The organism is Nitratireductor aquibiodomus, from assembly GCF_900105565.1.
GTDB lineage: Bacteria > Pseudomonadota > Alphaproteobacteria > Rhizobiales > Rhizobiaceae > Nitratireductor > Nitratireductor aquibiodomus.
In genome coordinates this window covers 3,262,308-3,319,978 of record NZ_FNSL01000001.1, presented here as the reverse complement: position 1 = coordinate 3,319,978, position 57,671 = coordinate 3,262,308, and the positions used below count along the sequence as shown (strand labels likewise).

The following is a 57,671-nucleotide window of genomic DNA, read 5'->3' as shown; positions in this document are numbered from 1 at the left end:
GCGGATGACAAAGCCTGCGCCGGATTTTCAAACCTTGTCAATGGCTGGAAACACGGCAGGAGTGGGGGCGGGAGCGAGCGGTGAGAGCAGCATGGTATGAACGCAACGGCACGGCACGCGACGTTCTGGAGGTGGGTGACATGCCTCTTCCCGCGCCCGGCCCCGGCGAAGTGCGTGTTCGGCTGGCCACCTCGGGCGTCAACCCGTCCGACGTGAAGGCGCGGCGTGGACGCCCGCTCAATGCCGGGCGCGTCATTCCACACAGCGACGGCGCCGGAGAGATAGACGCTGTCGGGCCCGGCGTGGATCATGGTCGTGTCGGCCAGCGCGTCTGGGTTTGGAATGGCCAGTGGCGACGTCCCTTCGGCACCGCCGCCGAGGCGATCGTATTGCCGGAAGCGCAGGCTATTTCCCTGCCGGCAAATGTCGATTACGCGACAGGAGCATGTCTCGGCATTCCCGCGCTGACAGCCATGCATGCCGTGAACCTCTTCGAGACCGTCAGCGGCAAGACACTTCTCGTCACGGGCGCTGGCTCCTCTGTCGGGCACTACGTCACCCAGATCGCCAAGGCCCGCGGGGCCCGTGTCATTGCCACGGCCTCGCCGGGCCGGGCCGCCCACGCCCGGGCTGCGGGCGCTGATTTCGTCATCGACTACAAGGCGAAAGACGTGGCCGCCACGGTGAAGGGGCTCACCTCCGGCAAGGGCGTGGACGGCCTCATCGACATGGACCTCTATTCCACCACCGCGATCATCTCCAATGGTGCGCTGGCGCCCCATGGCAAGATCGTCTGCTACGGTTCCAGCATGCAGGGCGACATACCCGTTTCGTTTCCCACACTGTTGTGGAACAGCCTGACCCTGCAGGTCTTTGTGGTCTACGAACTGCTCACGAAAGAACGAGAAACCGCGATCGGCCAGCTTACCGCCATGCTTGAAAAGAACAGTCTGAAACACGCCATCGGCGAGCGCTTCGCCCTGCGCGACATCGTCAAAGCGCACGAAGCCGTGGAACGCGGCGATGTTGTCGGCAATGTGGTGCTCGATATCGCCTGACAGGCATCACTGAAAGTCGAACGCGGATAGGCCCGTCACCATCTCATCGAGCCCGAGCGGCCTTGTCACCGGCGGCTCGGCACGGGCAAGACAGCCCGCCCGTTCGCACAGACGGCAGGCCGGCCCGACCGGCGTGAGCGCATGGGTCGGCGCGCCTCCCGCCTTGCCCGGCGCACCCGGCAGCGCATCACCATAGACCACGCTCTCTCGAAATCCGAGATCACACCCCAGCAGAAGCGCCGTCCGCCGCGGGCGTTCGGCAAAGGCGCCCTGCGGTCCCTCCAGCGTGCGTGCGACTGTCAGGAATTCGGCGCCATCGGGCATTTCCACCGCCTCCACCAGCACCTGCCCCGGCTGCGCGAAAGCTGCATGAACGGCCAGCTTCGGGCACCCGCCGCCGAAGCGCGCCTGCGGAAAGCCCAGCGCGCCCGCCTTGCGGAAACGGTTGCCCGCATTGTCCACTTCGAGCATGAAGAATGGCACGCCCGATGCACCCGGCCGCGCGAGCGTCGTCAGCCGGTTCGCCGCCTGCTCAAATGACACGCCGAAGCGCGATTTCAGCACATCCACATCGTAGTGCGCGCGTTCGGCCGCCGACAGGAATGCCTGATAGGGCATCATCAACGCGTGTGCCGCATAGCGCCCGAGTTCAAACCGCGCGAGCCTGCGGGCCTCGTTGCTCGACAGTTTCAGAATCTCGATCTCAGCGGCAATCGCCACTGACATGCGCAGCAGGCAGGCCTCCATGGCGATCTCGCGCAGTTGGTCGGCCGGCGACAGCCGTTCGGAAATGAAAAGGCGCTGCGAATGGCGATCGTATCGCCGCCGCCAGTTCGGCATGGTCGCCACGGGAAGCAGACGCACCACGATGCCGTGCTCCTGTTTCAGCCACCCCCTGATGGCTCCGGAAAGATCGTCGCCCGGCCCAATCAGCTTGTGGAAGCTTTCCGCCTCTTCTTCGAGAGATGCGAAATGGTTCGCGTGACGCTCGAATGTCTCGCGCACCTCGTCAATCGGCAGACGCGTTGCGGAAATGGCGGTGGTGCGCCCTTCCCGCGCCAGCATCTCTGAAAGATCCGACATGCGATCCGCCTGCTCGCGATAGGCGCGGTAGAGTTTTACGAGCGCCGCCGCCGCGTTGGGCGCAGCCTCGGCCACATCCACCAGTTCCTGCTCACCGGGCAGCTCACCCGCAAGAAGCGGATCGGAAAACACCTCTCGCAGCGCCGCGAGCGAAAGCCCCGCCTCACCCTGCAGCTCATCCGGATCGACCTTATAGACAGAGGCGAGCTTCAGAATGAGCGAAACGGTGAGCGGCCGCTGGTTGCGTTCGATCAGGTTCAGATAGGACGGCGAAATGCCCAGCCCTTCGGCCATCGCTGTCTGGGTCAGCCCCTTGGCTGTGCGAATGCGCCTGATGCGCGGCCCGGCGAATATCTTCTGGTTGGCCATGATGGAATCCCGTTGTTCTCGGCGTCCCCGGCGACACGCGGCCGTTCCGCTTTACACGACTTTACAAAACTGTCGCACAAACCCGCCCTTACATAATTTACAAATTTACACATCCACTCTGTCAAATTCCAGACATGCTGACACGAAAATTTCGGCGAAAATCCGGTTTTCTCTCCGCTTTCGCTGCGCCGCAATGTAAATCCTGTAACGAAACCGGGGCGCAATGACACCCAGTCAGGCAGCTCCGCCAGTGAAACAAATCCTGTACGGAGACAATTATGACGGATTTTTACAACCTTGTTCCCGGTGCTGCGGAAGGCCGCTTCGATGGCATTGAGCGTCCCTACACGCCACAGGATGTGCAGCGCCTGCGCGGCTCGGTCACCATCCGTCACACGCTCGCCGAGGAAGGCGCAAAGCGCCTCTGGAAGCTCATCCACGAAGAGGACTTCGTCAACGCGCTGGGCGCACTCTCCGGCAACCAGGCCATGCAGATGGTCCGTGCCGGCCTGAAGGCGATCTATCTCTCCGGCTGGCAGGTTGCCGCCGACGCCAACACCGCTTCGGCCATGTATCCGGATCAGTCTCTCTACCCGGCCAATGCCGGTCCCGAGCTCGCCAAGCGCATCAACCGCACGCTGCAGCGCGCCGACCAGATCGAGACGGCGGAAGGCAAAGGCCTGTCGGTCGACACCTGGTTCGCGCCCATCGTGGCCGACGCGGAAGCCGGCTTCGGCGGCCCGCTCAACGCCTTCGAGCTGATGAAAGCCTATATCGAGGCGGGTGCAGCAGGCGTCCACTTCGAAGACCAGCTTGCGTCTGAAAAGAAGTGCGGTCATCTGGGCGGCAAGGTTCTGATCCCGACGGCCCAGCACATCCGCAATCTGGACGCCGCGCGTCTTGCAGCCGACGTCATGGGCGTGCCGAGCCTGGTCATCGCACGCACCGACGCCGAGGCCGCCAAGCTGCTCACCTCCGACATCGATGAGCGCGACCAGCCATTCGTCGATTACGAGGCAGGCCGCACGGTCGAGGGCTTCTACCGCGTGAAGAACGGGCTCGACGCCTGCATCGCCCGCGCTGTCGCCTATGCACCGCACACGGACCTGATCTGGTGCGAAACATCGAAGCCGGATCTGGAGCAGGCGCGCAAATTCGCCGAGGGCGTTCACAGGGCGCATCCGGGCAAGCTGCTCGCCTACAATTGCTCGCCGTCCTTCAACTGGAAGAAGAACCTGGACGACGCGACCATCGCCAAGTTCCAGCGCGAGCTGGGTGCCATGGGCTACAAGTTCCAGTTCATCACGCTGGCCGGCTTCCATCAGCTCAACTTCGGCATGTTCGAGCTGGCACGCGGCTACAAGGACCGACAGATGGCGGCCTATTCGGAGCTGCAGGAAGCGGAGTTCGCGGCGGAAGCCAATGGCTACACCGCCACCAAGCACCAGCGCGAAGTCGGCACCGGCTATTTCGACGCCGTGTCCATGGCCATCACCGGCGGCCAGTCTTCGACCACCGCCATGAAGGAATCCACCGAAACCGACCAATTCCGCCCGGCAGCGGAATAACCCAACGGCCGAAACGGCCGGGAAAGGAGAACGGAAATGACACCGAACACCCGCGTCAAGGAACGAGCAGAGGAACAGTCGAGCGCCATGTCGGCCGACCAGCAGGCCCTGATCCGCATGGTGGCAAACGACCTGCACAGGCTCAACCAGTCGGTCATGAAGGCGGTCGATTCCGGTGTGTCCGTGGAACTGGTCCGCTCAGCACGCCATCATGGCGGGGAGGGAAACTGGGGCGACCTCTTGGTGCCGGTCATCGTCACCAATCGTCTGGCCGGCTCCTGACACCGGCCTGACGACCTCCAGTCGAGCGCCCGCGCAAGGTCTCCTGCGCGGGCGCTTTTTCTTGTTCACGGGCAGTCCGTGACCCAATGATCAAACAATACAAACGATTCAGGTTTGAAGAAAATCTTCGCCACCACACCGATGGCCAACAAATATTGATTGCGAAACAGGCACATGCCGATTCTGACATATTTGTAACTTGACTTCTCAACTATAGTGACATTGATTTTCCCCAACTCTCAACCGGGCATTGAAATTCACAATCCAGCCGATGGGCGAGCATATGATGGTAGACAGACATGCAACCGACTGGCCTTGCGATGGGAAAGGCGCGGGCGTAGCGGGGTCCTGTGTTGCCGACCCAGCGCAGGCCCTGGTCATCGCCGCCTCCCCCATCAACCGCATCGTGCTCACGCGTATTGCCCAGCGCGCCTACCTGAAGGTCCAGGCGATGGAGCCCGTGGAAGCGAGGCGTATTCTTTCTGCAGTGTCGCCGCTGTCCCGCCCGGGCCTGGTGATCGTCGACATCGACGCGCAGGTGCAGATGTCGGACGATCTGTTCCTGCATCTGGAGCAGCACAGAAATGCCTCGCCGCGCCGGCTCCCAATCGTCATCACCATCATCCCTTCCCGCCTTGATGCTTCTCCAACGGTCGAGCATGTGGATGCGCGCGTGGTTCGCCCCGTGACACCGGAGACACTGCAGCCCGTCATCCAGCGCCTGCTGACGGCTGTGCAGGCGTGAGACTGGGCTCTTCCCTTTCCTTCAGACCCAAGTCTATACTCCGGCATCCAAACAATAATCCCTGGTGATTGATGCCTGACAGGAAGAAGCTAGCCCGCCGCGCAGGTAGAGGTGAATCCGTACGCGCGCCCGCATTCTTGAAAAACCTACGCGGTGTGAAGGACTGGAAGCAGGCCACGGCCTGGCTGGAATGGCGCGGCATCGAGGACATTGAGTGCATCACCCCCGATCAGGCTGGTGTTGCCCGCGGCAAGATGATGCCGTCCAAGAAATTCACGTCGAACACGTCGCTGGCGCTGCCCTCGGCCGTCTTCATGACGACGATTTCCGGCGAGTATCCCGAAAACAGCGGCGATTTCGTCTATCCGGAAGACGATGGTGACCTGAAGCTCCTGCCGGATCTCTCCACGCTCTCTTCGGTCCCGTGGGAGACCGATCCGACCGCACAGGTGATCTGTGATCTTGTCCATCAGGATGGGCGCGACGTGGCGTTCAGCCCGCGCAATGTGTTGAAACGCGTGGTGGCCGAATATGCCAAGCATGGCCTGAAACCCATCGTCGCACCGGAGATCGAATTCTACCTCGTCCACAAGAACCCCGACCCGGACTATCCGCTCACCCCGCCTGTCGGGCGCTCCGGTCGTCCCATCGGTGGCGGTCAGGGTTATTCCATTGCCGGCGTCAACGAGTTCGACGAGTTGATCGACGACATCTACCACTTTTCCGAAGGCCAGGGTCTCGAGATCGACACACTGATCCACGAGGAGGGGGCGGGCCAGCTCGAGATCAATCTGCGTCATGGCGACCCGATCGAGCTTGCCGATCAGGTGTTCATGTTCAAGCGCACCATCCGCGAAGCCGCGCTTAAGCACGACACTTATGCCACCTTCATGGCCAAGCCGATCCAGAACCAGCCGGGCTCCGCAATGCACATCCACCAGTCGGTGGTGTCGCTCAAAACCGGCCAGAACGTCTTTTCCGACGAGAAGGGCGAGGAGACCGACATGTTCCGCCACTTCATCGGCGGGCTGCAAAGGCATATCCCCAACGCGCTCATCATGCTGGCGCCCTATGTGAATTCCTATCGCAGGCTCACCCAGGGCACGGCGGTTCCCGTCAACACACGCTGGGGCTATGACAACCGCACAACGGCCTTCCGTGTGCCACGTTCCGATCCCGCCGCGCGGCGCGTGGAGAACCGCATCCCCTCCTCCGACGCCAATCCCTATCTGGCGCTGGCGGCCTCGCTCGCCTGTGGCCTTGTCGGCATTCTGGAGAAGAACAAGCCCGATGCACCCGCCGGGACCGCCGTCAATCAGGACGAGATTGAACTGCCGCGCGGCCTTCTGGAAGCCGTTGCGCTGTTTGAGGATGACGAGAGCCTGAAAGAGATGCTCGGCGCGCCCTTCGTCTCCACCTTCGCGGCGATCAAGCGGGCAGAGTTCGAGACCTTCATGCAGGTCATCAGTCCGTGGGAGCGCGAATACCTGTTGCTGAACGTTTAGGCACGCGCCCATGATCTACCAGTCGCCCGTTTCGCCCGGCCTCTCCTGGTATGAAGCGACCGTTAGCGCGCGTCCTGAATATCCGGCCCTTGATGGCGACTATCGCGTCGATGTCGCCATTGTCGGCGGTGGCTTCACCGGCCTTTCCGCGGCCGCGCATCTCGCAAAGGCAGGCGTCAATGTTGCTCTGATCGAGGCGCACCGTTTCGGTGACGGTGCATCAGGCCGCAATGGCGGGCAGCTCGGCACCGGCCAGCGCGCCTGGGCCGAGGAACTGGAAGCAGAGCTCGGCTTTACCCGCGCAAAAGCCCTGTTCGACCTCGCCGAAGAGGCCAAGGCCCATCTGCTCGATTTCGCCGCCGGCAACGCCATCGAGATCGACTATCGGCCCGGCCAGCTTTCGGTGGTTCACAAGAGGCGCTATCTGGACGAATACCGTCGGCACGCAGACATCATGCGCGGGCGCTTCGGCTATCCCCACATCACCTATATGGACGAGGCCCAGACCGCTCAACGCCTCGGCTCGACGCGCTATTTCGGCGGAACCCGCGACACCGGCACCGGCCATATTCACCCGCTCAAGCTCGTGACGGGCACCGCGCGCGTCGCGGCAGAGGCCGGAGCACTTCTCTTCGAGAAGACACCGGCCACACGGATTTCCTCAGATGCAGGCGGTGTTCGTATTGAGACGCCCACCGGCACAATCACCGCCGAAAAATGCCTCATCGCCACCAATGCCTATGGCGGCGACCTTGAACCGAAGAGCGCGGCCCATGTCATGCCCATCGGCTCCTTCATCGGCGCCACGCCGCCGCTCGGCGACGACAGCCCGGTCCTGCCGGGGGGCGAAGCGGTGGATGATTCCCGCTTCGTCGTGCGGTATTTCCGGCGCTCTGCCGATGGACGCCTGCTCTTCGGCGGTCGTGAAATCTATGCGCCCGGCGAAGATAAGGCGATCCACCAGCACATCCGCCGCCAGATCGCAGAGCTTTATCCGGCCTTGAGCGATGTGGAGCTCACCCATGCATGGGGTGGTTATGTGGGCATTACCATGCCCAGAAAACCCTATGTGCGCGAGGTCATGCCGAATGTGATTTCCGCCGGCGGCTATTCGGGCCATGGCGTCATGCTGTCGAACTTTGTCGGCAAGCTCTATGCCGAAACCGTGTGCGGAAACCGCGACCGACTCCGCCTCTTCGAGGAGCTCAAGATACCGCCCTTTCCGGGCGGTCGGCGCCTGCGCCCGATCCTGATGTTTCTGGCCCTCAACTGGTACGCCCTGCGCGATCGGCTTTAGGCTCGAAACTCCCGTTGCATTGATGCTGTGCGTGGTTCGACAAGCTCACCATGAGGGTGGGTAGAGGCCTGCAGGAGCAATACCAGCATCGTGTAGCCAATCATTCTTGCAAGCGCCTACCTCCTTCATGGTGAGCTTGTCGAACCACGCACCACGCACGGCGCTGTTGCCCGCTCTACAACGGCCAGAAGAACAGGATCGCCGGCACCGACACCGCAATGATCAGCACTTCCAGCGGCAGGCCCATGCGCCAGTAATCGCCAAATCGATAACCACCCGGCCCCATGATGATCGTGTTGTTCTTGTGTCCTATGGGCGTGAGAAATGCGCAGGACGCGGCCACGGCGACACCCATCAGAAACGGGTCCGGCGAAACATCGAGCCCCTTGGCGATGGAAAGCCCCACCGGGGCAGCGATCAGCGCGGTTGCCACATTGTTCAAAAAGTCCGAAAGGGTCATCGTCACGATCATCAGGATCGCAAGGATTGCCCAGGCGGGCAGAGCGCCCGTGAGCGAGAGAATGGAATCGGCAATCAGCTTGGTGCCACCGGATTCTTCGAGCGCCAGCCCCAGCGGTATGAGCGAGGCAAGAAGCACGATCACCGGCCATTCGACGGATTCGTAAACTTCGCGCGCGCCAACCACATTGAACAGCGCATAGATGGCAACTGCCCCGGCAAGCGCCACTGCAAGCGGCATCAAGCCCATCACAGAAAGCGCCACCGCAGCCGCAAAAACGCCAACGGCAAACAGCGCCTTGCCGCGCTGGATCACCGTGTGGCTTTTTTCGGCCAGCGGCAACACGCCCAGCCAGTCGGCAGCATCGTTCACCCGGCTTTCAGGCCCCAGAAGAAGCACCACGTCGCCCGGCTTGATGACGAGCTTTCGTACTCGCTCGCGAAACCTGCGCCCCTGACGCGAGACGCCCAACAGCGTCACGCCGCGGCGATAAAGCAGCCGCAGATCGTTCGCGGTGCGCCCCACCATATGGGCATTGTCGGGAACGATGGCTTCCACCAGCACCAGAGACTTACCGCGAATGCCGCCATGCTCCTCGGAGCCCGGCGCATCGAGGTCAGCAGCGCCGATGAAGGCTTCAATGGATTTCGGATCGCCTTCGAGAATGACGTGATCGCTCTTGCGCAATTCCTCGCCGGCGGCAAATCCCGGCAGGCGCTTGCCACGACGCACGAGACCGAGAACGGTCACATCGTGCTCATCGGCAAGCGGGTAGAGTTCGCTGACCGCCTTGCCAATGAAACCGGACTTTTCTTTCACGCCCGCTTCCGCAACGAACAGGCCAGCCGCCCCGTCTTCTCCGACAGCCGCCGCCTGTCCAGTATCGGGGATCAGCCGCCACCCGACCGTTGTCACGAACGCGATGCCGACAATGGCGCACACCAGCCCCACTGGCGAAAAATCGAACATGGAGAAGGATTCGCCCAGCGCCCGCCCGCGAAACTCGGCAATGACGATGTTGGGCGGCGTGCCGATCAGCGTGATCATGCCGCCGAGGATCGTCGCAAATGAAAGTGGCATGAGCGATTGCGAGACGGGGCGCTTGGCCTTTTTGGCCGCCTCGATGTCGAGGGTCATCAGCATGACCAGCGCGGCCACATTGTTGATGACAGCGGAAAGCCCCGCGCCGATCACCGACATGAAGCCGATATGTGTTGAAAGGGAACGCCCCGACGAGAGCACGAAACGTGCGATCAGTTCCACCGCGCCTGCGTTCATCATGGCGCGCGAGACGATGAGCACCAGGGCGATAATGACCACAGCTTCGTGGCCAAAGCCCATGAATGCGTCATGCGCATCCACAACACCCGCCACCACCGCAATGATCAGCGCCGCGAAGGCAACCAGATCATAGCGAATGCGCCCCCAGACAAGGAAGGCGAACACGACGCCCAGCAGACTGAAAAGAAAGAGCTGCTCATAGGTCATGCATGTTCCCCCGCCTGCGGCCACTCATTCGTTGAATGGCCCTTCTGATTTATCCGACTATGGAAAATTCCGGACCGGGCATCTGGTTCCCGTGCCTGCGGAATTCTCCGTCAGCGGCGCAGCCTCAGATGCAGCGCCCGCCATCCACTTCGAGTGCAACACCGGTGATGAACTCCGCCTCATCGGAAGCAAGCCACAGGGCCGCATTGGCAATGTCGAGCGGTGTGGAAAGCCGGCCAAGCGGAATGGATGCGCGGAACTGTGCACGCTTTTCCGGCGTGTCCTCGCCCATGAACTGATCGAGCATGCCGGTCTCGCCCGCCACCGGGCAAAGGCAGTTCACGCGGATGTTCTGCGGCGCGAGTTCCACGGCCATCGACTTGGTCGCGGTGATCGCCCAGCCCTTCGAGGCATTATACCAGGTAAGACCCGGACGCGGGCGCAGGCCGGCTGTCGATGCGGTGGTGATGATCGAGCCGCCGCCCTGTTTGTCCATGATCGGCACCACGGCCTGCGCGGCGTGATAGATCGCCTTCATGTTGACGGCGGTGATGAGGTCGAAGGTCTCCTCATCGACCTCCAGCATCGGGCCGTTGCGGTGCGTGTAGCCAGCATTGTTGACCATCACGTCGAGCCGACCATGGGCCTGCATGGCGGCATCCACCATCGCGTCCACATCGGCCTTCATGGAAACATCGGCGGTGACGGGCAGCGCCGCCTCGCCAATCTCACCGGCGATCTTTTCCGCACCCTTTGCATTGAGGTCCGCAACGATGACCTTCGCGCCCTCCTCGGCGAAACGCTTTGCCATTCCGGCGCCAAAACCGGACGCCGCGCCGGTGATCACGGCGACCTTGCCTTCAAGTCGTGCCATTTCGAAAATTCCTGTCAGTGTTAGCCGTGGTTGAAAACGATTGTCTTTGTGGCGGACATGTCGAACAGGGCTTCAAAGCCTTTTTCGCGTCCATGGCCGGATTTCTTGAACCCGCCAAAGGGGAGTTCGATACCGCCGCCCGCGCCATAGCCATTGACGAAAACCTGACCGGCGCGCACGCGCTTGGCCACACGGTGCTGGCGCGCGCCGTCACGCGTCCATATGCCAGCCACGAGGCCAAACTCGGTATCGTTGGCAAGCCGGATCGCATCCGCCTCATCTTCGAACGGGAAAAGCGAAAGGACAGGCCCGAACACTTCTTCTTGTGCCAACGCTGCCTTCGGGTCGACGGCGCCGAAAAGCGCCGGCGCCTGATAATAGCCGCCCTCCGGCGCATCCGGATGCACCGTGCCCTCGGCCAGAAGCGGGATGCCGGCTTCCTTTGCTGCCGCGATAAATCCGGCGACCTTGTCACGCTGCGCCGGGTTGACCAGCGGGCCGATGTCGAGATCCGCATCATGCGGCCCTGCAACCAGCTTTGAGAAGCGCTCGGCCAGTGCCGAAGCGACTTTCTCATAGACCGGCTTTTCGATCAGCACGCGGCTGCCGGCAGAGCAGGTCTGCCCGCCATTCTGGATGATGGCGTTGACGAGCACCGGCAGCGCCGCCTCAATATCCGCATCCGCGAACACGATCTGCGGGGATTTGCCGCCCAGTTCCATGGTCACACCGCGATTGTTCACGGCGGCTGCCTGCTGGATTGCCGTGCCGGTCATCGGCGAACCGGTGAAGGTCACGTAGTCCACCAGCGGATGCGCGGAAAGGGCGGCACCGGCGCTGCGGCCATAGCCGGTGATGACGTTGAACACGCCTTCGGGAATGCCCGCCTCATGCGCCAGTTCGGCGATCCGGATTGTCGACAGCGATGCGTCCTCGGCCGGCTTCACCACCAGCGTGTTGCCCATGGCAAGGGCCGCGCCCACAACGCGGGCGAGAATCTGCATCGGGTAGTTCCATGGCGTGATGCCCACCACCACGCCATGCGGCTCGCGCAGCGTCAGCGCCGTGTAGCCGTCGAGAAACGGGATCGTGTCGCCGTGGATCTTGTCGGCCGCACCGCCGTAAAACTCATAATAGCGCATGGTGGCCGTCACATCGGCCTTGCCCTGGCGGATCGGCTTGCCGGTGTCGCGCGATTCGAGTGCTGCCAGTTCCTCGCCGTGCTTCTCCACCAGATGGAAAAGCCGCGTCAGGCAGCGCCCGCGCTCCACCGCCGGCATGCGGCTCCATGGCCCCTCGTCAAAGGCCTTGCGGGCGGACTTCACCGCCAGATCCACATCCGCCTCATTCGAAGCGGGGATGGAGGCGAAAACCTTGCCGTCGGACGGGCAGCGAACGTCGATGCGTTCGCCCGAGAGCGAATCGACGGACCGCCCGCCGATGAACTGCATGAAAGCGCGGCCCTCAGCCACGCTGCGCGAAAAATGGGTTCCCATCCCTGCCGCTCCGGTTTGTAATGTCAGTGCGCAAGCCTATGCTCGCGAAGGGAACCATGGGAAACCCGCCATGCGAAGACATGTCAAGGCACAAATGGTTATGCAGGCTTGGCTCAGCCTCGACATGCGCGTGCGACGGAATCCCATCTGGCTTTCTTAAATCGATTAGACTATAGCAACGGCAAGCTGTACCGACGCAGACGGAGAAACCATGACCAGCCAGACAATTCCGGTCGAACCTTTCGATCTCGTGGTGTTCGGCGCCACGGGCGACCTCTCCGAACGCAAGCTCCTGCCGGCGCTCTATCAGCGTCAGCGGGCGGGACAATTCACCGACCCTACCCGCATTATCGGTTCCTCGCGCACCAGACTCTCCGACGAAGAGTTTCGCACCTTTGCCGAGAAAGCGATCCGCGAGCATGTCGCCAAGGACGATATCGAGACAAAGGAGCTCAAGCATTTTCTGGCTCGTCTTTCCTATGTGCCGGCGGATGCGAAATCGGGCGAAGGCTTTGCCGACCTCAAAACCGAAGTCGGTGACAGCAAGAGCGTGCGCGCCTTCTATATGGCCGTCGCGCCAAGCCTTTTCGACGACATTGTCGGACAGGTGGACAAGCATGGCCTGTCGACGGACACGGCCCGTGTCATCGTTGAAAAGCCGATTGGCCGTTCGCTGGCCTCCGCGCACGAATTGAACGATGCCATCGCCCGCGTCTTCGACGAGCACAATGTCTTCCGCATCGACCATTATCTCGGCAAGGAGACGGTGCAGAACCTGATGGCGCTGCGCTTTGCCAATGCGCTCTACGAACCGCTCTGGAACTCCGCCCATATCGACCATGTGCAGATCACGGTGGCCGAATCCGTCGGGCTGGAAGGCCGTGCCGGCTATTATGACAAGGCCGGGGCGCTGCGAGACATGGTGCAGAACCACATCCTCCAGCTTCTCTGCCTCGTTGCCATGGAGGCGCCCGCCTCGATGGACGCCGATACGGTGCGCGATGAAAAGCTGAAAGTGCTGCGCGCGCTGAAGCCCATCACCACCGCAAGCGCGGAAAAGGCGACCGTACGCGGCCAGTACCGTGCCGGTGCTTCCAATGGAGGGGCGGTGAAGGGCTATACGGAAGAGCTTGAAAGCGGCGAGAGCAACACCGAAACCTTCGTTGCCATCAAGGCCGAGATCGAAAACTGGCGCTGGTCCGGCGTGCCATTCTATCTGCGCACCGGAAAGCGGCTCGCCACCCGCGTTTCGGAAATCGTCATCGAGTTCAAGCCGATCCCGCATTCCATCTTCGAGGATGGCGCCGGCAAGGTCTTTGCCAATCAGCTCGTCATTCGGTTGCAGCCCGACGAGGGCGTGAAACAGTGGATCATGATCAAGGACCCCGGCCCCGGCGGCATGCGCCTGCGCCATGTGCCACTCGACATGAGCTTTGCCGAATCCTTCAGCGTGCGCAATCCCGATGCATATGAGCGGCTCATCATGGATGTAATCCGTGGCAACCAGACCCTGTTCATGCGCCGCGACGAGGTGGAAGCGGCATGGCGCTGGATCGACCCGATCATTGCCGCCTGGGAAGACAACGAGCAGCCCGCACAGGGCTACACGGCAGGCACATGGGGCCCGTCCTCCTCAATCGCGCTGATCGAGCGCGACGGCCGTACCTGGCATGAGAGCACCTGACCATGGTGGACTGCAAATGGCATGAATTCGCCTCGCCCGAAGCCCTGGCTGAAAACCTTTCGGCCACTGTTGCCGAAAAGCTCGCCGCTGCCGTCAAGGAGCGGGGCCGCGCGGCCATTGCCGTCTCCGGTGGCCGCACACCCGCACTCTTTTTCGACCATCTGTCACGGCGCGACATCCCGTGGGACAAAGTTACCGTCACCCTTGTGGACGAGCGTTTCGTTCCGGCGGATTCGCCGCGTTCCAATGCCCGGCTGGTCGCCCAGCACCTTTTGCAGAACAAGGCCGCCCGAGCCGCCTTTGTCGGCCTCTACCATGAGGCAGAAAGCATTGCCGAGGCGGCAGAAAAAGCCGCAGGCGTGCTCGCGGAAATTCCGGCGCCCCTCGACGTGGTGGTGCTCGGCATGGGCAATGACAGGCACACCGCCTCGTTCTTTCCCGACGCCACAACCATCGAGACGCTGCTCAAACTGGCAGAAGGCCCGGATGTGCTGCCCGTCTCCTCTGAGAGTGCCGGCGAGCCGCGCCTGACGCTCTCCATGAACCGCATTGCCGGCGCGCGTTTCCTCGCCCTTCACATCGAGGGCGACGACAAGCGCAAGACGCTCGAGGAAGCGCTGGCCATGCAACCCGGCCCGGACGCGCCCATCAGCGCGGTGCTCGCCGGGGCGAAACATCCTGCCCGGATATTCTGGGCGCCCGCCAGCCAGACCTGAGGCGCGGGAGCAACTGCTACACAGGACGCCATGCCATGACCGCCAGACCCGAAATCGAAGCCGTCACAGCCCGCATCCGCGAGCGTTCGCGCGCCAGCCGCGAAGCCTATCTGGAGCGCCTCGACCATGCGAGCGAACAGGCCGTTCACCGCTCCGCTCTCTCCTGCGGAAACCTCGCCCATGGGTTCGCCGCCTGCGGCCCGACCGACAAGGCAGCACTTTCCGGCGATCGGGTCCCCAATCTCGGCATCGTGACCGCCTACAATGACATGCTCTCGGCGCATCAGCCCTTCGAGCCCTATCCCAACATGATCAAGGAGGCCGCACGCGCGGCCGGCGGTGTGGCGCAGGTGGCAGGCGGCGTCCCGGCCATGTGCGACGGCGTCACCCAGGGTCAGCCCGGCATGGAGCTTTCGCTCTTTTCGCGCGATGTCATCGCCATGGCTGCTGCAGTCGGCCTGTCGCACAATATGTTCGATGCCGCCGTTTATCTCGGCGTCTGCGACAAGATCGTGCCAGGCCTCGTAATCGCCGCGCTCACTTTCGGCCATCTGCCCGCCGTCTTCATCCCCGCCGGTCCCATGACGTCGGGCCTACCCAATGACGAAAAGGCGCGCATCCGCCAGCTTTATGCTGAGGGCAAGGTGGATCGCGCCGCCCTGCTCGAAGCGGAATCGAAATCCTATCATGGTCCCGGCACCTGCACCTTCTACGGCACCGCCAATTCCAACCAGATGCTGATGGAGATCATGGGCCTGCACACGCCGGGTTCCTCGTTCATCAACCCCAACACGCCGCTGCGCGACGCCCTGACGAAGGAAGCGGCCAAACGCGCGCTTGCCATCACCGCGCTCGGAAACGAGTTCACGCCCGTTGGCCGCATGATCGACGAGCGCTCCATCGTCAATGGCGTGGTGGGGCTCAACGCCACGGGCGGCTCCACCAACCACACCATGCATCTGGTCGCCATGGCGGCGGCTGCCGGCATCAAACTCACCTGGGACGACATCGCCGAAATCTCCGACCACGTGCCGCTTCTCGCGCGCGTCTATCCCAACGGGCTTGCGGACGTGAACCATTTCAACGCTGCGGGCGGCATGGGCTTTCTTATCCGCGAACTGCTCGATGATGGCTATCTGCATGAAGATGTCCGCACCATCTGGGGTGAAGGTCTGCGGCCTTACACGGTCGAGGCGAAGCTTGCCGATGATGGCACTGTCGCACGCCTGCCCGCACCCGCCACCAGCGGCAACGAAAAGGTGCTCACCACCGCCGCCAAGCCCTTCCAGAAGACCGGAGGCATCCGCGTCCTGTCGGGTAATCTGGGCAAATCCATCATCAAGATTTCCGCCGTCAAGCCCGAGCACCGGCTGATCGAGGCGCCGGCCATCATCTTTCACTCGCAGGACGAGATGCAGGAGGCTTTCAAGGCCGGAAAGCTCGACCGGGACTTCATCGCCGTCATCCGCTTCCAGGGGCCCAGGGCCAATGGTATGCCCGAGCTCCACAAGCTCACGCCTGCCCTTGGCGTTTTGCAGGATCGCGGCCGCCGCATCGCGCTCGTCACGGATGGCCGCATGTCTGGCGCATCCGGCAAGGTGCCGGCAGCCATCCACGTCACGCCTGAAGCGCTCGACGGCGGCATGATCGGCAAGTTGCGTGACGGCGACCCGATGCGCCTTGACGCCGAGAAAGGCACAATCGAAGTGCTGGTCGACGCGGACGAACTCGCCGCGCGCGAGAGCGCCGCCCCGGATCTTTCGGCTAACGGGTTGGGCATGGGGCGTGAGCTTTTCGCCGGTTTCCGACAGCTTGCCGGCCGCGCGGATCAGGGGGCTGCCGTTTTCTGATCTGGAACAATCAGTCGCCCCGGTGCATTCTCTCCATGATCGGAGGGGGGCGGTGAACGGCTACTGGTTTCTATTCAGACGATTTTCGCGGGCCCTGTGGTTCTTGCCGGCACTGTTCTGCGCGTCGGCGGTGCTCGTCGTCATACTCGCTTATCTCTCCGCCAGCCTCTTCCCCGAGGGGCTGGAGGAAAGCGCGATCCCCATCACCGTCTCCGCAGACGCCCTGCGCAACATTCTCGGCATCGTTGCATCGAGCATGCTGGCGGTGGCGGTGTTTGCGCTCTCCACGCTTGTAAACCTGCTGACCAGCGCCGCGCAGACCGGCTCGCCCCGCGCTGTCCCGCTCTTTTCAGGAAACCGCGCAGCACGCACCACGATTTCTGTCTTCATCGGCGCATTCCTCTTCTCGATCATCGGCATTATCGGCCTGTCGAGCGGCATCTACACACTTGGCGGGCGGTTGATCCTGTTCATCGCCACAGTGTTCGTCGTCTTCGCGGTCGTCTGGGCATTAATTCGCTGGGTCCGTGAAATCTCGGTCGTGGGCCGCGTGGTGGAAATGACGAGCCGTCTGGAAGATGCCACCCGCGAGGCGCTCAACCGGCTTGGCCGAGACGGGCTTTATGGGTGCAGCGCTGGCGAGGGATCACCCATCGGGCACGAGGTTGCGGCAGGCAGCGTCGGCTTCGTGCAGCATTTCGACCCCCACGCGCTACAGGACCTGGCGGAAGACAAGGGGCTTGTCATTCACGTGCGTGTCCGGCCCGGAGACTATGTGGACCATCCTGCAATCATTGCCGTGGTCGTCGGTGAGGCGGATGAGGCCGTGCTGAAGGCCATCCGCGGCGATTTCATCATCGGAGAGGAGCGTACCTTCGATTCCGATCCCGGCTTCGGCTTTCTCGTTCTGGCGGATGTGGCGCGGCGGGCCCTGTCGCCCGGGGTCAACGACCCCTCGACCGCCAACCATGTCCTCACGGTGCAGACGCGTCTTCTGGCTAACTGGGCGCTGGAGGAGAAGGAAGAGGAACGGAAGGATCCACCTTATCCGCGCATTCGCTTTATGCCGGTCAGCCCGGAGCGCCTGCTGGACGAGGCCTTTCGGCCGATCTCCTATGAAGCCGCATCTGCAGCGCCTGATGTTCAAGAGGCACTGCTGCGCGGCCTGGCCTCACTCGCCCGCATCTCACCGGATGCGTTCTCAAACGCCGCCGCGTCCCTTGCGGAAGACTTCATGGCCCGCGCTGCCTCCGAGGGCTCGCACGAGCCCGACATTGTAGCTCTGCGAAAGTTGGCAGCCGGCTTGACCGAAAGCACCGGGCGCCCTCGCCCTTCGACAAGCTCAGGATGAGGGCTACTACAGCGTTGACGGATAGCGTGGCTGGCGACATGCGTCTTGTGCGTCAACAGCCCTCATCCTGAGCTTGTCGAAGGGCGAGCGCGCCTAGCACCACCATCGAAACCAGCCGCCAAACGCACTCAATAGGTGGTGCGCCGTTCTTCGGAGGGCGGGCGCCCGAACTGCTGACGATAACTCTGCGCGAAATAGGAGTGCGAGGTGAAACCCGTGGCAATCGCCACGTCGAGGATCGCCATATTGGTCTGACGCAGAAGCTCGCGCGCCCGCTCCAGCCTCAATCGCATGTAATAACGCCCCGGCGTCATGCCCAGATGCCGCAGAAACAGCCGTTCCACCTGCCGCACCGAAAGGCTTGCCGCCCTGGCGAGCTGCACCGCCGAGTAAGGCTCGTCCAGATTGTCGGCCATCAGTTCGACGATCTTCTTCAGTTTCTCCGATTTTCCGGTGAGGTCACGCTCCGGTCCCGTCCGCTGGCGGTCGCCCGGCGAGCGGATACGCTCGTGCTGGAACTGGTTGGCCACCTCGTTGGCCAGTTCCACACCCAGGTCGTTGCGCACGATTTCCAGCATCAGGTCTATGGAAGTGGTCACGCCGGCGCAGGTATAGCGCTTCCGGTCGATCTCATAGACATTGCCAGTGCACTCGATCTCTGGAAAGCGCTCCATGAAGGAGGCCCGGTTCTCCCAGTGTATCGTGCAGCGATGCCCCTCAAGCTGACCGGCCTCTGCCAGAAGATAGGATCCCGCCGCCAGCGCCCCGAGAGCCGCGCCGCGACGGCCGAGCGAACGCAAACCCGCCAGCACCGTGCTCTTGCCGGGAAACTCCGTCGTCAACCCGACACAGACAAACAGAATATCGACCGGTGGCAGGTCGGCGATCGCATAGTCGATCTTGATCGGCAAACCGTTGGAGGCCATCACCGCTTCACCATCGGCGGAGACGGTGACCCAGCTATAGACATCCCGTCCCAGAAGACGATTGGCCGAGCGCACGGTGTCGATGGCCGCCGCCAGCGAAAACATCGAGAATTTGTCTACCAGCAGAAAGGCAAACTGCCGGGTATCCTGCCGCGCCTCGCCCATGGCCCATTGTTGTAAAGCAGGCTGGTCCGGCAGGAAAGACATGGGCGATGATCCAGATTGGGGTCCTGGCCCTAGAAAGCGGGCGGCTCAAGTCCCGCAGTGCGGAATGCGGAGGTCAGCGTGTTGGCCATCAGCATGGCGATGGTCATCGGCCCGACACCGCCGGGCACCGGCGTGATCGCGCCGGCGTTTTCCTTCGCCTCGGCAAAAGCGACATCGCCGACAAGCCGGGTCTTCCCCTCGCCCTTTTCCGGTGCGGGGATGCGGTTGATGCCCACGTCGATCACCGTGGCGCCGGGTTTCACCCAGTCACCCCTGATCATCTCGGGGCGGCCAACGGCCGCAACCAGGACGTCGGCGGTTCTTGCAAGCGCGGGAAGGTCCTTCGTTCGACTGTGGGCGATCGTCACCGTGGCGTTCGCTGCCAGAAGCAGGTTCGCCATCGGCTTTCCGACGATGTTGGAGCGTCCGATCACCACCGCCGAAAGCCCCGAAAGATCGCGGCCACGCACTCGTTCAAGCATCAGCATCGCACCTGCTGGCGTGCAGGGCACGAAGGCACTACCGAGCGTACCCGTGCCAAGGCGCCCCACATTGATGAAGTGAAATCCGTCGACATCCTTGTCGGGGTCGATTGTCTGAATGATACGGCCCTCGTCGATATGTTTCGGCAGGGGCAGTTGCACCAGAATGCCATGGATCGCGGGATCGGCATTGAGTTCCTCGACCAGCGCCACCAATTCTTCCTCGCCGGTCTCTTGAGGCAGCGAATGCTGCACCGAATGAAACCCGCACTCCTTCGCGCGGCGCGATTTTGAGGCGACATAAACCTGGCTGGCCGGATCCTCACCGACGATCACCACGGCGAGCCCTGGCGTCACTCCGGTCTCAGTAAGCCTGGCGGTCTCGGTCTTGACCTTCGCCACGACATCCTCAGCGAGGGCTTTTCCGTCAATGATTTCGGCCATGTCTTTCCCCGGTGCAGCTATCAAGGGGTGCGAGGTGGCTCTTCGTTGGGACGAGGCCCGCACATGAGCCCGCATAATGGGGAAAACACAGAACCGCAATCCCGTCACAGCGCCGTTCCCTGACGTTATTGGGAAAGGCGGTGTTTTCAGGTCAGTAACGATGCCTGTTTAACCGGCGTGCCGTTAGCGCATCCACTTCGCGGCGTACGGCCTTGAGACGGTCGTGGATCTCATCGAAGCGTTCGCTGCCCTCATCCTCTTCTTCGACGGTCCCTGGCGCCTGCTGCGCCATGACACCGAAATCAGGTTGAAAAGGCATGGGAGCCTGCTGCCACATCGGATAGGGCTGCATCATCGGCATTCCCACGACCTGCGGCATCGGTGCCATCATCTGCATTGGCCCGGGAACCATCATGCCGGGGTGCATCGCCATCTGCGCTGCCGGCCATGCGGGCTGCGCAGAGAGCGCAGCTGCTACCGGCGCATTCTGCTCCGGGGCGGGCCGGGGCTGATAACGCTTTTCCCGGTGTTCTTCAGCGTGTTCCACGAAATCCTCGCCCGCGTCCGTATCGAGATCGTCTGGAAACGCCTCATCGTCCTCCCAACCGGTTTCCGCACGCGCCATCGCATGGCGTTCACCCGACCGGAGAGACCAGTCCCGCGGACGCTCCCGCGATGCGGCACGGCGATCGTCACGCCCTTCATCTTCCCGCCAGTGCGAGCCGCCACCCGGCGGCGTGGGGTCCGGTTCGGGATCAGGGTCGCGCTCGTCGGCGCGCCGGCTGCCGTCGCCGCCTTCATTCTCACCTGCGTAACCGGCAGCCTGCCGCTCCGCCATGTTTTCGCGCAGGCTGCGGATCGCTCCGCCGACAGCGCCAAGGCCCACACCAGCCATGAAACCCAGAATCATGCCCGCCATCGCTATTGAAGAACGCGACGGACCCGTGGGATCGAGCGGCGGTACGGCCTGGGAAATCACACTCACATTGGCAGTGTTAAAGCGCTCCTGCTGCCCGGTCTCGCGCGCCCTCAGGAGCAGCGCTTCATAAACCGAGCGTTTCGCATTCGCTTCGCGCTCCAGTTCACGAAGCGTGACGCGCTCCGACTCCAGATTCCCTTTCTGCACCTTGAGCCGCGCAAGCTGGCCGGAGAGATCCTGTTCAAGTTGTACCGCCCGCTGCAGCTCCACCTGGTTGGAGGCCACGACGCGGCGCAGTTCGCGTGCGATCTCGTCGCGCGCGCCGACCAGTTCCGCGTCAACGGCCTGACGGTCGGGATGGCGCGGGCCGAACCGCACCGCCAGCCTGCCGGCCTGCTGCTTCAGGCTCGCATATTGTGCGAGCAGTTCTGTCATCACCGGTGAGGCAACCTGCTCCGGCAGAGCGCCGCCAAGAACCGTTTCAACGTCCAGCGACCGTGCGGCGGCAGCGCGCGCATTCAGTTCCGACGTCCGCGCCCGCGCTGCCGAAAGCTGGTCGTTGAGACGCAGGATTTCCTCATCGGTGATCAGGCGTCCCTGCGCGTCGACAATGTCGTTCTTGGCCTTGAAGTCGGCAACGGCGCGCTCGGCCTGCTCCACCTCATCGCGCAATGACTGCAACTGATCCGTGATTTCACGGTTGGCCCGGCCTGCCGTGGCAGACTGGAGCTCGCCATAGGTCGAGAGGAACACATCCCGCGTGGTCGTCGCGATCAGTGCGGATTTGTCGGCACTCTTGGTGGTTGCGCCGATGGTGATGATAAAGGTTTTCGCGTTGCGTCCCACATCAAGCGCTTCGGCCAGGTTTTCGACGGCAATCGTGTGCCGTGCCGAGCCGCCATCATCATCGCCACTGCTGATCAGTGCGGAAATGAGCGCCCGCGGGCTGAGCAGCAGACCGAGAACACTTCCTCCGCCCGTGCCGTTAAACTCCGGGTCTTCGGCCAGGTCGAGCTCATCCACCACTCTGGCCAGAACATTGCCGGAGGTGATGACCGCGACCTGATTCTCGATCAGGGCGAGCGTCGCATCGGAAGGCAGTCCACCGCGCGTCAGATCGCGCTCGACGATCTGCAGATCACGCGGATCGAACAGGAGCTGCGTGGCAGCATAATACATTTTCGGCGTCGAAAGCGCGATCATAACGCCGATCACCGCACCGATGATCGTCGTCAGGACGATCAGCCATCTGGCGCGCAAAATCCCGCCGATCACCTGAACGGGGTCGATCAGCGGTCGCCACACCTGCTCGTCGGAGGCGTGCCTTTGCGTCTGGTTCACGTGGCGACGCTGCTGTGCGCGGCCGGAACTCTCGTCTTCGGATACCGTGCGACCACGCGGTTCCCGGGTCTCGGCGACACGTTCGGCTTCGCGCAGCGCCCGGACCGGCTGCTCCCTCTGCGGACGGCTCTCGACCTCCGGCAAAGGGAAAAACCGATCAAGCAGACGCTGGCGGAGGGATGGTGTTTCCGCCTGTCGTTTTTCTGCCGACTCAGTGCGCGACCGGGGCTTCTCGCGGGGCTGTCCGCTGGGTTTCGCCACGTTCCGGCCCGTCTCGGCGCGGCGCAGATAGGCGTCCGCCGAAGCGGCCCGCTCCAGCCTCGTTTCCTTTGCGTCATGTGACTGCCGCGACCGCTCAGGCAGCGCCGGGCCATCGCGTCCCTTCCGCGCCTGTACCTGTTCCTGCCCAGCCTCCGGCCCAGGCTCCTGCATCGACAGCAGGGAACGTGCGCGCCCGCCACTCCGAGGCCTTCTCTTGCTTGGATTTTCGGCGTCGAACATCGCGCGTGCAGCTTTCACTCATGAACGTGAAGCGGGCGCATAAGCCCGCGATTATGTTAACTCAAGCTAAAGAGGCACGGGTAACAAAGGGTTAACGACCGGCGTTGCGCCACGTGTTTTTCGCCGCTGCGTCAGGTCATGGAACAGCGCATTAAGTTTTGTCGGATAATGTCTCCGTAATCGCATATCGAAACCAGGCAATCCAGGGTCCTCTCATTTCGCTCCGCGACATCATAACCAGCCAGCGTCAGGTGCTGCGCGACTATCTTGCGGCGATCAGCGGCTCAGCCGGCCGGCTGGTCTTCTCGCTCATTTATTTCGTGATCCTGGCAAACAGCCTGACGATTGCCGATTTCGGCCTGTTCGCCACCGCATCTGCCGCCGGTGTGATGGTCGGGCGCATTCTCGCGCTCGGCTTTACCGCCACGCTCTATCGCATAGCCACCGTCAAGCGCCGGCTCCTTGGAACCTACGCTGCCGGCTTCCTGCTGCTGGCGTTTGCATCGCTGCCGCTCATAGCGCTCGCCAGCGCGGTTCTGTATCTGGTTTTCTTCGCTGGCGATATGCGCGTATTGCCCTTTGCGCTAGTCATCGCTTCCGAGGCGATCGCCTGGCGGCTCACGGAAACCGTGATCGTTGTCAACAACGGTCTCAACCGTTTCGGCCGTGCCGCGACGATCCTCATCGTCAGCATTGCAATCCGCGCGCTAGCGGCCTTTCTCTTCACATTTCACGCGCGTCAAGACCTCTTAAGCTGGACCGTGTTCTACCTCGCAGCCAACAGCGCCGCGCTTGTGTTCTCGCTTGTGTTCTACCGTCCCCGGCAGCGACTGCGCATCCGACCGGCACTCTACGGGCGCCGCCTGCCCGACGCGCTTTATGTCGCCGCGGCGGAGGTGCTCTTCTATCTGCAGATGGAGTTCGACAAGCTGCTGGTCCTCGCGCTCGGCAACCCGACACTCGCCGGCATCTACGCCATCATCATGCGGCTGGTCGATCTCACCGCGATCCCGATCCGGTCCTTCTCCATGCTGCTCGTTCAGCGCATGATGCGGACGCCGGAAATGCTGAACCGCTGGAGGCTGCGTCTCGGCATCGAGGGCGCGATCTTCGCCATCTCGACACTCGCGCTTGCGGCTCTTGCGATCATCCTCGTCTTCTACCCGACCCTGCTCGGCAGCAATGTGGCGCAGACTGCTCCACTGGTCATCCTGGCGCTCGCCGTTCCCGGTCTGCGCAACCTGACTGAATACCAGGCCGACCTGCTCTTCGCCCGCGGCCAGACCCTCATTCGCGCGATCAACCTCGCCGTGCTCGCCACTGCCAAGGCCGCACTGCTCTCGCTGGTTCTAAAATCGTTTCATGAGACCAGCGACATCGTCCTGTCGATGAACGTGGTATTCGCGGTGCTCTACCTGGTGTCGGTGGTGTTGACCTACCGCGCGCTCGCAAGGCCCGCCAGGCGGGTCTGATCCGCTCATAGCATCGGGCCGAAAAGTGGAATCCGGTTCCGGATTGTTCCGATGCCCCATCAATAGTCTGGATCGTCCTTTGCGCGTCCGCATGGACGCACGGCGATCTAGCCAATCATGCGGCGGAGCGGTGCGAGATCGGTTTCGATGAATGACTGAATGCCGATCGCCACCTGGTAAGGCTGCATCCTAGCGACGACGTCCTCTACACCGACGGCATCGAGCTCACTGCCGAACCAGAGAACATGACACAGCGCGCGGTCATCGTGGAAATGCCCCTCGCCCGCAAGCACCTCATCCACGTAACGGCCATAGAGAATGCACTCGGAGAACCGGCGGTCTGCAGCCACCGCCCTGATCCACGGCGTGCCATTCACCTTTTCGACATGCCGCAGCATGCGGACAACCGTGTCACGACGCCATGAGATCAGTGTCGTGATGTAATCGTGCTCGGTTTCCTGGCCTGCCGGCAGGCCAAGCGCACGCGCGGCATTCGCCGACCAGTCGCGATGGCCGAGATCGACCAGCGAGTTCATTCCCCCGTCGCGGCGATAAAGCCGCACCTGCCCGTCCAGCCAGAAGGCACTGCAATCGAAAGGCTTCAGGAACACGACGTCGGAATCGCAATAGACCAGGGTCTCTTCCTGGGCCTTCTCGGCAAAGGCAATCCGCCGCAATTGCTGCACATGCCAGCCGCGCAGGGGCGCAAGCCGCGTGCTCAGCCATACATGACGCCGGAAAAAGACGGTGGGATCGCGCACCGCATGGAGCCAGGAGGGCAGGAGATCGCGCTCGTCCACCACCACGCGCCGGTCCGTCTCCAGTGTGCGAAAGCGCTCGACATCGTGTCCGGCCACCAGGAGGTAATGCCGATTATGGCCTGTCACAAAGCGGTCCATCGTCTCGCAAAGAAGCCGGCAACGATCAAAGTCGCCTGCATAGCTTGGCGTGACGATCGCCGTGCTGTGCTCACCGGTCATGGCTACACCCTGCCCCGCCTGCCCAGAAACTTCTGCCGAAGCACCCGCAGGAGGAAGACGGGATTGCCAACCACATAGCGCCGCCACAGTCGGCGTGGCTCCAGCCCAAGACGGAACAGCCATTCCAGCCGCAGACGCCGCACCCAGAGGGGCGCGCGCGGCACTGCACCGCTCAGGAAATCAAGCAACGCCCCTACGGCAATCGGCACCGTGCAGTGTTCGGGGCCGATATGATCGGCGATCCACAGTTCCTGGCGCGGTACGCCCATGGCGACGAGCAGCACATGGGGCTTCAACGCCCTGAGACGTGCGAGAATCGCTTCCTCGTCCCGCGCTTCGAAATAGCCATCGTGCAGAAAGACGAATTCATGCTGCGGTGCCTGCTCGGACAGTTTTTCGGCAGCCGCAAGAGCGTTCTCGCGCCGCGCACCGAGCAGGGCGACCGTGAGCTTCTCCTTCTGTTGGCGGAAGAATTGCGGCACGAAGTCCGTCCCGTTGAGATTGTCGGGAAACGGCTCGCCGTAGAGCATCCGCGAGGCGATGTCGACGCCGATACCGTCTGCGAGCACCAGAAACCCCGGCAGGGCCTCACGAAAACGCGCATCGGCGACAGCCACATTGGCATTGTGCGCGTTGAGAAACGTGACGGGCATAAACCGGCGGGCGGCGATGTTTTCAGCCAGCAGGGCCATCGCGCCATCACGGCTGATGACCGAAACGTCCGTCCCCAGGACGTCGCGCCGCGGATGGGCCGCATGCGCACATTTTGGTGCAGCAACGTTCATGCGGCTTTATCCCGCCGGTTGAAACCAGCCTGATCAAGCCCATGAAGAATGGCCGTGTCTAGCGCTTTGCGCTGCGCCATGTGGAAGGCACGCCCGTCAAGATCGACGGGTTTCTTTGCCGCTCGCACCAGCGCTTCGGCGAAGGCGCGCGGATCATCGGCCACGATGCAGTTCTCCGGCTTGTGAGAAATACCGCGCAGCGCGCTCTGCGTCGCAACGCTCGGCAGGCCGAGTTCGAATGTTTCAATGGTCTTTAGCTGCACCCCCGTGCCGGCGCGGCTGATGAGCGGGACCACCATGCCGCTGCGCACGAATTCGACCGCATCCGGCACACGCCCGACGAAAGTCACGCGCCCGTGCCTTTGCGCGAGATCTGCCGGCGCATCGCCCGCCACCGCGATGCGGAAGCCCTCGGGGAGGTGCGGAACCACCTCTTCCAGAAACCAGTCGAGGCCGATCCGATTCGGCGCCCAGCTCCATGTGCCGATGAGCGCTGCGTCATGGGTCGTCTGGCGCTCACCCGGCCCGGAAACGGCGGGTGCGTGCGCCACAAGCGGCAGAACCGCCGAGCGCCTGTCGTCGTCCACGCCCAGAAGCCGCCGGTCGTCTTCAGAGAGCGTATAGACAAAACGCGCCTGCGCACAAAGATCCGCTTCCAGCGCCTTCAAAAGACGCGCCTCGCGGCGAAACATGAAGCGCCCCACCAGCCCGCGCGCGGCATCAGCACTCTGCAGGGCGGAAAAATGTTCCACATTGTGCGCAACATAGATGCACGGCAGGTCGGCAAAGACCTGACGAAACGCACCGGCGAACTGCACGGAATTGAAGATCACGCCATCAACCCGCCCGAACCCTTCCAGCGCCCTGCGCACATCTCCCGGCGAGGCCCGCAGCATCTTGGCGGACGAAAACGTCATGCCCCGCATCATTGCTCTGGCAAGCCAGCCGAGCTTTGTCAGCCCGCTGGCGGCTTCGGTGCGCGGCTCAAGCTCTCCAAGAACCACCGTGCCATCGGCGATTTTCCGTTCCTCGCGCCCCTTCCATGCAAATCCCATAACGGACATCCGGCAGCCGGCCCGCGTGAGCGCGTCGAGAACGGCCGCGTTGGCGATCTCGTAGCCACTTTTCGGCGTTCCGTCGGGAACCATGGATGTCGCAAAAATCAGATGCATGCACTTTTCCTGTTTGGGTTGTTTTTTCAAACAGCGATGAACTCTTGATTAAGGAGACGTGGCCATCGTCCACTTTTCGCGGGCATAGCACCATCTGCCACCCGCAAAAACCAGCCGTATTTAACGCCGCCTTAATCGCCAGCGCTGCTTATGAGGAGCGCAAAAGGGGTTTGGCGGGATCGTGACGGAAAACAACGCGGAAAAATCGGTTTCAGTGGTCGCGCGCACGCCATCGCTTACCGCGCAGGCCATTGCATGCGTTGTAACGGTTCCAACGTTCAAGCGGCCGGAGCAACTGTTGAACACGTTGCACTCGCTTGCCTCCCAGGCGACCGAGCGCCCTTTTGCCGTCATCGTTATGGAGAATGAGGCCGAGGAGCGCGCCGGAGCCAACGCCGCAGCACCGCTTTTTGCCGATGAAACCTTCAACGGACTCGTGATCATCGCCCACAAGCGGGGCAATTGCTGCGCCTATAATGCCGGCTGGGAAACGGCGCTCAAGGAATTCCCCAATTTCCGGTATCTCGCCGTCATCGACGATGACGAACTGGCTTCCCCGCACTGGCTGGAAAATCTCTGTTCCACCGCCGAGCGCTTCGAGGCCGATATCGTCGGCGGGCCACAGGTGCCCGTCTTCGCAAAGCCCGCGCATGAACGCTGGGCGACGCACCCGGTCTTTGCCCCGCCCTATGGTGAGACGGGCACGGTTCCGGCACTTTTCTCATCCGGCAATCTGCTCCTGTCGCGGGGGGTTCTGGAGGCCATGCCGCGCCCCTTTCTCGATCTTCGGTTCAATTTCATGGGCGGGGGCGATTCGGATTTTCTAAGCCGTGCCAGTCAGAAAGGCTTCCGCCTCGCCTGGTCGGCGGAGGCCGAGACGCAGGAGATCGTGCCCGAACGCCGCGTTGAGCGAGACTGGATCCGCGCCCGTGCGCTGCGCAATGGCGTCATCTCCACGCTTGTCGAGAAGAAGAAGCGGAGCAATCAGGGTTTTGGCAAGCTACGTGTCTTTGCAAAGAGTCTCGCGCTGCTCGCCGCCTCGCCGTTTCGCGGTGCACTCGGGCTTGCCACGACGGGCTCCGCCTCCACGGCCATGTATCCCGTCTATGTCGGGCTGGGTCGCGTCATGGCCGAATTCGGCTATGCCAACGAGCAATACCGCGAACCGGAAAAGAATTAACCCCGCAGACGGTCGACTTCCCGCCGCCGATTGTGTATCGCTCCCCTCCCCCAATCGATCCACATTCCGGCAAGGATAGTCCCATGCGAGCGCTCAGCGGCGGCATCGACTTCGGCACGTCGAATTCCACAGTCGGTTTCATGGAGAACGGCGAACCCCGCCTCGTCGCGCTCGAAGCGGGCGAGGTCACCATGCCGAGCGCCGTGTTCTTCAGTTTCGAGGATGACCGTACCTATTTCGGGCGCGGCGCCGTCAGCCGCTATACGGAGAATGTGGAGGGCCGCCTCCTGCGGGCGCTCAAGAGCGTTCTGGGCTCATCGCTCATTCACGAGAAAACGCGCATAAAGGCGCATTCCATCGCCTTTTCGGACATTATCGGCTCGTTTTTGCATTTCCTGAAAGACAATCTGGAAAACCATCTCGGAGGTCCGGTCGACAACATTGTGCTTGGGCGGCCGGTGCAATTCGTCGACGACAATCCGGAAGCCGACAGGCGCGCGCAGGACGAACTGGAAAAGACCGCGCAGCGCCGCGGCTTCACTAATATCGAGTTCCAGTTCGAGCCGATTGCTGCCGCCCTCGATTATGAGCAGCAGGTTGACCGCGAAGAACTCGCGCTCATCGTCGATATCGGCGGCGGTACGTCCGATTTTTCCATTGTCCGCGTTTCCTCCGACCGTGCGAAACAGGCGGACCGCAAGGACGATATTCTCGCAAACCATGGTGTGCATATCGGCGGCACGGATTTCGACCGGCTTTTGAGCCTCGCCCGCCTGATGCCCGAATTCGGCTATCGCACGCAGACGAAAGACGGCAAGCGCTTTCTGCCGGCTGGCTATTTCAACGATCTGGCTACCTGGCAGCGCATCCACATGCTCTATACCAATCGCGCCATGACGGATCTGAAGCAGATCCGCTATGAGGCTGCCCAACCCGAGCTTGTCGAGCGGATGATCGACGTGGTCGCCAACCGGCAGGGCCATGCGGCGGTCGGCGCGGTGGAGCGGGCAAAGATTGCGCTCACGGACGAAACCGAAAGCGCCATCAAGCTTCAGCTTACTGACGAGACGCTCGACCTGCCGGTCACCCGCGACCAGTTGAACGACGCCATCTCCGCCACAGTGGACCGCGTTCAAAATGCCGTTTCCGAAACACTCGCCCTTGCTGGCATCGCGCCCGAACAGATCACCGCCCTCTTCCTCACAGGCGGTTCCTCGGCCATCCCGCTCCTGCGCGAAAACGTCCTGCGCATCCTGCCGGCCGCATCCGTTGTCGAAGGCGACATGTTCGGCTCCGTCGGACGCGGGCTGGCGCTGGACGCAGGCCGCAGGTTTGGCACTTGAACTGATTGGCATGCGGGCCGGTGGACCGGCCCGCATGTCTTTTCCGGTTCAGCTCCACCTTCGCAACCGCATCAGCGCAAGAAGCGTAACCACAGCCATGACGGTTACATAGGCAATCAGCGGCATGGCGGTGGCGCCATCAAGCGCAACGACGAAAGCCGTGCCGACAAGGCCGACGATCAGGCTTTGAATGCAGAAGTGGAGAGCCACTGCCGTTCCTGCCATATCGCCGAAATCCTCCAGAGCACCGTTGGCAGTGACCGACGTGGTGAAGACGATCCCGACCGCCATGAGCCACATGGGCAAGATGAATGACAGGAACGATGGCGGCAGGAACAACGCGCCTGCAAGGAGCAGAAACGCACCCAGCAACATCGTGGCCATGCCGCGCATGACACTGCCGGCGATACCCCAGCGTTCTACGAAACGCGCGGCGAAGCGTGCCGTTGCCATCATTATGAAAGCGACGGTCGCAAAGGCGAGACTGAAGCCGAACTCGGAATAGCCTGCCTTCTCGATCAATACGCGCGGAGCAGTGGAGAAGAACACGAAGAATGTGCCCATCGCCGTTCCGAAAGCGAGCGTATAGGCCCAGAACGGCATGCTGCGAAGCATGGGGGCGAACGAGACCCCGCGCATCCCCTCATCGCGCGGCCGTGTTTCGTGCCATCCGGCGAGCGACCACACAAGCATCACAACTGCGGGCGCAGCAAGCCCCACGAAGATCGCGCGCCAACCGAGGTTTTCGGCGATCAGCGCACCGACAATCGGGCCGAACGCCGGTACGCAGGCGAGCATCGCGTTCAGAAGGCTGTAAACCACGGCACTTTGAGGTCGTCCGGCATAGACGTCCCGAACGGTCGCGAAGAGCGCCACAAGCATCGCTGAAGCACCTGCGGCCTGTGCAACCCGAAGCGCCAGAAACAGACCCGCTGTCGATGTCGCCGCAAGCGCAAGTGACGTGCCCGCAAAAAGGAGAGCTCCACCCAAAAGGACCGGCCTCCGGCCCCAGCGATCCGACAGGGGACCGAACACAACCTGGCCCACGCCAAGCATGATCATATAAAGCGTGAGGGTCAGCTGGATCGTGGCCGGTGTGGTGCCGAGAATTGCCGGCATTGCCGGAACGACTGGTAGGTAGATATCCATGCCGAGCGAGGCAAGAATGTTGAAAGGTGCCAGCAGCGCGAGCGCCACCGGCAGGCTGTAACTCCACAGCCGCGGATTTCGATTTGGCATGACAAAGCATCCGTCAAATGGAAGACATTTGGCGGCGCCTGCAGTTCATAGAGATTTTCAAGGGAACCCGGACAGGCAGCCGCAACAACAGAAAAGTCGCTGCGGCTTATTTGCGTGCTTTCTTGGCGCTCATGCTTCGGCCCCGTGTCCGGTGGTTGATCGAGTTCGATAACGCGCTTTAGCAAACCCTCCCTCGGCCCGCAAACGGGAATTTCCCTGCGCAGACCTCTCAGCCGTTGCATTCCCCGCTCGCACGCGGCATTCCTTTGCCATCATCAAGGGAGAAGTTTCATGGGCAAATCGGTCATCCTCGTCGGCTGCGGCAATATGGGTTATGCCATGCTGAAGGGCTGGATCGCCGCGGGCAAGCTGGCCTCGAAGGACGCCACCGTCATAGAGCCGAACGAGGGCCTGCGCGCACGCGCTGCGGCCCTGGGTGTAACCGTTGCCGAAAGCGTTGACGAGCTTGACGCAGGTGCCGACATGATCGTGTTCGCCGTCAAGCCGCAGGTCATCCGCGATGTCGCCCCAGCCTATGCCCGCTTTGCCGACAAAGCCACCTTCGTCAGCGTTCTTGCCGGCACTGGCACGGCCACGTTCGAGGAAATTCTTGGCCGCCATGCCGCCATCATGCGCTGCATGCCCAACACGCCGGCCGCCATCGGCAAGGGCATGATGGTGCTCTTCTCCAACCGCAATGTGACCGGTGAGGCAAAAGCCTTCGCCGAGGAGCTGCTGGCGACCAGCGGTACTGTCACCACCATCGACAATGAAGAGCTGATGGACGCCGTGACCGCCGTTTCCGGCTCGGGCCCGGCTTACATTTTCCATTTCATCGAATGCCTGACGGCGGCTGGCGAGAAGGCTGGCCTGCCGGCAGAAACCGCGCAGCTTCTTGCCATGCAGACGGTCTATGGTGCTGCATCGCTTGCAAAGGAAAGCGATGAAGAACCCGGCAAGCTGCGCGAGCAGGTGACAAGCCCCAACGGCACCACCGCCGCCGCGCTCTCCGTCTTCATGGATGAAAACCGGCTGCTTGATCTTGTGAGCGATGCGGTGGATGCGGCCAAGAAGCGCTCAATCGAACTGGGGAAGTAGAGGATCGGCGCAGGCTCTGGCACTCGCCCCACGCCCATCACCCTTCGCCGAACACCATCGCATCCTGCCGCGCCCTGAGCGCCACCAGCCGCGAAGCCGCGTCGGGCGCGACATTCGCATGCGTCAGAAGCGCGCCCTTCTTCACCGGGGCCGTCACCGTGCCGCCCTCAAGGAGCCCGCATGGCACGGCCTTCGCCGTGCGCGCTTCTTCCGCCGTCATGATCCACGAGCGGTAGGAATATTCGCCGATGGCGTCGAGCCGGTCGCCCGGGTTCAGATCCTTCTTCGCCACCGCACAGACTTCCGCAACCGGCCTGTCGAGCGGCACCATGTCCGCCTTGTTGTAGAGCACGGCGCGGGCGCAAGTGAGCGGCACTTCCAACGAGGTCAGATGATAGGGCCGGAAGAAAGTGTAGTACGGCCCCTCCCCGAGCTTCAGATCGTTCATGCGCTCGCGCAGGCGCGGGTGGTCCATCTCCGCCACCACGAACACACCCGGCGCCACACCCTTGCCGACCGTGAAGTCGACACAGCCCTTTTTCGAGAGCACGCCGCCATCGGAAACGGGGCAGAGAACGCTGGATAGTTCCTCGCGGCTTGCCGCCGGGCCATGCATGCCGGGCCTATCCGGCACGAGGCCCGTGGCATTGGCGATGGCCGCCATTTCCACCATCGTCTTGGAGCCGTCGACGAACTCGACCAGCATGCGCACATTCATATTGCGGCGCGCGGCTTCCTCGGCATAGTCGTCCGGCACAGCGTCGATGTTGAGCGGATTGTTCTTGCCCTTGCCGGCGGCAACGATGTCGTGCCCCATAGCCGAAACGAACTCGATCAGCTCCATACAGGAAGAGGGCTCATCCCCCGCGCCCAGCGAATAGGTTACGCCCAGCCGCGCCGCTTCGCGCTTCAGATAAGCGCCGATGGTCACATCCGCCTCGACATTCATCATGACGAGATGCTTGCCCGCCTCCATGGCCGAAAGCCCGATCTCCGCGCCCACCGCCGGCTTGCCCGTGGCGTCGATCACCACGTCCACCAGATCGTTCTGCGCCACCATCAGGGAATGGCCGCAAAGCGCTGTCTTGCCGGCGCGGATCGCATCGCTGATCGCGCCCGCCGTTGCAACCTCCACCGCGCTCTCGGCGGCGCGCCCGGCAATCTCGATGGCCTTTGCCGCGCGTTCGGGCCGCGTGTCGGCAATGGCCGCCACCTCGATGCCCTTCATGCGCGCCACCTGCGTGACGATGTCCGTGCCCATCTCGCCGCAGCCGATCAGGCCGATGCGCACCGGCCGCCCCTCTTCCGCCCGCTGCTCAAGATCGCGCGCAAGGCCGGTAAGCGCCACATTCGTCATTCGAACTCCTCCTCATTTGGCGCCCGAAAGGGAAGTGACCGAACGCCGATTGTCAATTGGCCTTAAGCTGCACCGGAACAGGACTGTTTTTCTTGATATCTTTCAGAACGAGGTTGGTGCGCACATTGGCGATGCCCGGCAGGCGAAACAGAAAATCTTCGAGAAGCCGGTTATAGGCCGCCAGGTCCCGGCACACGACACGCAGATGATAATCCGCCTCTCCCGTCGTAGAGTAGCAGTCGAGCACTTCGGGCCGCCGCCGCGTCTCGGCGATGAACGTATCCACATGCCGGTGGTCATGCCGCGTCAGCGACACATGCACGATGGCCTGAAACCCCAGCCCCGCCTTCTCCACATCCAGCAGAGCCGCATATTGCGTGATCAGCCCCGCTTCCTCCAGCGCCTTCACCCGCCGCCAGCAGGCCGAAGCCGACATGCCGGCCCGCTCCGCCAGCTCCTGGTTCGAGAGCCGGCAATTGGCCTGAAGCGCGTCCAGAAGCTTCCTGTCCTGTTCGTTCAGCTTTTCGGGCATAGGTCCAAATCCTGAAAAATTATCCGATACACCGATATATATCGGTCAATCCTTCCAGAAACCAAATTCCAATCGCCAAATCTGGCACAAAATTCCACCCCTGCCGGTTTAGAATTCTTCCAGTCTGCACCGGAGGAATTGCATGACCGTCCAACCCAAGGCCGGCGAACTCGCACGCTATCAGCTCGAGGACCGCTACACCCAGGAAAAGGGCCGCGTCTTCATGACCGGCACGCAGGCGCTCGTGCGCGCCGTGCTCGATCAGGCGCGCCGCGACCGCGCGAGCGGCCTCAACACGGCAGGTTTCATCTCCGGCTATCGCGGATCGCCGCTGGGCGCGCTCGACCTTGAGTTATGGAAGGCGAAGGACCGGCTCGACGACGCTCGCATCGAATTCCTCCCCGCCGTCAACGAGGATCTCGCCGCTACCGCCGTGCTCGGCAGCCAGCAGGTGGAGACCAACCCGAAGCGCGAGGTCGAAGGCGTTTTTGGCCTCTGGTATGGCAAGGGCCCCGGCGTCGACCGCTCGGGCGATGCGCTGAAGCATGGCAACGCCTATGGCTCCTCGCCCCATGGAGGCGTGCTGGTGGTTGCCGGCGACGATCACGGCTGCGTCTCCTCCTCCATGCCGCACCAGTCGGATGTCGCCTTCATGTCGTGGTTCATGCCCACGCTCAATCCGGCCAGCGTGTCGGAATATCTGGCTTTCGCCGAATATGGCTACGCGCTGTCTCGCTTCTCAGGCATGTGGGTCGGTTTCAAGGCCATTTCGGAAACGGTGGAATCGGCAGCCTCCGTCGGCATCCCACTCCCCCGCAGATTCGAGACGCCCGATTTCACCCCGCCTCCCGGCGGGCTCCACTATCGCTGGCCGGACCTTCCCGGCCCGCAGATCGAGGAGCGCATGGAGGCGAAGAAGCACGCCGTTCTGGCGTTTGCCGAAGCCAACCCCATCGACCGCCACATCTATGATGTGAAGGATGCCCGTTTCGGCATCGTCACCACCGGCAAGGCCCATCTCGACCTGATGGAGGCGCTGCGCCTTCTGGGCATTGGCGAGGCCGAATGCCGGCAGCTCGGCATCGACATCTACAAGGTCGGCATGGTGTGGCCGCTCGCCCGCCGCGCCGCGCTCGACTTCGTGAAGGACAAGCAGGAAGTCCTCGTCATCGAGGAAAAGCGCGGCATCGTCGAAAGCCAGTTCAAGGAATATTTCTACGACTGGCCCGGCCACAAGCCGCACGCCATGGTGGGCAAGCGCGACGAGGATGGCGAACGCCTCGTGCCGTGGACCGGCGAGCTTTCGCCGCGCCTGCTTCTGCCCATCGTCGCAAGGCGGCTCGAAGGCATTTTCCCCGGCAACGGCTTCATCGCCCGCGCTGAAAAGATCCTTGCCACACCAGCCATCTCGCTTCAGGTGGAAGGCGCGACCCGCACGCCCTATTTCTGCTCCGGCTGCCCGCACAACACCTCAACCAAAGTGCCGGAAGGCTCACAGGCGCTGGCCGGCATCGGCTGCCATTTCATGGCAAGCTGGATGGACCGCGAAACCACCTCGCTGATCCAGATGGGCGGCGAGGGTGTGAACTGGGCGGCCTCCTCGCTCTTTACCGGCAGGAACCACATCTTCCAGAATCTCGGCGAAGGCACCTGGTATCATTCGGGCTCCATGGCCGTCAGGCAGGCGATTGCCGCAAAGGCCAACATCACCTTCAAGATCCTCTACAACGACGCCGTTGCCATGACCGGCGGCCAGCCGGTGGACGGTCCCGTCAGCGTGCAGGCCATCGCGCATTCCTCACGCGCCGAGGGCGTTGAGCGCATTGCGCTCGTCTCCGACACGCCGGAAAAGTTCCAGCCCGGCGAGTTGCCCGCCGGCACCACCATCCATCACCGCCGCGAGCTTGATTCCGTCCAGCGTGAGTTGCGCGAGGTGAAGGGTGTCTCGGTCCTCATCTACGAACAAACCTGCGCCACGGAGAAGCGCCGCCGCCGCAAGCGCGGCCAGATGGAAGACCCGAAGAAATTCGTCGTCATCAACGATCTGGTCTGCGAGGGCTGCGGCGACTGTTCGGTGGAGTCCAACTGCCTTTCCGTCGAACCGCTCGAAACCGAGTTCGGCACCAAGCGCAAGATCAACCAGTCGTCCTGCAACAAGGATTTTTCCTGCGTGAACGGCTTCTGCCCGAGCTTCGTCACCATCGAGGGCGCGACCCGCAAGAAGCGTTCAGGCATTGAGATCGATCTCGCGCAGCTTGCCGCCGACCTTGGCGATCCCAAGCTTCCAGCGCTCGACACTCCCTTCGACCTGATGATCACCGGAGTCGGCGGCACCGGCGTCGTCACCGTCGGCGCGCTCGTCACCATGGCCGCGCATCTGGAGGGACGCGGTTCGAGCGTGCTTGATTTCACCGGCTTTGCGCAAAAATTCGGGCCGGTGCTCTCCTATGTCCGGCTGGCATCGTCTCCCGACGAAATCCATCAGGTCCGCATCGATCGCGGTGCAGCGGATGCGCTGATCTGCTGCGACATTGTCGTGTCGTCCTCGCCCAAGGCCTCGGCCAGCTACCGCCCCGGCATGCGCGCGGTGGCGAACCTTGCCGAGATGCCCACCGGCGATATCGTGCGCAAACGCGATGCGAGCCTTCGTGTCGACCAGCGGCTTGCCGCCATCGAAGGCGTGACGGGCAAGGATGCGCTCGCCGCCATGGACGCCAACCGCCTGTCTGAAAAGCTTATGGGCGACACGGTGTTCGCCAATGTGATGATGCTTGGCTTCGCCTGGCAGAAGGGCCTCGTGCCCGTCTCGCTCAACGCGCTCACCCAGGCCATCGTGCTCAACGGCGTCGCCACCGAAAAGAACCATCGGGCCTTTCTCATCGGCCGTCTGGCGGCGGAAAAGCCCGACGCGCTGAAGAGCCTGCTCGACCCGAAGCCGCAGACCGACGGAACGCTCGACGAGATCGTCACCCGCCGCGAAGCTTTCCTGACCGACTATCAGAACGCGACCTATGCCGCGCGCTACCGTCGCCTCGTAGATCGCGTGCGTGCCGCCGAAGCGCCGTTCGGCAGCGATGCCGTCAGCCGGGCCGTTGCCCGCTCCCTGTTCAAGCTGATGGCCTACAAGGACGAATACGAGGTCGCGCGCCTGCACACGGAAACGGGCTTTTCCGCGCGCATCGCCGGTGAGTTCGAGGGTGACTATCGCATCGTCCATCACCTCGCCCCGCCCTTTCTCGCCTCCGGCACGGATGCGCGCGGGCGACCGTTCAAGCGCCAGTTCGGCCCGTGGGTGCGCCTGCCGTTCCGCATGCTCGCCCGCATGAAGCGACTGCGCGGCACCGCCTTCGATCCGTTCGGCTACACGGCGGAGCGGCGCATGGAGCGCGACCTGATCGGCTGGTACGAGGCACATGTGGAGAAGGCGCTTGCAAAACTCGATGCCGGCAACGCGGCAGAACTGGCCGAGATCCTTGCATTGCCGATGCAGATCCGAGGCTACGGTCCGGTCAAAGAGGAAGCAGCCAAGCGCATCCGTGCCGAGATGGAGGCACGTCTTTAGGCCCAGCCTGAAGATTTGCCCTCTCTCCCCTCTTCCCACCCCGCTCTTTCGTCATCTTCGGGCCTGACTCGAGGATCCATGCCAGAACGCCGAAGGCAAAGCCAGGCCTCTCAAAGAATGCGCGTCGTTTTCCACGCCTGTGCCAATGTCCACCGCAACAGCATGGATCCTATGGTCAAGCCATAGGATGACGAGGGAGACGACGGATGCTTTCCATGGCAACCGAAGAGTCTAGCGCAAACGCTCATGAATCGCGCTTTGCGCCCGGTTTCTCCACTCCGCGCAAACTTCCCGTAAGGCTTTGAAATAAAACAGTTTCAAAAAATCTTTTGACCTTCTTGTCGTCCCATTTGCTTGCTCCGGTCCGCCGCCTGTGCAAATAGCATCAGTTGAAGATATTCTGAGAGGTCCCCAATGACTGCCATCACCCGCCGTACGCTTGGTGCACTCGCCCTTTCCGCCGCCTTTGTCGGATTTGCACTACCGTCGCAGGCTGCAGACAAGATCAATGTCGGCATTCTGTCGCTCACATCCCATTCGCCCAGCATCATTGCCGAGGCGAAAGGCTATTTCGAAGCGCAGGATCTCGAGGTCGAGTTCGTGTCTTTCCAGGCCGCGCAGCCCATGGCGGTTGCCATCGCATCGGGCGATGTCGATTTCGGCATGACAGCCATTTCCGGTGGCCTGATCAGCCTTGCCGACAAGGGCGTGATCAAGATCATCGGCGGAGCCCTGCAGGAAACGCCCGAGATCGACGGCCAGAAGATCCTCGCCTCCAGGGCCGCATACGATGCCGGCGTGAAAACGCCCGCCGACCTGAAAGGCCGCAGCTACGGCATCACCACCACCGGTTCCTCCTTCCACTACATGGCACACAAGATCGCCGACAAGGAAGGCTTTGACCGTGCGGAGATCCAGGTGAAGCCATTGCAGAAGGTGCCGGCCATCATCGCCTCGCTCAAGAGCGGTCAGATCGATGCATGGTCCATCGTGCCCAACATCGCCGGCGCACTCACCAGGGGTCCGGAAGTAGTGGAGATCGGCAAAGTCTCTGATTACATCGACAATTATCAGGTCACCACGGTGTTCACCTCGACGAAGAATGCGTCCGAAAAGAAGGATCTGGTCGAGCGCTTCCTCACTGGCCTTTCCGAGGGGATCAGCGATTACAACGCCGCCCTCGTCGACAAGTCCATGAGCGAGGAAGACACCGCGGCAATCGTCGAGATGATCCACAAATATGTCTATTCCGACCAGCCGCTCGACAAGGCCGGCCCGCGCATTCGCGCCGGTGCGATGCGTATCAATGAGGGCGCGGCGCTCAGCGTCGCAAGCGTCGAGGACCAGCTTGAATGGTTCAAGTCGGAAGGCCTCGTGCCCGATGGCGTGACGATGGAAAAGCTGGTCGACACCAGCTTCGTGGAAACCCGATAGCAGCGAAACCGCCCCGGCCTGCCCGGGGCGGTATTCTTTGAGCCGATGCAGCTTCTTCTCAAAAACATTACCCATCACTACGGTAGCACAACCGTCCTGGACGACGTCTCGCTCACGGTGGATGATGGAGAAATCGTCTGCATCGTCGGCCCCTCGGGCTGCGGCAAGTCCACGCTTCTGCGCATCGCCGGCGGACTGGAAAAACCGGATCAAGGTCAGGCGCTTCTTTCCGGACCCGAGCCGGAAGGCTCGCTCAATCCGCTGACCTACATCTTTCAGGATTTTGCCCTTCTTCCCTGGCGCAGTGTTGAAGGCAATGTCAGCCTTGTGCTGGAAGATCACGGCATCTCCGCAGCCGAGCGGCAGGCCATCATCGCCGATGTGCTTGCCCGCACCAATCTCTCCGACTTCGCCAAGGCCCTGCCCCGGCAGCTCTCCGGCGGCATGAAGCAGCGGGTGGCCATTGCCCGAGCGCTTGCCGTCAAGCCGGCCATCATGCTGATGGACGAACCCCTTTCCGCGCTCGACAGCCAGACCCGCGAACTCCTGATGGACGATCTCGTGGCGTTATGGACCCGCGAGCGCTTTTCCGCCTGCTACGTCACACACAACCTCAACGAGGCCGTGCGGCTTGGCCGCCGCATCATCGTGCTGTCCCGCCGTCCCGGCCGCATTCGCGACGTGGTTGAGATCGACATGCCGCTTGCCGAGCGTGCCGACCGGCTGGCGGAGCTCGAAACCCTGCAGCGCCGCGTCTGGGAAATCATGCGCGAGGAAGCCCGCGAAGCCGACCGGGAGATCGCCAATGTCGCATGATGCCACGCGCGACGTACCCGTCGCCGGTGCCGGTGTTTCCGAAACAGGCGGGCAGCGACCGGTGCCCTTCCGGGGCGGGGGCTTTGTCCACCGTCCGCTGGGCCCAGTCGCGCCGCTCGTTTTCCTCGCCATTCTCGCTGTCTGGGAGCTCGGCTCGCGTTCAGGCTTCATCAGCTCAATTGCCCTGCCGGCTCCATCCGAAGCGTTCGGTGCGCTGATCGATCTCTTCCAGACCGGCATGTTGTGGAAGCATCTGGGTGCGAGCCTTTACCGTCTGATCGTCGGCTGGACGCTGGGCAGCCTTCTGGGCATTGCGGTCGGCCTTTTCATCGGCCTCTTCTCCCTTGCCCGCGCCGGCCTTCTGCCGCTTGTCTCTGCCCTTTTTCCGGTCCCCAAGATCGCGCTCCTGCCGCTCTTCATCATCTGGTTCGGCATTGGAGAGGGCTCCAAGGTGGCGACCATCCTCTTCGGCACGTTCTTTCCGACCGTGATCGCCACCTATGGCGGGGTGGACAATGTCGACCGCAATCTCATTCGCATGGGCCAGTCCTTTGGCATGTCGTGGCTTTCCATCGTGCGCAAGATCATCGTGCCCGGCGCGATGCCCGCCATCCTTTCGGGCTTTCGCATCTCGGCTTCTATCGCCATTGTTCTGCTTGTGGCGGCAGAGATGATCGGCGCTGAATTCGGCGTCGGGGCCTATATCCTGATGGCCGGTGCGCTTTTTGCCCTCGACCAGCTTATCGCTGGCGTGGCGCTTCTCTCCGTCATCGGTCTCATCATTGCGTGGCTGATCGGCAAGCTTGAAAAGCGCCTTCTTTCATGGCGAACATGAGGGTTCGAGCGGGTTTTGAAAAAAGTCCCTGCAAATCGACCGAAGGGCGCTTGTCAGCGGAAAATCTCGTGCTATAACCCACGCGCTTCCGGCGGAGAACCAACCCCGCCACCGCCAGCAGAAATCTCTGCCCCGGCAATGTGAAGCAGGGTTTGCCCAGGTAGCTCAGTTGGTAGAGCAGCGGACTGAAAATCCGCGTGTCGGTGGTTCGATTCCGCCCCTGGGCACCATTTTTCATCAACCTTTCGAAATGCTGCCTTGGACAGGTCCGACGACACCCGCGCAATCGAAATCCGCCCTCTGGAGCGCCCGGAAGTGGTGCTTCTCTGGCAGATCGACAGACGCGAACTCGTGGAAGAGACCTATTGTGTGAAAGATGGCGCTCTGCATCTGCAGCGGCAGTTTTACGATACACGCGACTGGCCGGAAGGTGAGCCGGAACAGTACACGCCCATCCTGCTCGACTGTTTCGATCATGGCGGCGTCTTTCTAGGAGCTTTCCGCGGGGAAGAGCTTGTGGCGGCCGGTGTCATCGATGCACGCCCGGTGCGAGATTACCCGGACCTGCGCCAGCTTGCATTTCTGCATGTAAGCCATGGCTGGCGGGGCCGTCGGCTGGCCGCCCGGCTCTACGCGGAATGCAGGAAAGCGTCGGAAGGCCCAGGAACCGCAGGGTTTTATATCTCATCCACCTCGACGCGACGAACGGTGGAATTCTACCTGCGTCAGGGTGCCATGCTGGCGCCCAGGCCGGACACCATGCTGGTCGCGATGGAGCCCGACGACATTCACCTGATTCACTGGTTCTGACCGACCATTTATCTCCTCCCAAACACGCGCCCGATGGGCAGCCCGCGACACCCCGGCAAGAGAAGAACGCAAACCAGTGGTCGGTGGTCAGCCGACCTGACGGCCTTCGCCGGCCAGCCAGTCGGCATAGGTCGGGCGATCGATCTGAAACGTATCGCTGGAGCGTGCATACCAGCCGCGGCCGTGCATACGGGCGATGAGGCCGAGCGCGGGCGTGTCGATGTGGCCGCGTTCGGCATCGATGACGAAATCGTCGGCCACGCGGATTTCGACCACGCGGCCAACGACCAGCGCCTGATGCGGACCGGTGACGAGAACGCTGTGGCTGACGCATTCGAAAGAGACAGGAGCCTCGGCAATGTGCGGCGGAGCCACCTGCTGCGCGGGCAAGGCCGTCAGGCCGGCGCAATCGAGTTCGCTGACATCCTCGGGTGCATCCATGGACGTGATGTTCATCGCTGCCGCGAGACGCTCGGGAACGAGGTTCACGACGAACTCTCCGCCGCCGACAATATTGCGTGCCGTATCCTTGAAGCCGCGCTGGGGGTCCGCCATCACGCCGATGGCGACGGTGGGCGGTCTGTGCCCCATCACATTGAAGAAGCTGTAGGGCGCGGCGTTGACCACGCCTTCGGAGGACACGCTCGTCACCCAGGCGATGGGACGCGGCGTGACGGTCGCCGTCATCACCTTGTAGCCGATCTGCGGGTCGAGTTCGTCAAGCTTGAAGCGCATCAGGTGCCGTCATTCGCTCAGGGGTTCATCGCTTATGTTGGAGACGGCGCGCTTTGGACGGCCATCCACCCGGAGCTGGAATATATCGGGCCGGGCATAGTGGCCCGTCACGTCGAAATCGTATTTTCCGCGCGCCACGGCGGCCAAGTCGATGTCGGCGTAAAGCACCGTCTCGCCCTCGAAATCCGGGCCGGCGAGGACGTTTCCGAGCGGGTCGACAATGGCGCTTCCGCCGCGCATTAGCACGGTGTCGGGATCATCGCCCAGCGCGCATTCGTGATCGTCGGGAAACGCGCCGCGCGTGATGTGCTGGCAGGCGCTCAATACGAAGCAGCGGCCTTCCAGCGCGATATGCTGCATCGAGGGGAGCCAGGTGTCGCGGTCATCGGCGGTGGGGGCGCAATAGAGGCTGACGCCTTGGCTGTACATGTGCATGCGCAGCATGGGCATGTAGTTTTCCCAGCAGATGACCGCGCCGATGCGGCCGAGCGGGGTTTCGAAAACCGGCATGGTCGAGCCATCGCCAAAGCCCCAGATCAGACGCTCGCCAGCCGTCGGCATGAGCTTGCGGTGCTTGCCGATGAGCCCCTTCTCACCATCGAAGAACAGAACCGTGCAATAGAGGGTGCCACCGTCGCGCTCGATACAGCCCATGACGGCGAAGAGACCCGTCTCAGCCGTCGCCTCGGCAATCAGCGCCACTTCCTCGCCGTCGAGATCGATGGCGCGTTCGTAATAATCCCTGAAAGCCTCGCGGCCCTCGGGCTTGCGGATGCCGATGGGCGCGCCGAAAGAAGCGCCTTTGGGATAACCCCCAAGAAAGGCTTCAGGAAAGACGATGAGTTTCGCCCCCTCACCCGCTGCCTCGCGGATGATGGCTGCTGCCTTCCCGGCAGATGCAAGCGCGTCAACGGGGTTGGACGCCGTCTGTGCGACGGCTGCCTTGAACGATTTCATGCGGATTCTCCCTGAGCATCTCGGACGATCGAAGCGCGGACGGCCTCGACCAGCACACCATCGGGCTCGCAAAGGCTGAGCGCAATATCGAAATGATTGTGCGACGGCATGTCGATCACCTGCGCCGCATGGCCTGCTGCCTTCCAGGCCGCGGCATAGTCCAGCGTCTGACGGATGAACTCACCTGTCTCGAGCCCACCAACCGAGGCAATCAGCCGCGCTCCGGATGTCGCGGGGATATGTCGGATCGGGGAGTTTTGGGCAATGGAGCCCGTGTCGAACCGCATCCAGCCATTCACCTGCGTGTGCTGCAGGGGTTCGAGTTCATGCAGCCCGCTCAGCGCGAGAACCGTGCCAATCGTGTCCGGCGGCAGGTCAAACGCCTCAAGCCAGCCATCGGCAAGAACCATGCCCGCCAGATGCCCGCCGGCAGAGGAGCCGCCGACATGGATCCGCTCCACATCGAGACCACGCTCTGCGCCATTGTTCCTGAGCCAGGCCACAGCGCTGCGCACCTGACGTACCATCTCGCCGATACCGGCCTCAGGCGCCAGCGTGTAGTTCATCACGGCGACGGAGATGCCGTGCGCCATCAGACCGCCCGCTGCAAAGGCATTGTCCTCCTTCGAGCCACCGCGCCAGTAGCCACCGTGAATCCACAGGAAGACGGGGCTGCCTTCACCCGCCAGGTAAAGATCGAGCGTTTCGCCGCTCTGCGGATCGTAGACGATATCGCGCTTTGCAGCGCGGCTTTGCCGGACCTGCTCGCTCTCGGCAACGTAGCGGGCGTGTTCGGCCGCGTAGGAGGCGACGCTTTCGCGCGCATTGTATTCACGCTCCAGCGTCGGCTGGTCCATGCCCCTGAAAAGCGGTGCTGCGGCATCCATGCTCATACCCCCAGATAGCGATGGGCAAGGTCTTCATTGGCTGCCAGCTCCTGCGGCGAGCCCTGCCAGACCACCCTGCCCTTCTCGACGATGTGGTGCCGGTCGACAAGCGGAGCCATTTCTTTCAGATTCTTGTCGACCACGAGGATCGACTGGCCGAGCTCCTTCAACCGGCGCAGCGTCGCCCAGATGTCGGCGCGGATGACGGGCGCGAGCCCCTCCGTCGCCTCGTCGAGGATGAGAAGCGCGGGATTGGTCAGGAGCGCGCGGCCCACGGCCAGCATCTGCTGCTCGCCGCCCGAAAGCGTGGCCGCAAACTGGCCGCGCCGCTCCTTCAGGCGCGGAAAGAGATCGTAGATGCGTTCGAGGCTCCAGCCGTCCGCACCGCCCGGCCGGGAGGTGGCGACCAGATTTTCCTCCACCGTGAGCGAGGGGAAGACCCGCCGCCCTTCAGGCACCAGCCCGATGCCCCGCCGGGCAATGGTGTTGGGCTGCAGGGCGGTGATGCTCTCGCCTTCAAGCTGGATGTCGCCGCCACGCGCGCGCACCATGCCGAGAATGGTGTGGATGGTCGTGGTCTTTCCCATGCCGTTGCGGCCAATCAGCGAGGTGACCGAACCGCGTGGCACTTCGAAGCCCATACCGAACAGCACCTGGCTGACGCCGTATCCCGCTTCGAGACCAGTGACTTTCAGCATGTTTCGTCTCCCAGGTAGGCGCTGCGCACTTCCGCATCCTGCCGCACCTCGTCCACCGTGCCGGTGAAGATGATCCGGCCATAGACGAGAACGCTGACGCGGTCGGCGAGGGTGAACACGGCATCCATGTCATGCTCGACCAGAAGCATGGGGTATTCGCCCTTCAGTTCCTGAAGCAGGTCGACCATGCGGGCGGATTCTTCTGCGCCCATGCCTGCCATGGGTTCGTCCAGCACCAGCACATGCGGCTTGCGCGCAAGCGCCACGGCAAGTTCAAGCTGGCGCCGCTCGCCATGGGCGAGATTGGCGACCTGCCGGTTTTCGCGGCCCGCCAGCCCCGCCTTGCCGATCCAGTGCACCGCTTCTTCACGAAGCGCGGCATCGTTGCGCGGATTGGCGAAAAGGTTGAACGACCCGCCTTCCATGCAGTCGAGCGAGAGGATGACGTGTTCGAGCACACTGAATTCGAGGCAGAGCTGTGTTGTCTGGAACGAACGCCCGAGCCCAAGCCTTGCGCGTTTGAAGGCGCTGAGGTCGGTCAGGTCGCGTCCCTTGAAGTGCACACGGCCGGAATCCGACCGCAACTCGCCGCAGATCTGCGCGATGAGCGTGGATTTGCCGGCGCCATTCGGCCCGATCAGCGCGTGAATTTCGCCACTGCGCACATCGAGCGTGACATCGTCGGTGACTTTGAGTGCGCCGAACGCCTTGTGCAAATGGTCGAGCGCGAGGACTGCCTCGCCCGTCTTGATTGCGGCTCCATCAGTCATGACGGCCTCCCTTCAGGAAGCGGCCAAGCATGCCCTGCTGGCCGAACAATGCGATCAGCACCAGGATCGGGCCCATGACGATCATCCAGTGCTCGGTCCAGATGGTAAGTATCTGCTCAAGCCCGATGAAGGCGGCTGCACCCGCTATAGGGCCGAGAAGCGTGCCCAGCCCGCCCAGTGTGACGATGGCCATGAACTCGCCCGACTTTGCCCAGGTGGCCATATCGGGTGTGACGAACTCGGCATAATTGGCCCACAGCACGCCGGCGAGCCCGGTGCCGACGGCCGAGATGACAAAGGCGGCGAGCCGGAAGGGCAGCGGGTTGACGCCGAGATTGACGGCGCGGCGCTCGCTCTGGCGCAGGCCCTGAAACACCATGCCGAAGCGCGAGTTGACGATGAAGCGGCAGAAGAGGACCCAAAGAACGAGCAGGCCGAGGGCGAGATAGTAAAACGCGAAGGGGTCATCCAGATCGATGCCGGGCATGGTGTTACGCATATCCATCATGAGCCCGTCATCCCCGCCGTAAAATTGCAGCGAAACGAGAATGAAATAGACCATCTGGGCGAAGGCGAGTGTGATCATGATGAACTGCACGCCGCGTGTCTTGAGCGCCAGATAGCCGATCACGAGACCGAGCAGCGCACAGGCGAGAAGCGCCAGCGGCCAAAGGACAAGCGCCGAATTCGTGCCTTCCCAGCCAAAGATCGTGTCACCCATATTCGTGTGGTAAGCGAGGACCGCCACCACATAGCCACCGACACTGAAGAACATGGCGTGGCCGAAGCTCACCAGCGCGCCATAGCCGATGATCAGATCGAGACTGACCACCGCCAGCGCATAGATGACGATACGCGTGAGAAGCGGCAGGCCGCCATGCCAGCCCGTCTGCGCCACCACAAAAGGCGCGATGATGAGCAGAACAAGCATGACAATGCCGGTCAGCGTGAAACGGTCGAATTTGGACATCGGCTCAGCTCCGGGCGGGGAAGAGGCCATAGGGCCGAACGAGAAGGACAAGCGCCATCAGCACATAGATGCTCGCGGAGACGAGGCCGGCCGCCAGTGTGTCGGCCACCGAATAGGGCAGTAGCGCGGTAAATATCTGCGGCACGTAGGCCCGGCCGAGACTGTCGACCATGCCCACCAGCATGGCGCCGACGAAAGCACCGCGGATGGAACCGACCCCGCCAATGACGATGACCACGAATGTGGTGATGAGGATGCGCTCGCCCATGGCAATCTCGACGGCAAGCAGCGGCGCGGCCATGACGCCGGCCAGCCCGCACAGGATCGCGCCAAGGCCGAAAACGCTCATATAGAGTACGCGCATGTTGACACCCAGCGCGTCGACCATCTGCCGGTCATCGGCGCCGGCGCGCATGAGCATGCCGAAGCGTGTGTGGTTGACCAGAAGCCAGAGCCCAAACGCCACTGCGAGACCGACCGCGATCAGCGCGAGCCGCATGAGCGGATAGGCAAGTCCCGGGAAGAGCGTCACCGAACCTTCAAGGAAGGGGGGAATATTCATGAATATCGGGGAACGACCGACAATCAGCGTCACCGCCTCATTGGTAAAAAGGATGAGGCCGAGCGTCGCCAGAACCTGGTAGAGATGGTCGCGATTGTAGAGCCATCGCACCACGGCGCTTTCGACCAGCAGTCCGTAGAGTCCCGCGCCCGCCATGGCCGCCAGGAGCCCCATGAGAAACGAGCCCGTGGAGGCAACGGTGAGCGCACCGCAATAGGCGCCGATCATGTAGAACGTGCCATGGGTGAGATTGATCACACCCATAATGCCGAAAACGAGGGTCAGGCCCGAGGCCAGCAGGAAGAGGAACGCGCCATATTGCAGGCCGTTCAACAACTGTTCAATGAAGAGGATCATGGCGTTCCAGTGCTCGCCGGTCTGGGTTCGGTGGGCTGCCCGCTCCGAACGGGCCGGTGCGGATGGAGTGCCCGGCAACGCATCGCCGCCGGGCAGTTCCGTTCAGGAAAACGGCCTTTGCCGTCAGTCCATCTTGCAGTCCCCGGCGTAGGCGTCCTGATGGTTCTCGGCGATGCGCTCCACCACCGTCTGGACGATCTCGCCATCCGCATTCTTTTCGAACCGTGTCAGATAATAGTTCTGAATCGGATGCTGGTTCGGGCCGAATGTGTATTTGTCGCGGATCGGCTCGAAATCGGCCTTGGCGAGTGCGGCGCGGAATGCGTCTGCATCGTCGATGTTTCCGCCCACGGCATCGAGCGCAGAGGCGATCAGGTTTGCCGTGTCGTAAGCCTGTTCGGCATACATGGTCGGCGTGCGGCCATAGGCTTCCTCAAAGCGTTTAACAAAATCACGAGAGGCATCGTTGTCGAACTCGGTCGTCCAGAGGGCTGAGGCATAGACGCCATCGGCGGCATCGCCCGTCGCCTTGACCATCTGCGCATCGAGTGAGAAGGCCGGCACCAGCATGGGCACGCTGTCTTTCAGACCGGCATTGTCATACTGCTTGGCGAAGTTGATGCCGGCACCGCCCGGATGGAACTGGTAGATGGCATCGGGCGCGGCCGAGCGAATGCGCGCCAGCTCGACAGAAAAGTCGGTCTGGTTGAGCTTGGTGTAGATCTCCTCCACCACCTCGCCCTCATAGGTGCGCTTGAAGCCGTTCAGCGCGTCGCGGCCCGCCTGATAGTTGGGCGCAAGGATCACGACCTTCTTGTAGCCGAGCTTGTTGGCCGCAAGACCCGCCGCCTCGTGGAACGCATCGTTCTGGTAGGAGGCGACGAAGTAGTTGGGGTTGCACTTCTCGCCGGCAAAGACGGACGGTCCCGGATTGACGCTGACATAAAAGCCGCCGGACTTCATCACCGTCGGCTGCACGGCGGCAAGCACGTTGGAGAAGTTCACGCCCGTGAACAGCTTGACGCCCGACTGTACCAGACGGTCTGCCGACTGTTTGGCATTGGCCGGCTTCAGGCCATCGTCCTCGACCTCGAGCACAACCGGCGTATCGCCCAGCTTGCCGTCTTCGCCGATGGCCAGCATGAAGGCGTCGCGGATGTCCTCGCCGATATAGCCGGCCGGTGTCGAAAGCGTGGTGATGAAGCCGATGCGCAGCTCCTCCGCAGAGGCCTGCGCGGCCATGACCGTTACGAGCGCGGTGGCCATAAGGCCGGTCCGCATTGCCTTGCCCTTAAGTCCCATTGTCATGTTCTCCTCCCTTGAATTGCGCGTACGAAGCCGGATCATCCGGCCTTGCGCTGACGTGAGAAATCATTGCCGACGGCCACAACCGGATGGCGGATCGTGCCGATGCCCTCGACACACGCTTCCACCACATCGCCAGGCCATAGCCATTCCTGCGGATCGCGGCCCGCACCGACGCCTTCGGGCGTGCCGGTGGCGATGATGTCGCCGGGATCAAGCGTGATGGCGGCCGAGATGTCGGAGATGAGCGTCGGTATCTTGAACAGCATGTGCTTCGTGTTCGAACCCTGTTTGCGCTCGCCATTGACGGTGAGCCAGAGGTCGAGATCGTGAGGGTCCCCCACCTCGTCGGCAGTGACGATGCAGGGACCGAATGGCGCAAAGCTGTCCTGTCCCTTGGAATAGATCCACTGACCGGCGCGACGGTTGTCGCGCGCGCTGACATCGATCATCACGCTGTAGCCAAACACGTAGGAAAGCGCGTCTTCCTCGCTCACCTTGGTGGCCTTGCGCCCGATGATGGCGGCAAGCTCCACCTCCCAGTCGAGCTGCTGTGTGATCGAGGCATTGTGCTCGATCGGATCGTCCGGCCCGACAACCGCCATGGGCGGCTTGCTGAAAATGACCGGCTCCTTGGGCAGGTCCTTCGACGTATCGAGCGTGCGGCTCGATTCCTCCACATGCTCCACATAGTTGAGGCCGATGCCGAAGATGTTCTTGCGCGGTCGCGGGATGGGGGCCAGCAATCGCACATTGGCGAGCGGCACGGTCGTGCGCACCGGCCATGCACCGCGCGCCTCGTCCAGAAGCCGTTTCAGCGCCGCCAGCCCATCCGGACCGAGATCGATCAGCTCCAGCATGGAGGCGGGGAAGTCCTCGCCAAAGGCAATGCCGAGCGCTTCCACGTCGACAACGCTCTCGCCCTCGATGACGCCAAGACGCGCGGGCGCCTCGACCGTGGCCCTGTAGGTAACCAGTCGCATTCAGATATGTCCTTGATCAGTCTTGTGGTTGGTGACCGCCATTGTCGGCCAGCGCTTCTTCCCGGTAGAGACCGAGCGAACGCATCACCGGAAGGTCGTTGAAACAGAAGAGGCAGGCATCGTCGCTGTCGGACAGATTGGCGTGTTCGTGCCATGCCCAGGACGGCACACAGAAAATGTCGCGTTCCTGCCAGTCGAACCGCTTGCCGCCGATGATCGAGTAGCCCTTGCCCTTCGCCACCTGGTAGAGATAGCTGCCGGTGTGACGGTGCGCCTTCGTCTTTTCGCCGGGGCGCAGCATCTGCATGCTGGCGCCGATGGTCTGCATGACTGGGCCCGAAGTGACGGGGTTGATGTATTCCATCATCACGCCGTCATAGGGCGAGCCGTCGGTCGCTTCTGCATAGCGCTTGAGCGCTTCATAAGTGCGCTCCCACTCATATTTGTAGAGCGGAGAATAACCCTTGTCCCACGCGCCACCGCCCGGCGTCAGACCCGGATTGCCCCAGGTCTTCGTCATGTCGTCTACAGCAAAGCCGACGGCCTGCCGCAGGTCCGGGTGAACTTCATAGAAATTCGCTTCGAGCGTGTTGACCAGCGGGATATCAAGCCCATCCTGCCAGATGCAGGGGCTGCCGCTTTCCTCAACGCCGTGCTCGTGCCAGGTGCCGTTTGGCGTCAGAACGAAGTCGTTGGCGTTGAGAGTCATCTTGTGGCCATCGACGATGGTGTAGGCGCCTGCACCCTCCATGATGAAGCGCAGCGCCGAGGCCGAATGCCGGTGCGCGGACGCAGCCTCGCCCGGATGCATGACCTGAAGTCCGGAATAGAGCCAGCCGACAGCAGCGGCGAATTCGCGACGACCCGGATTGTTGAGATAGATCACACGGCGACCGGCTTTTTCCGGCGTTACCAGCTCGACCGAACGCAAGACGTGCTCGCGCAGATCGCGATAACGCCAGATCATCGGCACGGACGAGGACTGCGGCTCCCAGGGCTCGATCTTGTTGGCGACGGTCCACAGCGCACCCGCCTCCAGCGCCTCCAGCTCGTCGTAATAGGCCAGAAGCTCCGGCGTATCCTCCACATTGGCGCGGCCCGCCACGTCCTCGCGGTAGTTTTCCCTGCCTGACGACATCTCAACCTCCACTCTTCAATGACGGAAAGATAACAGCGAGATTTTCGCTGTAAATAGATATTTTCGAAAATCTGGATTTTTTCGTTTGTTGCGCGGAGCGCTGTGCTATGCTGTTCTCCTGCAAAACCGAAGCAGCAATGCCGGGGAGAAGACGTGTCGGGAAAGAAGAACCCGCGTGAAACCACGCTGACGGAAGAGGCCTATCAAAAGCTGCGCTGGGACATTGTCAGCGGCACGCTCGAGGCCGGCAGCCCGCTGCGGCTTGAGAACCTCAAGCAGCGTTACGGGCTGGGCTATTCTCCCCTGCGCGAGGCGCTGAACCGCCTGCACAGCGAGCGTCTCGTCATGTCGGTCGCGCTGCGCGGCTTTACCGTCGCGCCGCTTTCGCTGACCGAGATGTGGGATGCAGTCGACACAAGAATCCACATCGAGGCCGAGGCGCTGCGTCGCGCCATCAAATTCGGCGATGACGACTGGGAGACGGAGGTGATCTCGGCTTTTCACGGACTTTCCCTCAAAGCCAAGAAGCTGGAGCAGATGGACACGCCACCCATGGAGGAGATGAAGGCGCTTGAAGACCGGCATCACCGGTTTCACCGCGCGCTCATCAGCGCCTGCCGGTCAAACTGGCTTCTCGATTTTTCGGACAAGCTCTATGTGGAAACCGAGCGTTATCGCTTCCCGGTTCTGGGTGGGCCCCGCGCCCGCCCCTCTCGCGATCTCACGCTGGAGCATCAGGAGATCATGGAAGCGACCATCGCGCGCGATACCGAAAAGGCAATCGCTCTCCTGAGCCGGCACTATCAGCGCACCGGAGAGACACTTTCCGCCCGGTATCAGCCGGACGCGAAGCCAATGGCCGCCGGCGCAGACGCCTAGCGCCGGCAATATGTGCGGCCAATGCCGGCCGCACACGTTTTTGAGCCACTGCTATTGTGCGGGCATCGGGCGCGCTTCCGGCGCCGTCCCTGCTTCGCGCAGGGCCAGTTCTTCCGCCTTCGGCACCGAAAGCCAAACGGCCAGCATGAAGCCCGCAGCACCGCCAAAGAGCTTGCCCAGCATCAAGGGCAGGATCATCGTCGGCTGAAAATTCGCCGCAAACGCCAGATGATCGCCGAAGGTGAATGCCGCACACACGGCAAACGCAATTGCCAACACCTTGTCGCGGGGCCGCATCTGCCCGACCAGACGATACATGGCGAGAATGTTCGCACTTGCCGCAAGAAGTCCCGCCGCGCCTTCCGGTGAAACGCCGATGCGTGCGCCGATCACCTGCATGGGGCCAGCCAGATATTTGGTCAGAAGATAAACCATCGGAAACGCGCCGGCGAGCATGATGCCGATATAGCCTGCAATCTCCAGAGCGCGGAACTGATCCTGTTCATCGGCAATGATCGGGTCGAATCCCCAGGAGCCGAACACGCTTGAGAAAAAGCCGGTGAAATATTCCACGATCGAAGCCACCAGAACCAGCGTGATACCGGCATACATGATGCGACCGAACCAAAGGAAACCTGTGATCATCGCATCGGGTGCGAAACGCAGCCCCAGAGCGATTGCCACGCAGAACACGATCAGCGGTAGAAGATTGCGCAGAATGTCAACCATGGTCAGCGCAATCTGATGGGTCGCCTCCGAGGTGGTGGAAACATCCGGTCTGATGTCGAGCCCCGTCATGGCGATCAGCGTACAGGCGATGAAAACCCCGACCGGCACGCTCAGAATGCCCGACATGATGCCAAGCGCCATATATTTGTGGTCGGATTTTGCCAGCATTGCCAGCCCGACCGGAATGGAGAAGATGATCGTCGCGCCCGACATGTAGCCGACGACGGTCGCCATCATCCAGGCGTCGCGCGACTGTGCCAGCGCGTCGGCAAGCTGATAGCCCCCCATATCGACCGCAATCACCGTCGTTGCCGCGATGGACGGATCGGCCCCGATCATCGCAAAGAGCGGCCCGGCGACCGCCCGGATAGACTCCGAAAGATAGGGGATCGCGGCCATGATGCCGGCCACGGGTATGAAAATCGGGCCAATGGAATGAAGCCCTTCGATGAACTCCTTGCCGAGCCCGGTTTCCGGGTTGCGGATCGAGGCGATTGCGCCGGCGACCGCGCATGCCATGATGATGTAGATGACGTAGGTACCGATTGAAGCCATTTGCCTTCCCTCCCAGTGTGCGAAATGCGCCCCGGCATCTTGGCGCCGGTTTTTCGATCAGCCCTTCACGCGTTCCCCCGGCGGATCGTAGAGCGGCGCCATATGAAGCGTGGCGGCGAAGCGTTCGTTCGCCACGATGAGTTCGTAGTCTCCCGATGCCAGAAACGCGTCGTCGACACCGTTTTCCGAGCGCACATAGCCGTAGCCGATGGGCTTCCCGACCGTGTAGCCATAGCCACCGCTGGTCAGATAGCCGACCGGCTCGCCATTGCGCAGGATGGTCTCCCGGCCAAGCAGCACCACGTCCGGGTCCTCGGTCGTGAAGCAGGCCAGTTGCTTTTCAAGCGGATTGGCGGTCGCCGCCTCACAGGCCTCACGACCGATGAAGGGCGTGTCGCGGCGCAGTTTCACCGCCCAGCCGAGCCCCGCTTCGAACGGGTTATCATTTGGCGTGACGTCGGAACCCCAGGCGCGATACCCCTTTTCAAGACGGAGCGACTCGATGGCCCGATAGCCGACCGGGCGGATGTCATGGGCGCGGCCCTTCTCCATCAGCACATCGAAAACATCGCCTGTCCCTTCGATGGGCACATGCAGTTCCCAGCCCAGCTCACCCACATAGGTCACGCGCATGGCGCGCACCTTATGACCGGCAATCTCGATCTCCTGCACGCGGCCAAAGCGGAACGCGTCATTGCTCACATCTGCATCCGTCACCGACGAAAGCACGTCCCGCGCGCGGGGTCCCATCAGCGAAAGCGTACCATACGCCTCGGTCACATCGACAAGCCGGGCATCCGCACCCGCCGGCAGATGCTGCCTGATCCAGCCGAAATCATGGGTGCGCGAACCGGTACCGGTGACGATGTAGAAGCGGTCATCGGCAAGGCGCGCCACGGTGAGGTCGCATTCGATGCCACCGCGCGAGTTGAGAATCTGCGTATAGGTCAGGCGTCCGGCTGGCTTGGCCACATAATTGGAGCAGATCCGCTCAAGCGCATCCGCCGCATCCGGGCCCGTCATCTCGTATTTGGCAAAGGAGGACTGGTCGAACACACCGACCTTTTCGCGCACATGGGCATGCTCCTCACCCACCGGCCCGAACCAGTTCTGACGTCCCATGGAATAGTCGTCGCGAGGCTCCATGCCCGCGGGCGCAAACCAGTTGGGCCGCTCCCATCCGAGCTTGGAGCCGAACACTGCACGGTGCTTCTTCAAGCGTTCATAGAGTGGCGAAACGATGCGCGGGCGCCCGCTCTCATATTCCTCATGCGGGAACCCCACGGTGTAGTGCTTGCCATAAGCTTCAAGCGTGCGTTCCTCCACCCATTTGCGGTCTTCGTGGAGTGTGGAGAAACGGCGAATGTCGACCACCCAGAGATCGAGCGGCGCTTCGCCGCGCACAGCCCATTCGGCCAGCACCCAGCCCGCGCCGCCGCCAGCCGCAATGCCGAATGCATTGAAGCCTGCACCAACAAACATGTTGGCGCATTCGGGCGCCTGGCCGAGAATGAAATTGCCGTCGGGCGTGAAGCTCTCCGGCCCGTTGATCATCTGCCGCACGCCTGCTTCACCAAGCGCGGGCACACGCTCGATGGCCTGCGTCATGTGTTGTTCGAAATGATCGAAATCATCGTCGAAAAGCTGGAACTCGAACTCGTTGGGCACGTCACCGCCCGGCAGGCCGGTCACCCAGCTTTGCGGGTTCGGCTCATAGCCGCCCATCACCAGACCGCCCACCTCTTCCTTGAAGTAGATGCGCCGATCGGGGTCGCGCACGGTCGGCGTGTCGGTCGAAAGACCTTCGATTTTCTCCGTCACGATATACTGGTGCTTCACCGGATGCAGCGGCACCGAAACGCCGGCCATCGCGCCGATCTGGCGCGCCCACTGGCCACCGCAGTTCACCACCGTCTCACAGCCGATGCGCCCCCGGTTCGTCTCGACTGCCGTTATGCGGTCGCCATCCATTTCGAAACCGGTCACGCGCACGCCCTCGAAGAGACGCGCACCATGCATGCGCGCGCCCTTGGCGAGCGACTGGGTGATGTCGGAGGGGCTCGCCTGACCGTCGGTCGGCAGCCATGAGGCGCCGCGAAGGTCGGATGTGTCCATGAGCGGCCACATCCGCTTCACCTCTTCGGGGCTCACCAGTTCCATGTCCATGCCGAAGCTTCGCGCGGTTGTGGCAAGCCGGCGAAATTCGGTCCAGCGGTCCTCGTTCGTCGCCAGTCGCAGACAGCCCGTCATCTTCCAGCCGGTCTCAAGACCGGTCTCTTCATGCAGTCGCTTGTAGAGATCGACCGAGTATTTCAGCACTTTCGTGATTGAGGCCGAAGACCGCAATTGCCCCACAAGCCCGGCCGCATGCCAGGTGGAGCCCGATGTCAGCTTGCCCTGTTCCAGGAGAACGACATCCGCCTTGTGATCGCGGGCGAGGTGATAGGCCGTCGAGCAGCCGATGATGCCGCCACCGATGACAACGATCTGGGCATGGGAAGGAAGAGGCTGGGTCATCAGGAGAGGCGTCCGTATTGAGAGTAGAAAGTGTCGAGTGCCGTCTCCAGCCGCGACAGGTTCTCATGCGTGTAGGCGACATAGTCCGTGCCGGGCGCATCGAGATAGAGTTCGGAGACCATGCTCCACATGGCCTCCCGCAGAAGCGAGGCGCATTGCATTGCCGCCATTGAGCGGCGTAGCGGTGTCTCCGGTGTGCGGTCGAAATAATAGCCAAGCAGCGCCTCGCTCTCCTCGTCGGAGAAGCTGGCATTGGAGGAGAGGCCCGCGAGGTCGAACATGGGCGTCGAAAAGCCGGCATACTCGAAATCGATCAGCCACAGCCTGTCGCCGGTGTCGAGCAGGTTGGCCGGCAAGAGATCGTTGTGGCCGAAGACGATGGGGAGTGGCTGCTGCACCGCTTCAAGTTCGTCGGCCAGCGCCAGGTAGGCCGGCAGCTGGTCGACCATCCGGCTCTTGCCGTTCTCCAGCGTGCGCGCATAATCGCGGATCACATGGAAAGGCCAGAACATGAAGCCAGGCCCTGAAACGTGGTGCGGCATCTTGCGATGAAAGGCGCGCACGATAAGTGCCACCCGCTCGACATTGGCGCGCACATCGGCCTCGGCATAGGTCTTGGCGTTGAGATATCTACAGACCATGACGCCAGGTTCCGCATGCTCGACTGCAGGCGCGAGAGCCGCTTCTTCGGCAGCACGCGCCGTCATCAATTCACGGTCGCGGAGAACGTGGTGAAAGAGGTAATCCTTGCCGAAACGGACGACATGCCCGCCCCTGTTGTCGGTAACGAGCCAGCTTTCGTTGCTGATCCCGCCGACCATCGGCTTGATGTCGATAGCTCCGCTCCAGATCGGCAAAGCCGCGATCTGTTCAGAGCGCGCGGTGGTGATATCCCGAGCGTCCACCATATCTCCTCCCGCAGCCTTTGGCCGCCTGTTTTGCGGAAAGAATTGATGTCCGCCAATGCGAAGTCAATACAAAAATGTGGTTATTTGACCGATATTCTCATTTTCTGGAATCATTTTCAGGCAAAATCGGTCAAAATGCGTTAGAAACGGTCATCCCAGACAGAGAGAAAACATGAGCTATTCACCGCGCCACGGGCAGATCCTCGACCTTCTCACGAAGGAAGGCACGATGGGTGTGAACGACCTCGCCCGGCATCTGGACGTTTCGGTCGAAACGGTGCGGCGCGATGTGAAAGCGCTCGCCGGGCGCGGTGAAATCGTGCGCATGCACGGCGCGATCGCCCTGCCCTCCGTCGTCAATGAAGCACCGTTTGAACGCCGGATGCGGGAAAACCGCGAGGCGAAGGAAACCATTGCCCGGCTTGCCGCCGCGACGATCCGCGACGGGGAATCAGTGATGCTCGACACAGGCACCACGACAAGCCTTCTGGCGCGCGCACTGCTCGACCACCGGCAACTCACCGTCGTGACCAATTCATCCGACATCGCCCGCACACTCGCCACCGTCAACGGCAACAAGGTCTACATGGCCGGCGGCGAGTTGCGCAGCGACAGCGGTTCCGCCCTTGGCTTTTCAGCCATCGAATTCATCAGCCGGTTCAGCGTCGATCACGCCATCATTTCCGCAGGCGCGGTGAACGCGGTTACCGGCATTATGGATTACGACCTTGAAGAAGCGCAGTTCGGCAATGCCGTGCTTGCCCGCGGCCGGCGCCGCGTCGTTGTCACCGACGCTTCCAAGTTCGGGCAGAAGGGGCTCGTCCGGGTGTGCGCCCTCACCGATGTCGATGAACTGATCGTCGACCGGCCGCCACCGGCCGACCTTGCCGATGTGCTTCGCCAGGCCGAGATCAGGGTGACAAGCGACGCCTGACGCTCAGGCCTTTTCCTGTGAAGTGGTTTCATTGCTGGAAGCGGCCCGCCGGTCCCTTGCCGGCGTGAAGCTGACCACGCGATCATCGACCGACGGCGTGCCCGTGGCGCCGGCGGCAAAAACGATCTTGCCGGAGGGTTTTACCCACAGAAGCACGATCGTCTCGCCGGCCCGGCTTTTCAGATATGCATCGTAGTCGAACTCGTCGGAAAGCTTCGTCGCCTGAAAGGTCCAGCCCTGCCAGTGCCGTTCACGCAGGGTGCGGAAATCCACGCCGTCTTCGGTAAGCGGGCGTCCGCCAAGGGTGAAGTTGAGCGACATGCGCTTCGACTGTTCCGCCCCGCGTCCGAGCTGATAGACGTGCGAGCGTCCAAGCTCCGGTGCGAAATCGGTGCAGACGAGCGAGTTGTATGCGTCATTATCGGTGACAGCGATCAGCGTCGAAAACCGCTTCGGGTCAATGCTGTGATGCGCTTCTTCCGAGAGTATGTCGCCGTAGAACACGGGTATTTCGGATAGACGCGCT

48 protein-coding genes and 1 tRNA gene (1 of these 49 only partly in view) are annotated in these 57,671 nt (G+C 62.3%); 22 read left to right on the top strand and 27 right to left on the bottom strand.

Annotated features, from left to right (window positions below; all coding sequences use genetic code 11):
* The first annotated feature begins 80 nt into the window (after window positions 1–80).
* Window positions 81–1,058 (top strand): NADPH:quinone reductase, encoded by a 978-nt coding sequence (locus BLW55_RS15660; RefSeq protein WP_090329421.1) that lies wholly within the window; start codon window positions 81–83, stop codon window positions 1,056–1,058.
* A 6-nt stretch (window positions 1,059–1,064) separates the two neighbouring features.
* Here the strand turns inward: BLW55_RS15660 and BLW55_RS15655 are convergent, their stop codons facing one another.
* Complete coding sequence (locus BLW55_RS15655) at window positions 1,065–2,510, bottom strand: helix-turn-helix domain-containing protein (protein WP_090329420.1); 1,446 nt, start codon at window positions 2,508–2,510, stop codon at window positions 1,065–1,067.
* A gap of 278 nt (window positions 2,511–2,788) precedes the next feature.
* Between BLW55_RS15655 and aceA the strand changes: the two genes are divergently transcribed.
* The 5 genes from aceA (at window position 2,789) to BLW55_RS15630 (ending at window position 7,907) form a co-directional block, all read left to right on the top strand.
* Entirely contained in the window at window positions 2,789–4,078 is a 1,290-nt protein-coding gene (gene aceA, locus BLW55_RS15650) for an isocitrate lyase (protein ID WP_007006957.1), read from the top strand.
* Window positions 4,079–4,114: 36 nt separating this feature from the next.
* On the top strand, window positions 4,115–4,360 hold the full coding sequence (locus BLW55_RS15645; RefSeq protein WP_090329419.1) for an SMc00767 family acetate metabolism repressor: 246 nt from the start codon (window positions 4,115–4,117) through the stop codon (window positions 4,358–4,360).
* Between the two features lie 286 nt (window positions 4,361–4,646).
* Window positions 4,647–5,105 (top strand): response regulator, encoded by a 459-nt coding sequence (locus BLW55_RS15640; RefSeq protein ID WP_244509100.1) that lies wholly within the window; start codon window positions 4,647–4,649, stop codon window positions 5,103–5,105.
* 71 nt (window positions 5,106–5,176) lie between these two features.
* Window positions 5,177–6,610: a glutamine synthetase family protein gene (locus BLW55_RS15635; protein WP_040664618.1), complete on the top strand. Its 1,434-nt coding sequence runs from the start codon at window positions 5,177–5,179 to the stop codon at window positions 6,608–6,610.
* 10 nt (window positions 6,611–6,620) lie between these two features.
* The gene (locus BLW55_RS15630) at window positions 6,621–7,907 is read left to right on the top strand and encodes an NAD(P)/FAD-dependent oxidoreductase (protein ID WP_090329417.1); all 1,287 of its coding nucleotides are present in this window, start codon (window positions 6,621–6,623) and stop codon (window positions 7,905–7,907) included.
* A gap of 175 nt (window positions 7,908–8,082) precedes the next feature.
* On the opposite strand, the gene BLW55_RS15625 is transcribed toward BLW55_RS15630, so the two are convergent.
* The 3 genes from BLW55_RS15625 to BLW55_RS15615 form a co-directional block, all read right to left on the bottom strand.
* Window positions 8,083–9,855 carry an SLC13 family permease gene (locus tag BLW55_RS15625; protein WP_090329416.1) on the bottom strand — a complete coding sequence of 591 codons (1,773 nt, stop codon included), beginning with the start codon at window positions 9,853–9,855 and terminating at the stop codon, window positions 8,083–8,085.
* Between the two features lie 124 nt (window positions 9,856–9,979).
* Complete coding sequence (locus BLW55_RS15620) at window positions 9,980–10,729, bottom strand: SDR family oxidoreductase (protein WP_007006950.1); 750 nt, start codon at window positions 10,727–10,729, stop codon at window positions 9,980–9,982.
* Window positions 10,730–10,749: 20 nt separating this feature from the next.
* Complete coding sequence (locus BLW55_RS15615; protein WP_090329415.1) at window positions 10,750–12,225, bottom strand: aldehyde dehydrogenase family protein; 1,476 nt, start codon at window positions 12,223–12,225, stop codon at window positions 10,750–10,752.
* Window positions 12,226–12,436: 211 nt separating this feature from the next.
* Here BLW55_RS15615 and zwf point away from each other — a divergent pair, with 211 nt between their 5' ends.
* The 4 genes from zwf (at window position 12,437) to BLW55_RS15595 (ending at window position 17,826) form a co-directional block, all read left to right on the top strand.
* The gene (zwf, locus tag BLW55_RS15610) at window positions 12,437–13,909 is read left to right on the top strand and encodes a glucose-6-phosphate dehydrogenase (RefSeq protein ID WP_090329414.1); all 1,473 of its coding nucleotides are present in this window, start codon (window positions 12,437–12,439) and stop codon (window positions 13,907–13,909) included.
* Window positions 13,910–13,911: 2 nt separating this feature from the next.
* On the top strand, window positions 13,912–14,625 hold the full coding sequence (pgl, locus tag BLW55_RS15605; RefSeq protein WP_090329413.1) for a 6-phosphogluconolactonase: 714 nt from the start codon (window positions 13,912–13,914) through the stop codon (window positions 14,623–14,625).
* Window positions 14,626–14,660: 35 nt separating this feature from the next.
* Window positions 14,661–16,475, top strand: coding sequence for a phosphogluconate dehydratase (edd, locus tag BLW55_RS15600; protein ID WP_090329412.1), 1,815 nt, complete (start codon window positions 14,661–14,663; stop codon window positions 16,473–16,475).
* Window positions 16,476–16,578: 103 nt separating this feature from the next.
* Complete coding sequence (locus tag BLW55_RS15595; protein ID WP_244509099.1) at window positions 16,579–17,826, top strand: DUF2254 domain-containing protein; 1,248 nt, start codon at window positions 16,579–16,581, stop codon at window positions 17,824–17,826.
* A gap of 128 nt (window positions 17,827–17,954) precedes the next feature.
* On the opposite strand, the gene BLW55_RS15590 is transcribed toward BLW55_RS15595, so the two are convergent.
* From BLW55_RS15590 to BLW55_RS15580, 3 genes are all read right to left on the bottom strand, one after another.
* A complete protein-coding gene (locus BLW55_RS15590; RefSeq protein ID WP_007006944.1) occupies window positions 17,955–18,917 on the bottom strand; it encodes a GlxA family transcriptional regulator in 963 nt (320 codons plus the stop codon).
* A 71-nt stretch (window positions 18,918–18,988) separates the two neighbouring features.
* Window positions 18,989–19,885, bottom strand: coding sequence for a bifunctional methylenetetrahydrofolate dehydrogenase/methenyltetrahydrofolate cyclohydrolase FolD (gene folD / locus BLW55_RS15585; protein WP_090329411.1), 897 nt, complete (start codon window positions 19,883–19,885; stop codon window positions 18,989–18,991).
* A 151-nt stretch (window positions 19,886–20,036) separates the two neighbouring features.
* Entirely contained in the window at window positions 20,037–22,289 is a 2,253-nt protein-coding gene (locus BLW55_RS15580) for a GumC family protein (RefSeq protein ID WP_244509098.1), read from the bottom strand.
* A 557-nt stretch (window positions 22,290–22,846) separates the two neighbouring features.
* On the opposite strand from BLW55_RS15580, the gene BLW55_RS15575 reads away from it, so the two are divergent.
* Entirely contained in the window at window positions 22,847–24,118 is a 1,272-nt protein-coding gene (locus BLW55_RS15575; protein WP_177175137.1) for a lipopolysaccharide biosynthesis protein, read from the top strand.
* Window positions 24,119–24,225: 107 nt separating this feature from the next.
* Here BLW55_RS15575 and BLW55_RS15570 read toward each other — a convergent pair whose 3' ends face one another.
* The 3 genes from BLW55_RS15570 to BLW55_RS15560 are packed head-to-tail and all read right to left on the bottom strand — an operon-like array spanning window position 24,226 to window position 27,055.
* Window positions 24,226–25,098, bottom strand: a complete 873-nt coding sequence (locus tag BLW55_RS15570) for a DUF6492 family protein (protein WP_090329408.1) — start codon at window positions 25,096–25,098, stop codon at window positions 24,226–24,228.
* A 2-nt stretch (window positions 25,099–25,100) separates the two neighbouring features.
* On the bottom strand, window positions 25,101–25,883 hold the full coding sequence (locus tag BLW55_RS15565; protein WP_090329407.1) for a WecB/TagA/CpsF family glycosyltransferase: 783 nt from the start codon (window positions 25,881–25,883) through the stop codon (window positions 25,101–25,103).
* On the bottom strand, window positions 25,880–27,055 hold the full coding sequence (locus BLW55_RS15560; protein ID WP_090329406.1) for a glycosyltransferase: 1,176 nt from the start codon (window positions 27,053–27,055) through the stop codon (window positions 25,880–25,882). Before BLW55_RS15560 ends, BLW55_RS15565 begins: the two co-directional genes overlap by 4 nt.
* 181 nt (window positions 27,056–27,236) lie before the next feature.
* Between BLW55_RS15560 and BLW55_RS15555 the strand changes: the two genes are divergently transcribed.
* Both BLW55_RS15555 and BLW55_RS15550 read left to right on the top strand, forming a co-directional pair.
* Window positions 27,237–28,235, top strand: a complete 999-nt coding sequence (locus tag BLW55_RS15555) for a glycosyltransferase family 2 protein (protein ID WP_090329405.1) — start codon at window positions 27,237–27,239, stop codon at window positions 28,233–28,235.
* Between the two features lie 83 nt (window positions 28,236–28,318).
* The gene (locus BLW55_RS15550) at window positions 28,319–29,578 is read left to right on the top strand and encodes an Hsp70 family protein (protein ID WP_090329404.1); all 1,260 of its coding nucleotides are present in this window, start codon (window positions 28,319–28,321) and stop codon (window positions 29,576–29,578) included.
* A gap of 48 nt (window positions 29,579–29,626) precedes the next feature.
* On the opposite strand, the gene cml is transcribed toward BLW55_RS15550, so the two are convergent.
* On the bottom strand, window positions 29,627–30,817 hold the full coding sequence (gene cml, locus BLW55_RS15545) for a CmlA/FloR family chloramphenicol efflux MFS transporter (protein ID WP_090329403.1): 1,191 nt from the start codon (window positions 30,815–30,817) through the stop codon (window positions 29,627–29,629).
* A 291-nt stretch (window positions 30,818–31,108) separates the two neighbouring features.
* On the opposite strand from cml, the gene proC reads away from it, so the two are divergent.
* Window positions 31,109–31,915: a pyrroline-5-carboxylate reductase gene (gene proC / locus BLW55_RS15540; protein ID WP_090329402.1), complete on the top strand. Its 807-nt coding sequence runs from the start codon at window positions 31,109–31,111 to the stop codon at window positions 31,913–31,915.
* A gap of 37 nt (window positions 31,916–31,952) precedes the next feature.
* Here the strand turns inward: proC and BLW55_RS15535 are convergent, their stop codons facing one another.
* Together BLW55_RS15535 and BLW55_RS15530 are read right to left on the bottom strand one after the other, a co-directional pair.
* Entirely contained in the window at window positions 31,953–33,272 is a 1,320-nt protein-coding gene (locus BLW55_RS15535; RefSeq protein ID WP_090329401.1) for an NAD(P)H-dependent oxidoreductase, read from the bottom strand.
* 52 nt (window positions 33,273–33,324) lie between these two features.
* Entirely contained in the window at window positions 33,325–33,804 is a 480-nt protein-coding gene (locus BLW55_RS15530; protein ID WP_090329400.1) for an Lrp/AsnC family transcriptional regulator, read from the bottom strand.
* A gap of 142 nt (window positions 33,805–33,946) precedes the next feature.
* On the opposite strand from BLW55_RS15530, the gene BLW55_RS15525 reads away from it, so the two are divergent.
* The 6 genes from BLW55_RS15525 (at window position 33,947) to BLW55_RS15500 (ending at window position 41,261) form a co-directional block, all read left to right on the top strand.
* Window positions 33,947–37,366: an indolepyruvate ferredoxin oxidoreductase family protein gene (locus tag BLW55_RS15525; protein WP_090329399.1), complete on the top strand. Its 3,420-nt coding sequence runs from the start codon at window positions 33,947–33,949 to the stop codon at window positions 37,364–37,366.
* A 414-nt stretch (window positions 37,367–37,780) separates the two neighbouring features.
* Complete coding sequence (locus tag BLW55_RS15520; protein ID WP_090329398.1) at window positions 37,781–38,800, top strand: ABC transporter substrate-binding protein; 1,020 nt, start codon at window positions 37,781–37,783, stop codon at window positions 38,798–38,800.
* 45 nt (window positions 38,801–38,845) lie between these two features.
* On the top strand, window positions 38,846–39,616 hold the full coding sequence (locus tag BLW55_RS15515) for an ABC transporter ATP-binding protein (protein ID WP_090329397.1): 771 nt from the start codon (window positions 38,846–38,848) through the stop codon (window positions 39,614–39,616).
* Complete coding sequence (locus BLW55_RS15510) at window positions 39,606–40,451, top strand: ABC transporter permease (RefSeq protein WP_090329396.1); 846 nt, start codon at window positions 39,606–39,608, stop codon at window positions 40,449–40,451. The genes BLW55_RS15515 and BLW55_RS15510 overlap by 11 nt, the downstream gene beginning before the upstream one ends.
* A 154-nt stretch (window positions 40,452–40,605) precedes the next feature.
* Window positions 40,606–40,681: transfer RNA gene (locus BLW55_RS15505), tRNA-Phe, on the top strand.
* 28 nt (window positions 40,682–40,709) lie between these two features.
* Window positions 40,710–41,261, top strand: coding sequence for a GNAT family N-acetyltransferase (locus BLW55_RS15500; protein WP_090329395.1), 552 nt, complete (start codon window positions 40,710–40,712; stop codon window positions 41,259–41,261).
* Between the two features lie 87 nt (window positions 41,262–41,348).
* Here the strand turns inward: BLW55_RS15500 and BLW55_RS15495 are convergent, their stop codons facing one another.
* The 10 genes from BLW55_RS15495 to BLW55_RS15450 form a co-directional block, all read right to left on the bottom strand.
* A complete protein-coding gene (locus BLW55_RS15495) occupies window positions 41,349–41,996 on the bottom strand; it encodes a flavin reductase family protein (RefSeq protein WP_007006929.1) in 648 nt (215 codons plus the stop codon).
* A gap of 9 nt (window positions 41,997–42,005) precedes the next feature.
* Window positions 42,006–42,953: a carbon-nitrogen hydrolase family protein gene (locus BLW55_RS15490; RefSeq protein WP_090329394.1), complete on the bottom strand. Its 948-nt coding sequence runs from the start codon at window positions 42,951–42,953 to the stop codon at window positions 42,006–42,008.
* Window positions 42,950–43,840 (bottom strand): alpha/beta hydrolase, encoded by an 891-nt coding sequence (locus tag BLW55_RS15485; protein ID WP_244509097.1) that lies wholly within the window; start codon window positions 43,838–43,840, stop codon window positions 42,950–42,952. The genes BLW55_RS15490 and BLW55_RS15485 overlap by 4 nt, the downstream gene beginning before the upstream one ends.
* Before the next feature lie 2 nt (window positions 43,841–43,842).
* A complete protein-coding gene (locus BLW55_RS15480) occupies window positions 43,843–44,538 on the bottom strand; it encodes an ABC transporter ATP-binding protein (protein ID WP_090329393.1) in 696 nt (231 codons plus the stop codon).
* A complete protein-coding gene (locus tag BLW55_RS15475) occupies window positions 44,532–45,308 on the bottom strand; it encodes an ABC transporter ATP-binding protein (protein ID WP_025030832.1) in 777 nt (258 codons plus the stop codon). Before BLW55_RS15475 ends, BLW55_RS15480 begins: the two co-directional genes overlap by 7 nt.
* On the bottom strand, window positions 45,301–46,278 hold the full coding sequence (locus BLW55_RS15470; protein WP_025030831.1) for a branched-chain amino acid ABC transporter permease: 978 nt from the start codon (window positions 46,276–46,278) through the stop codon (window positions 45,301–45,303). The genes BLW55_RS15475 and BLW55_RS15470 overlap by 8 nt, the downstream gene beginning before the upstream one ends.
* Window positions 46,279–46,282: 4 nt before the next feature.
* Entirely contained in the window at window positions 46,283–47,197 is a 915-nt protein-coding gene (locus BLW55_RS15465) for a branched-chain amino acid ABC transporter permease (RefSeq protein WP_177175136.1), read from the bottom strand.
* Window positions 47,198–47,320: 123 nt separating this feature from the next.
* Window positions 47,321–48,499, bottom strand: a complete 1,179-nt coding sequence (locus BLW55_RS15460) for an ABC transporter substrate-binding protein (RefSeq protein WP_090329392.1) — start codon at window positions 48,497–48,499, stop codon at window positions 47,321–47,323.
* A gap of 41 nt (window positions 48,500–48,540) precedes the next feature.
* The gene (locus tag BLW55_RS15455) at window positions 48,541–49,485 is read right to left on the bottom strand and encodes a fumarylacetoacetate hydrolase family protein (protein ID WP_007006922.1); all 945 of its coding nucleotides are present in this window, start codon (window positions 49,483–49,485) and stop codon (window positions 48,541–48,543) included.
* A gap of 16 nt (window positions 49,486–49,501) precedes the next feature.
* Entirely contained in the window at window positions 49,502–50,623 is a 1,122-nt protein-coding gene (locus BLW55_RS15450) for a cupin domain-containing protein (RefSeq protein WP_007006921.1), read from the bottom strand.
* 153 nt (window positions 50,624–50,776) lie between these two features.
* Here BLW55_RS15450 and BLW55_RS15445 point away from each other — a divergent pair, with 153 nt between their 5' ends.
* Complete coding sequence (locus BLW55_RS15445) at window positions 50,777–51,502, top strand: GntR family transcriptional regulator (protein WP_090329391.1); 726 nt, start codon at window positions 50,777–50,779, stop codon at window positions 51,500–51,502.
* Window positions 51,503–51,553: 51 nt separating this feature from the next.
* On the opposite strand, the gene eutH is transcribed toward BLW55_RS15445, so the two are convergent.
* The 3 genes from eutH to BLW55_RS15430 are packed head-to-tail and all read right to left on the bottom strand — an operon-like array spanning window position 51,554 to window position 56,211.
* Window positions 51,554–52,786 carry an ethanolamine utilization protein EutH gene (eutH, locus tag BLW55_RS15440; RefSeq protein ID WP_090329390.1) on the bottom strand — a complete coding sequence of 411 codons (1,233 nt, stop codon included), beginning with the start codon at window positions 52,784–52,786 and terminating at the stop codon, window positions 51,554–51,556.
* Between the two features lie 57 nt (window positions 52,787–52,843).
* Window positions 52,844–55,303, bottom strand: a complete 2,460-nt coding sequence (locus BLW55_RS15435; protein WP_090329389.1) for a GcvT family protein — start codon at window positions 55,301–55,303, stop codon at window positions 52,844–52,846.
* A complete protein-coding gene (locus BLW55_RS15430) occupies window positions 55,303–56,211 on the bottom strand; it encodes a phosphotransferase family protein (protein ID WP_090329388.1) in 909 nt (302 codons plus the stop codon). The genes BLW55_RS15435 and BLW55_RS15430 overlap by 1 nt, the downstream gene beginning before the upstream one ends.
* Window positions 56,212–56,383: 172 nt before the next feature.
* Between BLW55_RS15430 and BLW55_RS15425 the strand changes: the two genes are divergently transcribed.
* On the top strand, window positions 56,384–57,145 hold the full coding sequence (locus BLW55_RS15425) for a DeoR/GlpR family DNA-binding transcription regulator (RefSeq protein WP_090329387.1): 762 nt from the start codon (window positions 56,384–56,386) through the stop codon (window positions 57,143–57,145).
* A gap of 3 nt (window positions 57,146–57,148) precedes the next feature.
* Here BLW55_RS15425 and BLW55_RS15420 read toward each other — a convergent pair whose 3' ends face one another.
* Window positions 57,149–57,671 carry the 3' portion of a cation:proton antiporter gene (locus tag BLW55_RS15420; RefSeq protein ID WP_090329386.1) on the bottom strand. Its footprint extends 1,307 nt past the window's final position, so 523 of the gene's 1,830 nt are visible here — the last part of the coding sequence; its start codon lies beyond the right edge, outside the window; its stop codon occupies window positions 57,149–57,151.

What these genes read in the sequence shown, in the direction of transcription:
- BLW55_RS15655 (WP_090329420.1), bottom strand. Translation starts at nt 2,510, where the DNA reads ATGGCCAACCAGAAGATATTCGCCGGGCCGCGCATCAGGCGCATTCGC.
- aceA (WP_007006957.1), top strand. Translation starts at nt 2,789, where the DNA reads ATGACGGATTTTTACAACCTTGTTCCCGGTGCTGCGGAAGGCCGCTTC.
- BLW55_RS15645 (WP_090329419.1), top strand. Translation starts at nt 4,115, where the DNA reads ATGACACCGAACACCCGCGTCAAGGAACGAGCAGAGGAACAGTCGAGC.
- BLW55_RS15640 (WP_244509100.1), top strand. Translation starts at nt 4,647, where the DNA reads ATGGTAGACAGACATGCAACCGACTGGCCTTGCGATGGGAAAGGCGCG.
- BLW55_RS15635 (WP_040664618.1), top strand. Translation starts at nt 5,177, where the DNA reads ATGCCTGACAGGAAGAAGCTAGCCCGCCGCGCAGGTAGAGGTGAATCC.
- BLW55_RS15630 (WP_090329417.1), top strand. Translation starts at nt 6,621, where the DNA reads ATGATCTACCAGTCGCCCGTTTCGCCCGGCCTCTCCTGGTATGAAGCG.
- BLW55_RS15625 (WP_090329416.1), bottom strand. Translation starts at nt 9,855, where the DNA reads ATGACCTATGAGCAGCTCTTTCTTTTCAGTCTGCTGGGCGTCGTGTTC.
- BLW55_RS15620 (WP_007006950.1), bottom strand. Translation starts at nt 10,729, where the DNA reads ATGGCACGACTTGAAGGCAAGGTCGCCGTGATCACCGGCGCGGCGTCC.
- BLW55_RS15615 (WP_090329415.1), bottom strand. Translation starts at nt 12,225, where the DNA reads ATGGGAACCCATTTTTCGCGCAGCGTGGCTGAGGGCCGCGCTTTCATG.
- zwf (WP_090329414.1), top strand. Translation starts at nt 12,437, where the DNA reads ATGACCAGCCAGACAATTCCGGTCGAACCTTTCGATCTCGTGGTGTTC.
- pgl (WP_090329413.1), top strand. Translation starts at nt 13,912, where the DNA reads ATGGTGGACTGCAAATGGCATGAATTCGCCTCGCCCGAAGCCCTGGCT.
- edd (WP_090329412.1), top strand. Translation starts at nt 14,661, where the DNA reads ATGACCGCCAGACCCGAAATCGAAGCCGTCACAGCCCGCATCCGCGAG.
- BLW55_RS15590 (WP_007006944.1), bottom strand. Translation starts at nt 18,917, where the DNA reads ATGGGCGAGGCGCGGCAGGATACCCGGCAGTTTGCCTTTCTGCTGGTA.
- folD (WP_090329411.1), bottom strand. Translation starts at nt 19,885, where the DNA reads ATGGCCGAAATCATTGACGGAAAAGCCCTCGCTGAGGATGTCGTGGCG.
- BLW55_RS15570 (WP_090329408.1), bottom strand. Translation starts at nt 25,098, where the DNA reads ATGACCGGTGAGCACAGCACGGCGATCGTCACGCCAAGCTATGCAGGC.
- BLW55_RS15565 (WP_090329407.1), bottom strand. Translation starts at nt 25,883, where the DNA reads ATGAACGTTGCTGCACCAAAATGTGCGCATGCGGCCCATCCGCGGCGC.
- BLW55_RS15560 (WP_090329406.1), bottom strand. Translation starts at nt 27,055, where the DNA reads ATGCATCTGATTTTTGCGACATCCATGGTTCCCGACGGAACGCCGAAA.
- BLW55_RS15550 (WP_090329404.1), top strand. Translation starts at nt 28,319, where the DNA reads ATGCGAGCGCTCAGCGGCGGCATCGACTTCGGCACGTCGAATTCCACA.
- cml (WP_090329403.1), bottom strand. Translation starts at nt 30,817, where the DNA reads ATGCCAAATCGAAATCCGCGGCTGTGGAGTTACAGCCTGCCGGTGGCG.
- proC (WP_090329402.1), top strand. Translation starts at nt 31,109, where the DNA reads ATGGGCAAATCGGTCATCCTCGTCGGCTGCGGCAATATGGGTTATGCC.
- BLW55_RS15535 (WP_090329401.1), bottom strand. Translation starts at nt 33,272, where the DNA reads ATGACGAATGTGGCGCTTACCGGCCTTGCGCGCGATCTTGAGCAGCGG.
- BLW55_RS15530 (WP_090329400.1), bottom strand. Translation starts at nt 33,804, where the DNA reads ATGCCCGAAAAGCTGAACGAACAGGACAGGAAGCTTCTGGACGCGCTT.
- BLW55_RS15525 (WP_090329399.1), top strand. Translation starts at nt 33,947, where the DNA reads ATGACCGTCCAACCCAAGGCCGGCGAACTCGCACGCTATCAGCTCGAG.
- BLW55_RS15520 (WP_090329398.1), top strand. Translation starts at nt 37,781, where the DNA reads ATGACTGCCATCACCCGCCGTACGCTTGGTGCACTCGCCCTTTCCGCC.
- BLW55_RS15515 (WP_090329397.1), top strand. Translation starts at nt 38,846, where the DNA reads ATGCAGCTTCTTCTCAAAAACATTACCCATCACTACGGTAGCACAACC.
- BLW55_RS15510 (WP_090329396.1), top strand. Translation starts at nt 39,606, where the DNA reads ATGTCGCATGATGCCACGCGCGACGTACCCGTCGCCGGTGCCGGTGTT.
- BLW55_RS15495 (WP_007006929.1), bottom strand. Translation starts at nt 41,996, where the DNA reads ATGCGCTTCAAGCTTGACGAACTCGACCCGCAGATCGGCTACAAGGTG.
- BLW55_RS15490 (WP_090329394.1), bottom strand. Translation starts at nt 42,953, where the DNA reads ATGAAATCGTTCAAGGCAGCCGTCGCACAGACGGCGTCCAACCCCGTT.
- BLW55_RS15485 (WP_244509097.1), bottom strand. Translation starts at nt 43,840, where the DNA reads ATGGATGCCGCAGCACCGCTTTTCAGGGGCATGGACCAGCCGACGCTG.
- BLW55_RS15480 (WP_090329393.1), bottom strand. Translation starts at nt 44,538, where the DNA reads ATGCTGAAAGTCACTGGTCTCGAAGCGGGATACGGCGTCAGCCAGGTG.
- BLW55_RS15475 (WP_025030832.1), bottom strand. Translation starts at nt 45,308, where the DNA reads ATGACTGATGGAGCCGCAATCAAGACGGGCGAGGCAGTCCTCGCGCTC.
- BLW55_RS15470 (WP_025030831.1), bottom strand. Translation starts at nt 46,278, where the DNA reads ATGTCCAAATTCGACCGTTTCACGCTGACCGGCATTGTCATGCTTGTT.
- BLW55_RS15465 (WP_177175136.1), bottom strand. Translation starts at nt 47,197, where the DNA reads ATGATCCTCTTCATTGAACAGTTGTTGAACGGCCTGCAATATGGCGCG.
- BLW55_RS15460 (WP_090329392.1), bottom strand. Translation starts at nt 48,499, where the DNA reads ATGGGACTTAAGGGCAAGGCAATGCGGACCGGCCTTATGGCCACCGCG.
- BLW55_RS15455 (WP_007006922.1), bottom strand. Translation starts at nt 49,485, where the DNA reads ATGCGACTGGTTACCTACAGGGCCACGGTCGAGGCGCCCGCGCGTCTT.
- BLW55_RS15450 (WP_007006921.1), bottom strand. Translation starts at nt 50,623, where the DNA reads ATGTCGTCAGGCAGGGAAAACTACCGCGAGGACGTGGCGGGCCGCGCC.
- eutH (WP_090329390.1), bottom strand. Translation starts at nt 52,786, where the DNA reads ATGGCTTCAATCGGTACCTACGTCATCTACATCATCATGGCATGCGCG.
- BLW55_RS15435 (WP_090329389.1), bottom strand. Translation starts at nt 55,303, where the DNA reads ATGACCCAGCCTCTTCCTTCCCATGCCCAGATCGTTGTCATCGGTGGC.
- BLW55_RS15430 (WP_090329388.1), bottom strand. Translation starts at nt 56,211, where the DNA reads ATGGTGGACGCTCGGGATATCACCACCGCGCGCTCTGAACAGATCGCG.
- BLW55_RS15425 (WP_090329387.1), top strand. Translation starts at nt 56,384, where the DNA reads ATGAGCTATTCACCGCGCCACGGGCAGATCCTCGACCTTCTCACGAAG.